Raw genomic sequence first — 56,844 nt, 5'->3', positions numbered from 1 at the left:
AGGAGGGTGATGTTGCCCGGGACCTTGAGCTTGGCGGTGGTGTGCCAGCCGGCCTGATCGAGGACGAGGACGGCGTGGGCGTGGGGGCTGACGTTGGCGGCGATCTCGTCGAGATGCTGCTGCATGCCGTGGGTGTCGGCGTCCGGACAACAACGCCGCCTTCAAGACCGTGATCCTGGACACCGACGCGAAGACTGTATCGGATGGGAACGGCACGCGTAGCGTCCCGGTTTCAATCAGCGAAGCGCGCTATGAATTCTCCCATGGGACGCCGCCGGCGACCTACATCTACATCGTGTCGCGCGCGACCGGCGCGATGAACCTGGTGCACCGGTGGAGCGTCAGCGCCGGTCCCGGCCGCCCGCCCCTCGTCATTGGCGGCGCAAACTTCACGTGTGAGGTCGGCGCGGCGAAGCCGAACTTCTGAGGGGCGGCAGATGCGCAGGCGCCCCGCCCCCTACCCCGCCTTCGCGAAGTAGATCTCCGCCGGCCCGGGGAACCTGCGCGCGCGCACGTCGTCGGCGTAGGCCGCCACGGCGCGGCCGATCTCGCCGCGCAGGTCGGCGTAGCGGCGGACGAACTTGGGGGTCCAGTCGAACAGACCCAGCATGTCGTCGGTGACCAGGATCTGGCCGTCGCAGCCGACCGAGGCGCCGATGCCGATGGTGGGGACCTGGACGGCCAGGGTGATCTCGCGCGCCAGGCCCTCGGCGACGCCCTCGACGACGATGGCGAAGGCGCCGGCGTCGGCGGTGGCGCGGGCCTCCTCGACAATGCGGCGGCGCTCGTCCTCGCCGCGGCCCTTGGCCTTGAAGGCGCCGTCGACCATCACCGCCTGGGGCCGCAGGCCCACGTGGCCGACGACGGGGATGCCGCGCTTGACCAGGTAGTCGATGTTCTGGGCCACGGCCGGGCCGGTCTCGACCTTGACCGCGCTGCAGCCGGTCTCCTTCATCACCCGCGCGGCGTTGGCGTAGGCGATCTCGGGCGAGCCCTCGTACGAGCCGAACGGGAGGTCGATGACCACCATGGCGCGCCTGGAGCCGCGCATCACCGCCTGGCCGTGCAGGATCATCATCTCCAGGGTAACGCCGAGCGTGTTGGGCAGGCCGTGGACCACCATGCCGACGCTGTCGCCCACCAGCAGCAGGTCACAGTGCGCGTCCAGCAGTTCCGCCATCGGCGCGGTGTAGGCGGTCAGGCAGACCAGCGGCACACCGCCCTTGCGCGCGGCGATGTCCGGCGCGGTGACCCGGCGCAGCGCGTCCTGGCGATGACTGGACAAGCTAGATCTCCTCGATCACCCGCGAGACGACGAACCCCATGGTGACCACGGCCAGGCCCACGGCGATCCACAGCCCATAGCCGCCCGAAAGCGCCGAAACCATGTCTGTCGATGGCGTGACGCGCGAAAGGCCCTGGCCTAGCACCCGGGCCGACTGTTCGGCGGTCTGCACCCGCTCGAAGACATTGGACATGAAGAGCTGGCTGGCGCCGATGACCCCGCCGGTCACCCCCGCCGCGCCGATCAGCCAGCGCCGCGCCGTCCAGCCGCGATCCAGCCGCCGCTCGATCCGCTCGGCGAACGCCTGGGCGTCGGGCAGGTCGGGCGCCTCGGCGAACAGGCGCTCCAGGCGGCGTTCGAAATCGAGCTCAGCCATTGCCACGCCTACCTTCCAGATCGACGCCGCCGGCCTTGGCGTCCGGCGCCAGTCGCGCTCTGAGCTTTTCCAGACCACGTTTGACATGTGATTTGACCGTTCCAAGCGGCAGGTTCAAGGCCTCGGCCGCTTCGCCATGGGACAGGCCCGCGCCGTAGCACATGGAGACGCAGAGCCGCTCGGCGTCGGAGAGGCTCTTCAGGCCCTCGTCCAGGTCGATGCGGTGATCGGCGTCCCGGGCCGTGGCGTCGGCCGCCTCGTCCACCCCCTCTGGCAGCGCGGTGAGCCGGCGGTCGCGCTGCAGGCGGCGCAGGTACTGCCGGGCCGCGATCTTCTTCACCCAGCCCGCGAAGGTGCCCTCGCCGCGGAACTCGGCGATCCGCTCGAACGCCGCCAGGAAGGCGTCCTGGGCGGTGTCGTCGGCCTCGGCCGCCTGGGCCCCCATCCGGCGCAGTAACCCTCTCACGGCCGAGCCGTGCCGGCGCACCAGCTCCCCGAAGGCGCGCCGCTCGCCGGCCGCGGCGTAGGCGCAGAGCTCCACGTCGTGCAGGCTGGCGAAGCTGGATTGTGGTGCGCCCGACATGGGCCTGTTCCCCCGTCCGGCGCGGCTTAGGACTTCGGCCGGTTCAGCAGGCCCAGCGCGATGAACGCCAGGCCGATGAAGATCGGGAACGAGGCCACGCCCAGGAACGGGAACAGCGCGTCGGGTTCCTCGAAGCTAAGGGTGAGGCCCAGGGCCGCGAAGCCGACGCCGACCCCCAGCCAGATGATGCCGATCCGCAGGTCGCGCTGCGGCGACGGCGGCAGGCCGGGGGCGCGGACGTTGCTGGACATCGCGTCGATGATCTCGGTCGGCAGCGGCTGGCCCTTCTCGATGGCGAGACGCAGCGTCTCGGCCATCCGCTGGCGCTCGACGCTCTTCAGGTAGCGCGGCACCAGGAACAGCGATGCAATGGATCCGAAGATGATCAGGACGATGAAGACCGGTTCCATGGAATGTTTTCCTCTCCAGGATTCAGGGGACGGGATCGGCCCGTTTCTGATGATGAGAGCCGCGGCGCCCCATCATCAGATGCAGAATACCGGATGAAAGCTTGGTCATGATTCAAGACCCAGCGCCGCGCCCGGGCGGCCGCCCATCAGCGGGACGGTGACGATCGCCGCCAGGGTCAGGCAGGCCGCCACCGGGGCCAGGCCCTGCGACAGGGCGATGAGGGTTGGCGACAGGGTGGGCCACAGGCCCCACAGCACCAGGCCGCCGACCCCCGTGACGCAGGCCAGCATGGCGACGTCCGCCTGGAAACGGCGGCGCGCGATCCGAACCATCACCGCAGCGGAGAACAGCGGGTCGCGGGCGGGGGGCTGATCCTGCGCGAACAGCGCCTTCATCCGGTCGTCAGCGTCGGTCTTGTCAGGATCTGGCATCGGAACCTCCCAGAACTTGCAGCAGCCGCGCCCGGCCCCGCGCTACGTGGCTCTTAACCGTGCCCAGCGGCAAGCCGAACGCGTCGGCGGCCTCCGCGTGGCTGAAATCCGCCGCCAGGCACAACGCCACGCAGGCGCGCTGGTCCGGCGGCAGCTCGGCCATGGCGGCTTCTAGCGCCAGCCGCTCGCCCGTCATGGACGGGCCGGATGGCGGATTTTCGGCCGCGTAGGTCCTCTCCCGCGCCCGCTCGCGGCCGCGCGAGCGAAGGGCGGTCAGGTGTTTGTTATAGCCGATACCGCACAGCCAGGCGCGCACGCTGGCCCCGGCCTTCAGCGCCCCGATCCGCGACCATGCGGTGAGGAAGGTCTCCTGCGCCAGGTCGTCGGCCATCGCCCAGTCGCCGCAGGTGCGGCGCAGGAAGGCCCGGAGCGGCTGCTGGTGGCGGTCCACCAGGCGCGCGAAGGCGCTGGTCGATCCCGCCTGGGCGGCTTCGACCATCGCCAGATCCAGGCCTTCGAGGCTCATCGGCCCCGGAACACCGTGGCCAGCACCGCCACGGCCAGGTTGCCGACCGCGACGCAGGTCATGATGATCGCCACCAGCCGGAAGGGCCAGTCGAGCCCCGGGACGTCGGCGTACTCAGCGGTGAACCAGAACCCGGCCGCCACCGCCCCGGTGACGATCGCCCCGCGCCACGCGCCATAGGGGCCCGAGCGCCAGTAACCGCGGTAATAGCGGCGCGCATAGCGGCGGCTGTAGCGGTCATAGGGGTCGAAGGGTGGGGCCCCCGGGGGTGCGTCGCCGATCTCGTCCTCGCGCAGGGCGCGAAGCAGTTCCGGGGGCGGGTCCTTGCCCTGGGCGGTGTAGGTGCGCAGCAGGTCCAGCCGGTCCTTGCTGCGCTGATAGGACAGCCACCGGTCCCAGGCGCCGAAGACGAAGAAGCCGATGGGGAACAGCAGCCACCAGAAGCTGAAAAAGAAACCGGCCATCGTGGGGAAGCTCCGAGGCGAAGCCGGGGCCATCCCCGCCTTCCTTTGCCCCTAGTCGCCGCCGGTCCCGCGATCGGATGCAGAATCGCTCAGGCCACGGCGGCCTCCACGTCGTCGACGATGTAGCGAACCTGCGCCATCGGCCGACACTGCCTCAGCTGGCGAGATCCGCATAGGTGTCGGGCTTGAACCCCACATAGAGCCGGCCGTCCACGTCCAGCACCGGCCGCTTGATCATCGAGGGCTGGGCCAGCATCAGGTCGATGGCCCTGGCCTCATCGATCCCCTGCCGGTCGGCGTCCGGCAGCTTCCTGAACGTCGTGCCGGCCCGGTTGAGCAGCACCTCCCAGCCCACCTTGCCGGCCCAGGCCTCCAGGGTGGCGCGGTCGATGCCGGCCTTCTTGTAGTCGTGGAAGGCGTAGGCCACGCCGTGCCGGTCCAACCAGGTCCAGGCCTTCTTCATCGTGTCGCAGGTCTTGATGCCGTACAGCGTCGCGGCCATCGTGGCCTCCTTCAGGGCAAAGTCAGCATGGTGAAGATCGAACTCCCCAAGGACAGCCGCGACGCCCTGGCCAGGGCGCTGTCGAAATACCTCAAGGACGACCTGGACGTGGAAGTGAACGGATTCGACGCCGTCTTCCTCCTGGACTTCATTACCGAGACCGTCGGGCCGCATTTCTACAATCAAGGCCTATATGACGCCCAGGCCATCCTGGCGAAGAAGACCGACGAGATCGGCGAGGCGATCCTGGGGCTTGAGCAGGCCGTAAAGCGCTAGGTCCCCCCAACGAAAAGCGCCGCCCCTTTGCAGGAGCGGCGCAGGTCGAAACGAAGATGGGCCTCGGTCTAGAACTTCTTCTTCACGCCCACCTTGACGGAGCGGCCGAGCGGATTGCCGACGAACGGGTCGTAGCTGAGCTCGAGGCGCGCGCTCGACGGATCCTCGTCGAGCACGTTGAGCACCGACGCCGTCAGGGTCAGGTCGTTCGGCATGGCCCAGCGGTAGGTTAGGTCATGGGTGATGAACGCATGAACCCGCAGGCCGAAGGTCGTCAGCTTGCAGTTGGTCGCCGTGCCGGCCTGGGCGTTGGCGACGTTGCAATTGCTGGACGGGCCGGTCTGGACGGTGGTCGGCCCGCGGTCGTCGTCGGCGCCGTCGATGTAGTTGATCGTCCAGCGCAGGTTGTGCGCGCCGTAGGTGTAGTCGGCGTAGAACTGCCCGCGCCAGTCGGGGATGGTGCCCGGCAGGCGGTTGTAGTTGGTGAAACCCGCCGCTTCATAGGCCGGCGACACGGTGACGCCGCCGAACACGAAGGCGGCCTGCTTGTAGTGAAGGACGTAGCTGACGTTCGCCCCCAGATCGAGCGACCCGCCCATCAGGTCGTCGAAGCGGTAGGTGACGTCCACGTCGATGCCGTCGGTCTTGATGGTCGGACCGTTGGTGGTGTCGGACCTGATACGGGCGATGTCGTTGCCCACCGTCACGCCCTGGGTGCAGGCATTGTTGTTGTTGAAGGTGATCAGGCTGCGCACTGCGCTGGCGCAGTTGGCCAGCTGACTGCCATTGCCGGTGCCAGCTACCGCGCTGGCGATGACGTTGGCGGGCACGGAGACAATCTGGTCCCTGACGCGATAGCGCCAGTAGTCGGCCGTGGCGGTGAGGTTGCCGTACTTCAGGATGGTCCCGACGCTGTAGGTGAAGGCCTTTTCCGGCCCCACGTTCGGGTTGCCGAAGAAGTCGACCGACTTGAAGTTATTGCCCGCGGCGGCGATGCCGGACAGGCCCGTGACACCGGTCGGCGCCACGTTCGTCGACGTCGGGCCGCGGAAGGAGGTGCCGATCGAGCCCCGCAGGGCGATGCCGTCCATGATCTGCCACTTCAACCGCGCTTCCGGATTGAACGTGGAACCGGTCGCGCCGCCGTAGTCCTCGTAACGCGCCGAGAGCTGGGCGTTGATGGCGTCGGTGACCGGCAGGTTCAGTTCGCCGAACAGGGCGTAGACGTGCTGGTCAAGGCGCAGCGGGATGTTCTGGCCCAGGAAGATATAGGGGCCGGTCTTGAACGCGCAGTTGGTGACCCCAACCACCGGGCAAGGCGTGATCTGGGCGTTGTAGAACGGGCTGCCGATTTCCTGATGGTAGGTGATGTTGCGGTACTGACCCCCGACCGCCCAGCCCACGCCGCCGCCCGGCAGGGTGATCGGCAGCTTGCCATTGACCACCGCGTCGACGACGAAGGTCTCCTGGTTGGCGATGAACCTCTGCCGGTCGAACAGCGAGGCCACCAGCTTCGGATCGTTGGCGTTGGCCGAGACATAGCCCGGATTGGTCAGCCCCAGCGCCGGGTTGCTGGGATAGGCGTTGGAGAACGGGTTGTAGTACTGGCAGCCATTGGCGCCGGGGGTGTTGCCCGTGCAGCCGAGCCCGCCAAGGCCGTTCAATGCCCGTTGCAGGCGGTCGATCAGGATGTCGGTGGTCTGCTGGTTCTGCCGCTCGCTGATGTAGGTGACGCCGAGGTCATAGCCGATGCCGTAGAAGCCGCTGTCGCCCTTCAGGTCGGCCGAGATCCGGATCTCCTCGTACTTGCGGCTGCCCTTCTGGCCGCCGAGGCCGCCGGTCGAGTTGTTGCCGCCATTGGCGAACGGCCGCCAGAGGGTCGCCAGGGCGTTGGTCGCCACGCCGACAAGCGCGCCGTTGCCGGTTTGCTGCAGGAAGGTGTTGAAGCCGGGGTTGCTGGAGGGAACGCTGAACACGTTGACGCTGCCCGGGCCGTTGGGACCCGAGGTTTCCGGATAGCCGGGCGAGAACCGGATCGCGGGGATCGAGGTCTGGGAATAGAGGCCCTCGACGTGGAACTTTGCCTTGTCGCCGACGTCGGAGTTGAACTCGGCGTAGGCCTGGTAACGGTCTTCCCGCTCGACCAGATTGTCGAAGTTCACATAGGTGAAGTAGCAAGCGGGGGTGTTGCCGGTGAAGCCGGCGAAGCCGCCGACCGCGCTGCAGTTGGCATCGACCGCGAAGCCGAGGGGCGTGGTGCCGGCGGCGCCGCCCCGAATGGTGAACGCGCCGGGGTTGCCCAGCACCGACCAGCCCGACGGGTTGGTCAGGTAGGGCGTCTTGGTGAAGCCGCGATCCGTGTCAGAGAGTTCGGAACGGTGCTGGTAGCCAAGGCTGACCAGGATGTTCGAGGTGTCGCCGACCCACCCGTAGAGGATGCTGGCCGTGTAGTCGCCCTTCGAGCCCGGCACATAGCGATAGTCCGCCTGGGTCTCGAGCCCGGAGAAATCCTTGCGGGTGATGAAGTTGGCGACGCCGGCGATCGCGTCCGAACCATAGGTCGCCGCGGCCCCGTCCTTGAGGATCTCAACCCGGCCGATGGCGGCGACGGGCAGCAGATTGGTGTCGGCCGTATAGCCGGCGAAGCGCTTGCCGTTCATCAGCACCAGCGTGCGCGCCGGTCCCAGGCCGCGGATGTTGATGGTGCCGCCGCCCGAGCGTCCCTGCGCGGCGGTGGAGAACTGGTTCGAATCGCCCAGCACCGGACCGCTGATCGGCAGCCCCTTGATCAGTTCCAGCACCGACGGCGACCCTCGCCGTTCGATCTCAGCCTGGCCGATGACCGCCACCGGAATGGCGGTGTCCTTGGGCGTGCCGGCGATGAATGAGCCGGTGACCACGACCTCCTCGACCGAGGTGGGCTTATCGGCGGCGGTCTGCGCCCGGGCGGCGCCAGCGACCACCGCTGTGATGGCAAACACGACGGCGGATGCGCCATTGAGATAACGTGATTTCAGCATTCGGTTTTCCTCCCCAGGAATTGGCGTGCTCGTCAGAATTCTGACTGAGTTGACGCTTTGATTTCCCAGGATGTCATCGGCCGGTGATGTGCGCCATCCCTGTTCCACGAAAACCTGTTCGCGTGAGCAGAACGCCTGACGCGCGGCGCTTGAGAGAGCCGCAGACGTGGCGGCGGTGACCGTGAACAACTTCAAAGGAGCCGGCGCGAGGAGGCGGCGTCTGGAGTTACGCGCCGATGGACCAGATTCGCGATGAGCTGTTCGAGAAGGCCGCGTAAGCGGGCTGACGCTCCAATCGCCTGCTCGCGCTCGGTTATGACCGGGCGCCGGCGCCAGGTTGTCGGGGGGACGCGGGACGTCAGGACGACCTGGCCGACGCGCTGCCCCGAACGCCACCGTCGCGGAAGCCTCCTACGCGCCCGCAAGGCGCGCCGCGCGCCGTCGCATCCCCGCCCCAATCAGTCCGAACCCGGCGATCAGCATCGTCCAGCCGGCTGGTTCGGGGACGCCGGCCGTAACGACATTGCCGAAATACTGGTCCCAGATGCCGTCTCCACCCAACGCGTCCTCGGTAAAGGTGATGGATCTGAACGGTTCGAGGCTTGAGATCTCGATCCACGCCACCGCGCCGTGGCCCGGATCGTTCAAGGTGAACGCGCCGGCGCTGGTCGTGTCGGTGGCCACGTCGAAGGCCGATCCGGTGTTGCGGACTTCGCTGGGCAACAGGCTGACGCCTGTCGACACGGCAAAGCCGATGCGGTTGACGGCCCGGGCAAAGGTCAGCACGAAATCCTCTTCGCCGCTGATCGCCAGATCGGGGGTGGCGGCGGAACCCGCGCTGAAGCCCGGCCCGTCGAGCCAGTTCGTGATGTAGAGGCTTCCCGACCGGCTGGAGACCGTGCTTCCGGTCAGGGCGTCCGTGGCCGAAAAGGACACCACCGAGGATCCGCCGAAGACGCCGCTTGTCCACGCGCCCGGACTGGCGAACACGTTCGTCCAGGTCAGGAGCGGGGCGGAGGCGCCGAAGGCGGCGATGCCGGCGGCGACGTTGTCGAATCTCGTGACAACCAGGGACGCGTTGGCGGCGCCCGGAATGACGAGCGCGGCGAGAGATGCCAGCAGGATGGCGGTGCGCATCAGGGTCTCCGTTCGATGGCCGGGGCAACCGGCGGTTCATTCGGGGCATGCAGCCGGCGACGGGGCCTCACGTCGACCGACCGGTCAGGCGCCGCCGCTGCAATACCGAACCTCATGGTCATGGTTGTCGTCGTCGCATCCAGGTCGACATCCATGGTCACCGAGCTCGGCGCGCGGCGCGCTACCTGAATAGGTAGAGTTGGCGATCTTTTTGCGGGGCGTTTGAATGCTGGCGAGCGTCGGACGCGGGCAAGCCGCCGTGCCCCTCGCCTCAACTCTTGTACCAGCCGAATCCCGGGATCGCCGTCACCGGCGTGCCGTCCATGGCCGTGAGGCCCTTGAACGCCACCGCGCCACCCGTCGCGCGGCCGGTCGGATGGACGACCGAGTAGCCGAAATGCAGGTGCGGTTCGCTCGAGCCGTTCGAATTCCCGACCTGCCCGATCTGTTGCCCCACCGCCACGCTGTTCATCCCCGGCGCGAGGCTCACCAGCACGCTGCCGGGCACGAGATGGAAATACCCCGCGAAGCTCCCGTCGCCATGATCGATCATCACGAAATTCCCAACGCCCACCGCCGGGTTGCGGTTGAAGCCGAAATGCTCCGGCATCCCATCCTGCACCAGCACCACCTTGCCTGCCTTGGCCGCGAACACGGGCTGCTTGTAGGCGTAGAACTCGACATTCAGGGTGCAGGACCCGCTGTGCGTCCCGTCCGGGTTGGCCACGCACGTGCCGGCGAATGTCGGCCCGCCGGGCTGCTGCACCATCAGGATGTCATAGCAGTAGCGTTCGCCGATATTGCCGTGGCTGTCCGTACCCGTCGGGCTGCCGCTCTGGTCGGTAAAGGTGACGTGATCCGGCGCATTGCCCCATTGCCACAGCCCCGTCGCCGGCGATTTCAGCGGTGGCGCCAGGATCGCCGGCGACATCTCCGCCACCGGAACCACCATGCCCGCCTGGCCCTGGGTCGTCTTGCCGCCCTCCGTCAGCGTGTAGAGCAGATCGACCCGCAGGGTCGGCCGCACCCCGGTCATCGTCACCGGCACGCCGGCCACGAACCCCGCAAACGCGCCCTTCAGCGGGACCCGCCCGTCCGGGTTCGGCGGAACCAGCGTCCCGTCCCGGTTGAAGAACCATTTTGGCGGATTGATATCGAGGTCCGGCGTGTCGGACAGTTCCGAGAACAGACGCACCCTGAGATTGTCGATCGTCACCTGCACGGTGGAGCGCGCCAGGTTGATCACATCGCCCGCCAGTTGCAGCCACTGCACCGGCGCGCCGTCATGAAAGGCCGGAAAGACCTCGACCGGCCGGTTCCACAGCCCGACAAACACCGGCGAGGGCGTCGCGATATTCTCCGGCTCCGCGAACCCGGCCCGCCGGATCGGCACGCGTCGCAGCAGATGCTGCCGCGTCCCGTCCGCCGCCACCGCATGGATCGAGACCACGAAGCTGAACGGATTGGTGTCTCCCGACAACGGCGTGCCGCTGGTCAGCACCAGGCTGTCCGCCTGCGTCGAGCCCAGCGGCAGCGGCACCACCGCGTCCTCGAACATCGCGCCTGGGACGAACAGCCCGGCCATCCCCAGCACCGACCCGCCGGACGAGACCATCAACAGCCGCGCCTCCTGGATGTTCACCGACTGCTGGGTCAGGTTGGTGACCGTCAGGTCGAGCGTGATGCCCAGGCTGAGGCCGGGCAGCGCCGGCACGGCCGAGGTGATCGTCCCCGCCCCGCCGATCTCGATCAGCGCGGCCTGCGCCTCCGGCTGGGCGATGCAGTCCTGCTCCATCTGCGCCAGCACCGCGGCCACTGACGTCGTCCGATGTCCGCCATAGACCATCACATCGCGCAGCACCGAGAGCGGCGCGTGCACGCCGCATTTCCCCGCCGTCGCACGCAGGCTGAACTGGGTCATCGCCGCCTCCCCTACTGGAGCGTCACGAGAATCGGGATCAGCCCGGATCCCGCGGGCAGCGCCGCCAGGGCCTTGCCCAGCACCGCGCCGAACGCCCGCGCCGGGTCGGCCGCCTTCATCGCATGCCCCGGCGTCGACGACGTGGTGAGCAGGTCGCCCACGGCGATCGCGCCCGGTCCCGCATCGACCTTGCAATAGACCTTGCCCAGCAGAGCCAACGGCGCGCGCCGCCGCCCGGTTTCGCGCCGATCCAGCAGGATCCCCGGCCGATAGCCGCCGATCCCGGAGATCACCCCGGCCACCCGGTGGTCATAGGCCGCATCGCTCAGCCGCAACCCGCCGTCGTCGGCCAGCGCCATCACCGATCCGGGTTCGATCCCGCCCAGCTCCGGCACGTCGAATTCCTCCGCGCAATCGGCGTTCTGCATGGCGATATCGCCACTTGCCCCGCTCAGCGTGATCCGGGCGGCGCCGGCGTGATCCAGCACCAGGATGGTCCCGTCATGCCCACCCCCGCCGGCGCGGATGGTGCCGTCCAGGCCGCGCAGATGGATCGTCGCCTGGTGCAGATCGTTGTTCGCTGTCGTCTTCTCCGTCGGCCACAGCCCGACCTCGCCGAACCCGTTCGCCGTGCTGAACGTCGCCTTCACCTGGGCCAGCACCACAGACGCACTGGACGGCCCGTTGACCTGGAACTCGCCCGTGCCGCCGTGCATCACCGCCCGGGGGTTGCCGTTGTCATCCATCAGGAGCACCCGGCCATGCTTCCCGCCGGCGCCCACCGATATGAACGGCGCATTGCCGTTGTTGCCATTGACGACGATGCTGTCCGTCGCGTTGGGATCGCTGATGATGTCGACTTTCCCGGTCATTCGCCTGCCCTTGATCCGATGCCCGCCAGCGGGGCTTCCATGGAAGGATCATGACCGGGGCAGGCGTGGCGGATAGACGCGACGACCTTCGATCCGATGCGAGTGGTTGCGAGTTGGCGCGTCAGGCAGAGGCCAGCGCCGGGGCGTCGCTACCCCCGGTATCAGGGCCATGAGCTCGTCTTCGCAAGCAAGCCCGTCGACTCCGCGCCAGGCGTTGGCGAACGCCCTACCAGGTCATCTACGAGGCCTGGACCAAAACACCGTCAATCTTCAAGATCGACCCGCACCAGCTCATTCCGGGACCATACATCTAATGCAGACGGCCTTCGCCGTGGCATTGGCGTCAGACATCGAGCCGGTCAGTGACGACGACATCGGATCTCTCGATCCGTCCGTCATCCGCGTGAGCCACCACCGTCAGGTGTCGATCGGAGTCCCGCGGAAGCCCCACGCTTTGCACGAGGAGCGCAAGCCGGTTCGTGTCCTGGACGATGTGCAGCGACTCGGCCTGCTCGCCCCCTGCCTTGGTTACGCTACAGCCTTGGGGACTTACCGACGCGGTCCGAACGGCGCAGGTTTTGGCGGTCCGGGTCAATGGCGCGCCATGCTTGACCTCTTCAACGACGCCGTTGGGCCAGTGCGTTAGCGGAGCGCCGCACCCCGGGGGACTTGCGCCCTCACTGCTTTCTCGATCCGTTTCGAGCATGTCCACGCCGGGTCGACGGGCCGTCGCGCCTTCGCCGGCTCCAAAAAGCGGAGAGCCCGCGTCCCGTCGGGATGAGCGTTGCTCGTCTCAGGAGGTCGCGAGCCCGCCACGATTCGCGTGCGCCCCCGGCAGCGACGATCAAGGCCAGGTCGCCGGGAGCCATCCGCTTCGCAGAGTCAGGCGCGGGCGTCGAGGCCCCGGAATGCGGCGACCGCGCGCGCCGCCGTCTCCGCGGTCCGCGCCGTCTGCTGGCCCGGCCGGTAAAGTTCGCCGCCCAAGCCGAAGGCCCTGGCGCCCGCATCGCGCCAGCGCGACAGGTCCGACGGCCCGACGCCGCCCACGGCCCAGACCTCGGCGTCCGACGGAAGCACGGCCTTCAGCAGCCCCAAATGGCCCACGCCATAGGACGCCGCCGGAAACAGCTTCAGGCGCCGGGCGCCGGCGGCGTAGGCGGTGAAGGCCTCGGTCGCCGTGGCGAACCCGGGCACGGGCTCCAGGCCGCGCGCGAGCGCCGCCCGGATCACCGCGGCCTCGGTGTTGGGCGACACGACGAACCCGCCGCCGACGTCCGCCACCGCCTCGACCTGGTCGGCGGTCAGCACCGTGCCCGCCCCCACCGCCATGCGCCCGGCGAATTCGGCGGCGATCGCGGCGACGCTTTCCAGCGGATGCGGCGAGTTCAGCGGGACCTCGAGCGCCCGAATGCCGGCGCCAAACAGGGCCGCCGCGTGCGCGACCGCCTCGTGCGGTTGGATCCCGCGCAGGATTGCCACGATCGGACACGCCGCCAGGGCTGGCTCGAGCTTCATCACGCCACCGCCTTCCAAAGGGCCAGAAGTCCCGCGCGCACCGCCGCCTCGCCGTCGTGAATCTCGCAGGCGACTCCCCGCGCGGCGAGAGCCCGCGCGTAGAGGCCGCACAGGCCCACGTCGCCCAACAGGACCACGGGGTCGCGTTCACCTGCGTCCAGCAGCCGCGACGTCGCCGCCACGTCCGCGCCGATCAGCAGGCCCGACAGGTAGCTGGCGGTGCTCTCCGCCGGCTTGCCCTTGCCCACCACGCGCGCCCGCGCCGTGAACAGCCGCGCCGCGAGCGCGTCGCCCTCGCCAGCGGCCGCCACCCCCTCGTCGAAAGCGGCCATGTCGTCGGCGGGCGCGTCGGTCTTCAGGACGCCGTGGGCCGTGAGCAGGCCGAAGAGTTCGCCGGTCATGGCCGTGACGAAGGCGGTCAGCCGGCCGTCGTCGACCGCCATCCACTTAGCGTGGGTTCCCGGATGACAGATCAGCCGCCGACCTACCGCGCGGGCCGGCTCGGCGGCCAGCCATCCGAAGAGCTGGGTCTCCTCGCCGCGCATGACGTCGCCCTGGCCATTGAATCCCGCCGCGCGCACGCCAGGGACGATGCGCACCCGGTCCCCGACGTCCACCAGACCCGCGGCGATCTCCGGGAAGCCGGTGGGACAGTCGACATAGGGCGCCAGGGTCCAGCCGAGGTTCGACCCGACCATGCCGCAGAGCATCGCTGGGAACTCCCTCGCGCCCAGGGCCTTTCGCACCTGCGCGAACCGCGCCGGCGCCTCGCCCGCCGCGAGCCGGGCGACGCCGAACGGAAAGTCGCGGGAGGCCACCACCTCGCCGTCGTCGGCGAGAGTCCAGGCCCTCAGGTTCGTGGTGCCCCAGTCGCAGGCCAGCAGCGTCGCGGTCGCCATCAGGTGCGGCCTGCGTCCACGACGAGATTCTGGCCGGTCATCATCCGGCTGTCGTCCGAGGCCAGGAACAGGGCGGCGCGCGCGATGTCGTCGGGCGCGATCCGTCCCGGCAAGGCGACCTGGCGCGCCCAGTCGGCTTCAGCCTGCGGCGTCAGCCACAGTTCGAGCTGGCGCTCAGTGACCACCCAGCCGGGCGACAGGGCGTTGACCCGAATTCCGTCGCCGCCCCATTCCCGCGCCAGGCCTTTGGTCAGACTGTTGATTGCGCCCTTGGCGGCGACGTAGGCGGCCATGCCGGCCGGGCCCCAGAGCGCGTTTATCGAGCCGACGTTCACGATGGCTCCACCGCCGGCGTCTCGCATCATCGGATAGACTGCCGTGGCGGCGAGGAAGACCGGATCGAGGTTGACCGCGAGCCCGGCTCGCCAGGCCTCGGCCGAGGTCTCCGCCGCCACATGACGACTGTCGTCGGCCACATTGTTGACGAGCACCGTCACCGGGCCCAGGGCTGCGGCGGCCTCCCGGATGGCCTCCGTCAGGGCGGCGGCATCAGTGACGTCCAGGGCCCGGAACCAGACGCCTGGCAGGCTGTCCGCCAGAGCCCGCCCGGCCTCCGCCTGAAGGTCGACAAAGGCGACCTTCGCCTCCTGGGCGTGGAACTGCGCGACGAAGCTGGCGCCGATGCCGCTCGCGCCGCCGGTGATGAACACCACCCGATCCTTAAGGCTAGGATACCGGGCGAAAGCCATCAGTGGGACTCGCGCGTCACGTCGGCGCTCGACTTGCCCACCAGGAAGTCCAGGTCCACGCCACGGTCGGCCTGCAGCACGGTGTCGATGTAAAGCTTGGCCCAGCCGCGGCTGTAGGCGGGCGCCGGGCGGGCGGCCTCCCAGTCAGCGCGCCGGCGGGCCAGTTCGGCGGCGTCGACGACGAGCTCGAGGCTCCGGTTCGGCCCGTCGAAGGCGATTTCGTCGCCGTCGCGCACCAGGGCCAGCGGCCCCCCAGCCTCTGCCTCGGGCGCCACGTGCAGGATCACCGTGCCGTAGGCCGTGCCGCTCATCCGGGCGTCGGAGATGCGCACCATGTCGCGCACCCCCGCGCGCAGCAGCTTGGCCGGCAGGGCCATGTTGCCCACCTCAGGCATGCCCGGGTAGCCCTTCGGCCCGCAGCCCTTCAGAACCAGCACCGAGTTGGCGTCGACCTCCAGCTCGGGATCGTCGATGCGGGCGTGGTAGTCCTCGATGGTCTCGAACACCACCGCCCGGCCGCGGTGGGTCAGGAGCTCGGGCGACGCGGCGCTGGGTTTCAGGATCGCCCCGTCGGGGCAGAGATTGCCACGCAGCACCCAGACCCCGGAGGACGGCCCGACGGGCGCCTCGCGCGTGCCGATCACTTCGCGGTTCCAGACCTCGGCGGCATCCGCGATAGCCCCTTGGGCGAACCCCGACACCGTGACGGCGTCGCGGCGCAACACCGGCCCCAGTTCCTTCATCACGGCCGGGCAGCCGCCGGCGTAGCAGAAGTCCTCCATCAGGAACCGCCCCGACGGCATCAGATCGACAAGCAGCGGGACCTCGCGCCCGATCCGGTCGAAATCCTCCAGGTAGAGGGGCAGGCCGACCCGCCCGGCCAGGGCCAGCAAGTGCACCACCGCATTGGTCGAGCCGCCGATGGCCGCGTGCATCAGGATGGCGTTTTCGAACGCCTCGCGGGTGAGGATCTGCGACAGCCGAATGTCTTGCTTCACCAGCTCCACGATCCGGTTTCCGGTCAGGTGGGCCAGAGTCTTGCGGCGGGCGTCGACGCCCGGGAGGCTCGCATTGTTGGGCAAGCTGACGCCCAGCGCCTCGATCAGACTGGCCATGGTGGAGGCCGTGCCCATGGTGTTGCAGGTTCCATGGCTGCGGCTCATGCCGGCCTCGGCGCCCATGAAGTCAGCCAGGCTCATCTCGCCGGCCCTCACCGCCTCAGAAAAGCGCCACACGTCGGTGCCCGAGCCGATATCGCGTCCCCGGAACTTGCCGTTCAGCATCGGTCCCGACGAAACCACCATGGTCGGCAGGTCGACACTGGCCGCGCCCATCAGTTGGCCAGGCGTGGTCTTGTCGCAGCCGCCCAGCAGCACCACCCCGTCGATGGGGTTGGCGCGGATACTCTCCTCGACTTCCATGGCCAGGAGGTTGCGAAACAGCATGGCCGTCGGCCGCATCTGGGTTTCGGGCAGCGACATGGCCGGGAACTCGATCGGCACGCCGCCCGCCTCCCAGACGCCGCGTTTCACGTACTCGGCGAGGTCGCGCAGGTGGAACTGGCAAGTTACCAGTTCGGACCAAGTGTTGCAGATGCCGATGACCGGACGGCCGTCGAAAACATGCTCCGGCAGCCCCGTGCCCTTGATCCAGCTGCGGTGGATGAACCCGTCCCGGTCCAGTTTGCCGAAGTTCTTCTGACTGCGCAGCGGCTTACCCATGGGGCGGCTCCTGGTCGATGATCGGGCCGTCATAAAGTGGCAGGGGCAGGCCCGCGACGCCGGGCTGGAGCGCAAAGACCCCACCCGCCAGCGGCTGCGAGCGCCGGGCGTCCTCGGTCAGGCCGTCCCAGGCGCTGGTGACGAACAGGGTGGCCAGATCAGGCCCGCCGAAAGCGCAGCTGGTCGGCTGTTCGATGGGCATGGGGATCATGCGGTCGATCCGGCCATCGCGCGCATAACGAACCACACGCCAGCCACCCCACTGGGCGTTCCAGAGACAGCCCTCCGCGTCGATCGCACCCCCGTCGGGCGTGGCGGCCTCATCGCGGGTGTCGGCGAAAACCGTGCGGCCCAAGGGATTCTGCGGGTCGCACGCGTAGAGCGTCTTCAGCTGCGAGTCCGCCAGATAGAGCGTCTTGCCGTCGGCGCTGAAACTGACGGTGTTGGGGATGTGGAGGTCGTCCAGGATCACCTCGGTGACCCCTTCCGGGTCGGTCCGATAAAGAGTCCCTGGGCGACACCCGCCATCGTCATCCATGGTGCTCCACCAGAAACATCCGGACGGATCGATCTTTCCGTCGTTGGTGCGGTAGCCGGGGGCGAAGTCGAACGGCGTGACGATCCGCAACGCCTCGTCGGCGGGGTTCCAGTGCGCAAGCCCCTGGTCCGTCGCCACCAGCAGCCCGCCATGCCGGCACACGGCCGCGGCGCTGGCGCGAACCTGGAGGTTGGCCGAGCGGCTTTGGCCGGTGACGGGCTCGTACCAGTTCAGCGTCCGGCCCTTGATGTCGAACCAGTAGAGCCGCCCCTCCTCCGCCGACCAACACGGTCCCTCGCCCAGTCGGCTGGCGCTGTCGACGACACAGACGACCTCAGATGCCTTCGTCACGCAGCACTCCCCGGCTCCGACGCAGATTGCACATCGAACCGCGCCTGCGCGAGGGTCGGCAGTCAATTCCCGGAGATCAGGGCGATGGTGGACGCCGCGGCCAGGGCCGCAAATCGACAGGCTCTCATCTCGGTCCCCCCTCTGGCGGCGGGGTAGTCTCCCCTTGCTCGCCAGTCCGTTTATTGTAATTATCGTCAATAAATAGGGCCTAGCCGGATAAGGCGTCAAGCTCAATTAGGCATACCGTCAATAGGGGGCTTTGAAGCTTGGACAGGTCTGACAGCGCCGCCGCGACCCGGGCCGATCCCGAGGCGGATGTCCGCCCGAGCGTCTCGCAGAAGCTGTTCTACAGCCTGGGCCAAGTCGCCCAGACCGGCGGCTTCGACACCGCCATCGCCTTCGTCTTTTTTTACTACACGGCCGTCCTGGGCCTCTCCGGGGTCCTGGTGGGCGCGGCCCTGGCGGTCGGCCTCGCACTGGACGCCCTGGTGGACCCGCTGGTCGGGTCCTGGTCGGACAATCTGAAGTCCAGGCTCGGGCGGCGGCTGCCGCTGATGATGGTGGCGATCCCGCTGATCACGGTCTCCATTGCCCTGCTGTTCGCCCCGCCCCCTCACCTCAGGCAGGGGCTGCTGTTCGGCTGGCTGACCGTCACCTCCGTCGCCACCCGCGGCTTCATCTCGCTGTTCAACGTTCCCTACATCGCGCTCGGCGCGGAGATGGCGACGGGCTACGCCGAGCGCACCAGCGTGGTGGTCTACCGGTCGGTCGCCGGCGTTGCCTCCGGCGCCGCTATCACGGCCGTCGGCTTCTCGGTCTTCTTCGCCCACGGCGGGCTGCAGAGGCCCGACGGCTATCCGGGATTTGGCCTGACGGTGGCCGCGATCCTGTTTGTCTGCATGTCCACCTGCTGCCTTGGCCTCGCCCGATACGCCGCCTCGCTGCCGCAGCCCGAGCGGACGCCGGAGCCCATCTGGCGGCGCATGCCGACCGAGCTCAGCGAGATCTTCGCCAACCGGTCGTTCCGCCTGCTCTTCCTTTCGGCCGTGATCACCTATGTGGCCCAGGGCCTGAACGCGACCCTGAACAGCCACGCCTTCGTCTTCGTCTGGCGCCTGAAGAGTGAGGACATCCAGTTCATCACCTACGCCTTCCTGGTGGGCATTCTTCTGGGCGTGAGCGCCGCGCCGGTGATCCAGCGCCGGCTGGAAAAGAGGAACGTGGTGCTGCTGGGGCTGTCGCTGCTGATCGCCAACTGGCTGGTGGTGCAGGGCTCATGGCTGCTCGGGCTCTACATGCCGACCGGACAGGCCGCGATCCTGCCCATGCAGATCAACTCCTTCGTCGCCGGCATCGGGATCGGGTTCGTGTCCATCGCCTATCCATCCATGATGGCTGACGCGGCGGACGAGCATGAACACCTGTTTGGGCGCCGGCGCGAGGGCCTCTATTTCGCCGGCCTCGGCTTCGCCAACAAGGCTGCTACGGGCGTCGGTGTCCTGCTGGCGGGCGTTGCTCTGGATTTGATCCGCTTCCCGAAGGACATCGGACACCAGGTCGGAGCCCTGCTGCCGTACGAGGTGCAGGTGCGCCTAGTGCTGGTCTGGGGGCCCCTGGCGGCTGTGATCGCGGTGATCTCGATGCTGATCTTCGTGTCCTACGGCATCACCCGCGCGCGCCACGACGAGATCGCCTCGGAGCTGCGCAGGAAGCGGGCGCTGGCGCCCGGCGCGACTGCCGAAGCGCCGGCCGAAGCGCCGGCCGGATGAGCGGCCAGCGGACGCCGGGACGTGCTAAGCGCTTGCGCCCCGCCCGCCGGCGCAATATTATTGACGCTTCCTATAATAGCACTTGAATCGCCGCAGCAGGGTTAGAGCATGGACAGAGCGCGTGACGTGACGGCGGACCGCGACGCCTGGAAGACCGATCCCAAGGTTCAGGCCCTGCGCGCCCATCTAGAGGCCAACAACGGTATCAAGGGTCTGGAGGTGCTGGAGCCATGTGACGCCCGGCATGCGGTCGATATCTTCCGCCGCGACGGGTTCGTGGTCATCGCCAATGTGCTCGACAGCGCCCGGACCGAGATCCTCGCCCGGGGCTGCGCCGAGGTGGCCGGCGAGATCCTGGCGCTGGATGACGGGCGGAAGGGCAACCGCGGCTCTCACCGCTATTCCTTCGGAGGCTCCAGCCTCACGCGCAGCCAGCTGCACCGGCCCGAATGGCAGATGCTGCTCGATATCCCGGTGGTCACCGAGGCGGTCACCGCCATCTTCGGATCGCCCGACTATGTGCTGCGGGCCGCGAGCGGCGACTTCTGCCTCCCGGGCGCGGTGGAATACCAACCGCTGCATTCCGATGTCCGCGACTGGAGCAGTAGCGCGACGACGCCGTTCAGCGCCTTCCACGATCCCCGTGGCCAGCTAACCATCCGCGACCTGCCCTGCCCCTACATCTGCGTGAACTTCCTTCCCCAGGACGTCACGGCGCTGAACGGGCCGACGCGGCAGATCGCCGGCACCCAGCATTCTCGCACGCCGATCCCGACGCTGGCCGAGGAGCCCGAGTGGATGCGGCTCAGCACCGTCTGCCCGGCGCCCGCCGGCGGCATCATGATCCGCGACGTCCGCGCCTGGCACGGCGGGACGCCCAATCTCGCCGACGCGATACGATCGATCCCCAACCTGGAGTTCTACGCCCCCTGGTTCCGCGAGCCGATCGTCCCGGGGATCAGCTACGACGACTATCGCAGGCTCTCCGAACGGGCCCAGCGCATGGTCCGCCACTGCGTCGCCGATTCCAGCGAGACGCTCGTCACCGGACCGACCCTGCGGGCGCCATGACCCCGTCCCCCAGGAGCCCGATGCCATGAAGTATCGTCAGCTTGGCCGATCCGCCCTGAAGGTGAGCGAGCTCTGCCTCGGCACTATGAATTTCGGGCCGCAGACCCCGGAACCGGAGAGCTTCGCCATCCTCGATGCGGCGATCGAGGCGGGAATCAACTTCATCGACACCGCCAACCAGTACGGCGGGCGCCTGGGGGTCGGAGCCACCGAGTCCCTGCTCGGCCGCTGGCTGGCGCAGGATCGCGGCCGCCGGGACCGGATCGTGCTGGCCACCAAGGTGCACGAGCCGATGTCGGACGACGTCAACGACCGCGGCCTGTCCGCGCGGCATATCCAGATGGCCTGCGACGCCAGTCTCCGGCGGCTCGGGGTGGATCACATCGATCTCTACCAGATGCACCACATCGACCGGAGCGCGCCGATCGAGGAGATCTGGCAAGCGATCGACCGACTGATCGCCCAGGGCAAGATCACCTACGTGGGCTCGAGCAACTTCCCCGGCTGGGCGATCGCCCAGGCCAATGAGAAAGCGATCGCCCGGCAGCGGCTCGGGTTGGTCGCCGAGCAGAGCCTCTACAACCTTATCGAACGGCGCGCGGAGATGGAGGTGCTGCCCGCCTGCCGCGCCTATGGGCTTGGGGTAATCACCTGGAGCCCGCTGGCCGGCGGCTTGCTGGCCGGGCGCGCGGCCGGTCCTGGCGGGCGCAGGGGTTCGGAGGACGCGGTCCGGGCCGCGGCCGCCCGCGCCGGCCAACTGGGCCGCTTCGGCGCGCTCTGCGATGGCCTGGGCCAGTCCCCGAGCGCCGTGGCCCTGGCCTGGCTGCTGCGGCAGCCCGGGATCACGGCGACCATCATCGGGCCCCGCAGCCTGGACCAGCTGGCCTCGGTGCTGCACGTCCCGGACCTGGCGCTGGACGACGAGACCCTGGCACGGATCGAGGAGATTTTCCCGGCGTGCGGCCCGGCGCCGGAAGCCTACGCGTGGTAACACGCGCGGGGGCGGTGTGGCGGGCCGGCAGCGTGCCCGTGTGGGGCGGCCATCTGGCCTATCATCGCACCGGCGGCGACGGGCCGACCCTGGTGCTATCTCACGGTCTTACGGACAGCGGCCTGTGCTGGACACGCCTGGCCCGGGCCCTGGAGGCGGAGTTCGACGTGGTCATGCTGGACGCCCGCGGCCATGGCGACAGCGCCCGGCTGAACGAGGGCGCGCCGCACGACCCTGCCCGCGACCTCGGCGAAGCAATCGAAGCCCTGGGCCTGCCCTCGCCCATCGTGATGGGCCATTCGGTCGGCGCCCGGGCGACAGCAGCCTACGCCAACACCCACCCCGGTCGGGTGGCCAAGGTCATCCTGGAGGATCCGCCGTTCCTGCCCCTGGCCGACGCGGCGGCGACGGCTGCGCGCAGCCGAAAATTCCGCGACCAGGTCGAGCGCTTCCAAGCCATGACCGAGGCGGAGATCATGTCCATGGGCAGGACCGCCTCGCCCGGGTGGCACGACGGCGACCTCCCCGCCTGGGCGGCGGCAAAGCGCCAGGTCGATCCAGGCGCCTTCCCGGCCTACGTCGCGCCCTGGCAGGCGCAGATCGACCGCATCGACGTACCGACCCTGCTGATCGGGGCCGACCCGGAACTGGGCAGCCTCGTCACGCCGGCGGTTGCGGCGGAAGCGACGGGCCTGAACGCCAACATTCGGACCGTCCGGATCGGCGGCGCCGGCCACAATGTCCGCCGGGAGAATTTTCCGGACTACCTGGCCGCGGTCCTCCAGTTCCTGCACGGCGCGTAGAAGCGGCGCTAGGCCTTCAGCGGCCGGTCGCGTTTCAGGCCGGCCAGGCCGCTCGTGATCAGCTCGACACAGAGCTCGGTGGCCGAATCAACGTCCACAAGGCCGTCGGCGACCAGCTTTCCGGCACGGTCCGTTATCGCGGACAGCAGCTCGACGACGGCGATCGCCAGGGGCAGCGGCAGGTCATAGGCTTGGCGTGTGGCCCGTACAAAGTAGCGAACGGTCCGTTCGCGGTCGGCCCGGCTCTCCTCCTCCATCAATCGCGCCACCGACGGATCCGACAAAAGGGCGGCGATCAGTGCGCCGCGGTCGCGGGTCTGCTCGAGATAGAGCCGCGTCGTCTGGCGGATCAGATCGACATAGCTTTCGGCCTCGAGCGCGCTGACCATGCCACGGTCTCGCAGTTCAGCCTGTTCGCGCGATAGCAGCGCGGTCAGCAGGGCGTCCCGGGTCGGAAAGTAATTGTAGACCAGCCCCTTGCTGATCCCAACGTCGCGGGCCACCCGCTCCATGCTGACGGCGTGGAGGCCCTCGTCGAGGATCAGGCGCGCGGCTTCGTCGAGGATCTGCTCGCGGCGGGCCTCGGGGGCCAGGCGCGTACGCTTGCGGGTTTCGGCAAGGGTCATGGGGACTCGATCCGCCAGGCCGCCAGACCCGCCGGCGGCAGGTCGCGTCCACCGAGCACGTAGCGCGCGCCCACCGGCGCCGGGGTCCGGCGCGTTTCCGGCGAGAAGTTGAACGCGAAATGGACGTCCCCGCGCCGTCGCAGCCGGACACCCTCCTCGAGCGTTTCGACGGGCAGGTCAGCCTCCAAGGCGACGCGGGCGATGACGAGATCGAGCAGGGCAGTCCCCGGCCAGGTCGCAAGATAGTGCCACGACTCGCGGCTCGCCCAAGCGGCTCCGCCCTCGGCGAACGTCGCCAGGGCCGGTAGGTCAGTCTCCAGAACCTCGCGCCACAGCCGTCCGGCGAACGTCCGCCCAGCGAGCTCGACCTCGGGTCCAGCGCCCGGCCTCAGGCTTTCCACGCGGGTCACCCTCACGGGCAGCCGGCCCTGCAGGGGGCCAGGTGGCAGGCTCGCGGGGATGTGGCCCTCGCGGGTGCGCGATCCGGTCCGCGGACCGAACAGGACCACGGCGCCGCACGCCTCAAGGGCGTCCAGCGTGGCTTCGTCCAGGATCGGCAGCGAGGGCGCGACGACCAGGGCGTAGCCGGTAAAGTCCGCATCCGGCGGCACGATGTCGACGTCCAGCCCAAGGCGGCGGAGCGCAGTGTACATCTCGAACGCCAGCTGCAGCCAACGGAAGCCCCTGGCGTGCGGCTGGACGCCAAACTGCCAGTCTGCCTCGTAGCTGAACACCAGAGCCACCGGCGCGCGGCGGCAAGGCTCCGGCTCGCCAAATCCAGCGAGCTCCCGTGCGACCTCGCCGGCCTCGACGCCCCCCTGGTCCAGCACATTGTCTGGCCGGTTGAGGCCGGCATGCATCTGCTCCTGGCCGAAAGGCGCCTGGCGCCATCGGAAATAGGAGACCACCTCGGCCCCATGCGCGAAGGCCTCCCAGGTCCAGGACCGCACCATGCCTGGCAGGGGCGCGGGATTGTAGCGGGCCCAGTTCACCGGCCCCGGCTGCTGCTCCATCACCCACCAGCGTCCACGGCCGACGCCGCGGTAGAGGTCGTGGTGGAAGGCCGACACGTCCGGGTGTCCCTGGCGCAGGTAGCGCAGCTTCTCGTCCTCGGGGAACCAGAACTGCTCCAGGAATCCCAAGGGATAGGAATCCCAGCTCGCGAGGTCCAGGTCGCGGCCAACCGCGAAGTGGTCGAACTCGGTATAGAAACCCATGAAGTTGTGGGTGACGTCGCGGCCGGGCGACAACCGGCGCAGGATCTCCACCTGCAGGCGGTTGAAACGCGCCACCTCGTCCGAGGCGAAGCGGTTGTAGTCCAGCCGATGGCTGGGATTGGCCTCGGTAACGGTCAGGTTCGGTGGCTCGACCTCGTCGAAGTCGCGGTACTCCTGGGACCAGAACGCCGCCCCCCACGCGCGGTTCAGGGCTTCGACCGACTGGTAGCGCTGGGCCAGCCATGTCTGGAAGCCGCGAGCGGCGTTCGCCGAATAGCTGAGCGTGGTGTCATGGCAACCGAACTCGTTGTCGGTCTGCCACGCCCCAACGGCAGGGTGGCGGCCGTAGCGCCCCGCAACCGCCTCGGTGATGCGGGCGCACTCGGCGCGGTAGGCTTCGCTGGAAAAGCAGTAGTGGCGGCGCGAGCCGAACCGGCGCGGACGGCCCTCGGCATCCAACGCCAGCATGTCCGGATGGGCGTCCACCAGCCACTTGGGCGGAGTGGCCGTGGGCGTGCACATGACGACCTTCAGCCCCGCCCCCGCAAGAGTCTCCACCGCCCGGTCCAGCCAGGCCCAGTCGAAGCGGCCGGGCTCGGGCTCGATCCGGCTCCAGGCGAATTCGCCGATACGGACCCAGGCGATTCCCAGTCCGGCCATGCGCAGCGCATCGTCCGCCCAGAACGCCTCCGGCCAGTGTTCCGGATAGTAGCAAACGCCCAGCTTCATGCCCCACTCTGACCTTTACGCAAGATGCCCCGCTCACCCGCCATCGGATTGGTGTCGGCGCAGCGCAGCGGATGCGCGGGCCGGGCGCCCGCCGAGGATCCCGTTTCTATGAGGTTCAAGTTCGACGATTTGCGGAACGTGCGAGACGCGCGCCCGATACTTTCCATTTTCACGGTTTCTGTCGAACGCGTCCCTGTGCTATCGGCTAGGACACTATTGACGATTAGTATAATAGATCGCTTCGCCCGTCTATGGACTCGCGTCTGGTGTCAGTGCTTCGTCTGCTTGGTTGCCTGCGGAAAGATGGACTGTTCACCCATGCTCTGCGATCGCAAGCTTACCGGGAACGTGAGGCCGCTGCCCGGCCTGCCTGAATTTGGGACGGGGGTGGGCTGATATCTGCCCCACCCCCTTATCGTGTGAGTTCTGGCGGCGAAGGTCCCGACGACCCCGCGAGAAACTCGACGCGTTCGCGCAGAAAGACGAGAAAGGTTCTCGCCACGACGGATAGCTGCTTGCTTCGTGGCCAGACGACGTACCAAGAGCGCCGCAACGGAAAGCCACGGACGTCCAGCTCGACCAGCTCGGACTGAGTTGCGTCCGGGCCGACCGTACTACGCGAAAGGACCGTCAGGCCAAGCCCGGCCGCCACGGCCTGCTTGATGGCCTCGTTACTCCCAAGCTCGAGTTTGACATGCAGGGGGAGTCCGCGTTCCCGAAACTCCCGCTCAACAGCCGTGCGTGTTCCGGAGCCTTGTTCTCGCATCACGAAAGCAACGTCGGCAAGATCGGCGATGGGAATCCGACGACGGTTCGACCAAGGGTGCGAAGCCGGCGCCAATACCACGAGCGGGTTCTCCATCAGCCGTTCACTCTCTATCTCCAAGCCGTCCGGCGGCGCTCCCATAATGTAGAGGTCGTCGCTGTTGTCGGTAAGGCGCTCGATCAGGCGATGCCGGTTGAGGACCTGCATGGAGATGTCGATCCCAGGGTACAAATCGCAGAAGGGCCCCAGCACGCGCGGCATGAAGTATTTGCCGGTGGTCACCACGGCGAGACGGAGGCGACCCTGCTTGAGCCCCTTCAGGTCGGCGATGGACTGCTCAAAGCGGCTCCAGGTCTCAAGCCAGTCGCCACACGTCGTCAGCAGTTCGCGCCCAGCGTCGGTGAGATGACGGCGCTTACCGACGTATTCGAACAACGCCAAGCCAACTTCTTCTTGAAGTAGACTGACTTTTTTCGACACAGCCGGCTGCGTCACATGCAGCTCCTCGGCAGCACGAGAAATGCTGCCTAGTCGGACTACGGTCTCGAACGCCTTCAACTGTCCCAACGTGATCCGCATATTCGGCACCGTGATCGTCGACCATAACTAAAAGGTTATCCCTGGGCCAATTAAAAGTCATTTCGATTTTGGATTGGCGGACCCCATCCTCGCTCGAAATATTGCGATAGCCGGGAGGGAGCGACGATGCACACTGACCCAATGGCGCTTGCGGCGACCTCTCGCTCTCGTGAGGTTTTGCTTCGCAAGCTGGATGGGCCCGCATCGCGGGCGTGTTGATGGCCAGGCGCGCTCAGTTCGGCGATTCATCGTGTCGGGCGATGGCGCCACGCGGGCAATTTCCAATAGTCAGTAAGTATCGCGTCTGACTTCTAATTCAGTCAAAGTCGTATCCTTAGAAACGTCGCTATTTTTGCCATTTCAACGCTTTTACGTGTTCAATACCATAATATAGAAAATATGCTCGTTGGGGGATGCTCTAGTGACTTGCGCAAATACTGATCATCAGGCGTCTCGGACTGCGTGTCGTCTCTGCCGCGATTTTCTCGGCGGCTTCAGCTCCGGCGACCGAGGATGACGGGTTCGGCCCAGCCGCCGCCGACTAAGATTACCCGCGTGGCGGTCGCCAATCGGGGAGAAGCGGCAATGCGCTTCCTCAGAACGGCGCGCAGCTGGTCAGGCTGCCACCGGACGCCTCTGGAGACCGTGGCGCTATACACGTACGCCGACGAAGGCGCGGCCTTCACGCGCGTGGCCACGCGCGCCGTGTGCCTCGGCGAACCTGTGACGCGCGGCGCAGACGGGCAGTCATTCAGCACCTATCTCGACATCGACAAGGTCATCGCCGCCGCCAAGGCGGCAGGGGCCGATGCACTATGGCCGGGCTGGGGCTTCGCATCGGAGAGGCCGGAACTGGTCGAGGCCTGCGCGGCCGCGGGCCTGGCGTTCCTGGGTCCGCCGGCGTCCGCCATGCGGGCGCTTGGTGACAAGATTGCCGCCAAGCGGCTGGCGGAGTCCTGCGACGTGCCCGTCAGTCCCTGGTCCGGCGGGGCGGTGGACGAGGCAGGTGCGACCGAATGGGCCGAGCGCATCGGCTATCCGGTGCTGCTCAAAGCCACCGCGGGCGGCGGCGGTCGTGGCATCCGGCGCGTCGAACGACCCGGGGAGATCGCCGACGCCCTCCGGTCGGCCGCCGCCGAGGCGGCCGCAGCCTTCGGCGACCCCTCCATCTTCGTCGAGGCCCTGGTTACCGAAGCCCGGCACATCGAGGTCCAGATCCTGGCGGATCAGCATGGTGGTGTCTGGGCGCTAGGCACACGCGACTGTTCCATGCAGCGGCGGCGTCAGAAGATTCTGGAAGAGGCGCCCGCCCCCGGCCTGACGCCGGAGGTCGAGGCGGCGCTATGCGCTGCGGCGGTCCGGCTGGCGCGCGCCTGCGGCTATGTCAACGCCGGCACGGCCGAGTTCCTGCTGCTTCCCGATGGCCAGACCTTCTACTTCTTGGAGATGAACACCCGCCTGCAGGTCGAGCACACCGTCACCGAGGAGGTGTACGGGATCGATCTGGTCGCTCTGCAGATCGACATCGCCAGCGGCTTGCCGCTGGGCGATCGGCCGCCCGCGCCGCGTGGCGTCGCCATCGAGGCGCGCCTGAACGCCGAGGATCCGGATCAGGATTTCGCCCCGCGCGCGGGGCGCCTGCTACGCTTCCGCCTGCCGCACGGACCGGGGGTGCGGGTCGATTCCGGCTACGCCACCAACAATGTGGTCCCCACCCATTTCGATTCCATGCTCGCCAAGATCATCGCGCACGGCGCGACCCGCGACGAGGCCTTGGGGCGGCTGGAGGCCGCGCTCATCGAGACTGAGGTCGTGCTGGATTGCGGTCTTTCCAACCGCGCCCTGCTGGTCGACCTTGTGGGACGGAGCGCCTTTCGCTCCGGCGCCGTCAGCACCGCCTGGTTGGACGCTCATCTGCTGAGCCGCCCGTCCCCGGCCGACCGCGCTCACCTGGCTGCCGCCCTCGCAGCGGCCGCGATCGACGACGAGCGCCGCGTGCGCGCTGGACAGGTCGCCAACTTCGTGGAGGAGGCGCAACGCAGCCTCCCCCGCACGCTCCCCGTGCAGGGACCGTTGAGCCTTCGCTATGAATTGGCCGGAGGCACGATCGAGGTCGAGGTGGCGAGCCTGGGCCCGCAGGAAAAGCGCGTGCGCAGCGGACCCTGGGAGGCGCGCGTCCAGACCGAGCAGATCACCGACTGGACCCAGCATCTCTACATCGGCGGCGAGCGCTTCGTCGCCGTCTGCTGTGCGACGGCCTCTGACGTGCAGGTGGAAGTGGAGGGGGTCGCCCATCGCTTCCGGCGCGTTTCCGACGGTCGCGTGCGGGCCATGCTGCCGGCGGCGGTGGCGCAGGTGCATGTGGGAGTCGGCGATGTGGTCGCCCCCGGCGACCGCTTGGTGACGCTTGAAGCCATGAAAATGGAGACCGCGGTCGTGTCCCCCGTCGCCGGGTCGGTCAGGGCCGTCCTTGTTCGGCCCAGCGGCCTTGTCGCGGCCGGGGACGTGATCGTGGAACTCGACCCCGCCCCGGACGGCGGGACCCAGGCGGCCGCAGCGGCGCCGGGTTTGCCGCCCTTGCGCGCGGCGCCGCCTGAGCCCCTGCGCGTCCTCGAAAGCCGGCTGCTGGGGTTCGACGTGACGGCCGACGAGGCCGGGACTGCGATGGACGCCCTCCGGGTCGGGCCGCCCCAGCCTCGCGCGGCCCTGATGCGCCTGGTCCGCTCGGCTGTCGTCCAGGAGCAGCTCTTCAAGTCCGGGCCCTACGACGATGCCGTCAACGCGTTGGGCGAGAGCAGCCTTTCGCAACTGGCGTGGTTTGCCCACCACAGGCGTCTCGCGGAAGAACGGTTGTCGGCGCGCATGATCCGCCGCCTGAAGCGCTTCCTTGACCTGCACGGTCTGCGCGACGACGCCGATCCGAGGGTCCCGTCAGCCCTGATGCGGCTCTTCCAGGCGCGGGAGGCCGAGGGTTCGCAGAGCCGCCTGCTCCTCGAGCTTCTCCACGCCCTCGCCCGCTTGCCGCCCCCCGAGGCCACCAGCGATGCAGCCGGCGAGACCGACCCGCCCGTCGAGCAGAGGGTGCTGTTCGAGAAGCTGGCGGGGGAGGCCCTTCAACGCGGCGATCGCCAGGTCGCGACGGCGACCTGGAACCTCGTCCATCTCTGGCACGACCTGCCGGCCCGGCAACGGGCGAGCGGGGCCGACGCCGAGCGCGCGGCCGGGCTCTGGGCGCGGAGGCACGCCGCGGGCTTGACGGATCTGCCCCTGGATGTGCTGGCGAACTCCGTCCCCGACGCGCCTGGGGCGGCGGACCTCGCGCTGTCGATCCTGCTTGCCCGCTTCTACCCCGATCGGGTCGAGGCATCCGCCGAACCTGTCCAAGGGCGAATCCCGCGCCGGATTGCACGGGCTGGAGGAAGGGCGGAGATCGCGGCCTTGTGGCTCGCCGATCCTGCGGACTTCGTGGCGGCCCTGAGGGCGCTACCCAGCGATGTGGAAGCCGACGTCTGGCTTCGCTCTGCGCCGTCGCAGACGGTGCTGGCCACGGCGGCCGGCGATCGGCGCGCCCGTTGGACCGCCCTCTGGGTTGAGGCCGGGGTGCTCCGCGCTTCGACCTGGCGGCCGGTTGGCGAGACGATGCGCGAAGTGGAGTTCCTGGCGGACCTGCACCCGGCCGATCCCATCGCCCGCGAGCTCGCCCGCTACTCCGCTTTCGCTCTACGCCGGGAGCCCGCGCCACCCGGCGTGGCCGTCTTCCGCGCGACGGCGGGAAAGGACGAGCGCCTGCTGGCCTTCGCCAGGGTCGAGACATTCGCGCCCGTGGTCGAGGGCGATTTTGTCAGGGTGCCGCATCTGGAGCCGGTGTTTCTCGAGGCCGCGCAGGCTTTGCGCGACAGCCTGCGGACCGCATCGGGACGCGGGCCGGAGATGAACCGCATCGCGATGTTCGTCCGCCCACCGGTCAACCTTACCCAACCGCAGCTCCAGGCCCTGGCGACACGCCTGGCCCCGGCCAGCCTGGATCTCAATCTTGAGACCGTCTCGCTTGTGGGCCGCTTCACCTTTGGCGAGGGCCATGCGAGCGAGCGAGCCGTCGAGTGGCGCGAGTCGCTCTCGATGGGCCCGCGTATCCAGGTCGTGCCGCCAAGGGACGGCCAGATAGCCATCCGCTCGCTCTTCGAGCAGAAGGTGCTGGGCGCGCGCCGACGCGGCCTGTTCCATCCCTACGAAGTCGTCACCTGGCTGACGGCGCCGAAGGAGCCCGGCGGGCCACCGCGCGGGTCGTTTGAAGAACTGGAGCTCGACGGGCCCACCGGAGAGCGCCTCGTCGACGCGCCACCTCGGGCTTGGGGTGAGAATCCGGCCGCCGTCGTCGTGGGCCTGGCGACCAATCCCTCGCCCCGGTTCCCCGAAGGTCTTACCCGCGTCCTGATCATCGGCGATGCGACGATGGAGATGGGGGCGCTGGGCGAAGCGGAGTGCCGGCGCATACTTGCCGCCTTCGACCTTGCCGAGGCGCGAGCCCTGCCGGTCGAATGGGTGGCGATCTCATCCGGGGCGCGGATCGCCCTAGAGTCGGGGACGGAAAACCTCGACTGGACGGCCGCCGTGCTGCGCCGGATCATCCGCTTCACCCAAGGCGGCGGCGTGGTGAACGTGATCGTCGACGGGCCCTGCGTCGGCGCCCAGTCGTACTGGAACGCCGAGGCGACCATGCTCATGCACTGTCGCGGGGCGCTGGTCATGACCCCGCGCGGCTACATGATCCTGACCGGAAAGCGGGCCTTGGAGGTGTCGGGCTCGGTAGCCGGCGCCACCAATGAAGCGATCGGCGGGCTGGATATAATGTTGGCGAACGGCGAAGCGCAATACGCCGCCGGCGACCTGCATGAAGCCTACGATCTGCTTCTGACGCATTACGAGTACACCCACGTTATGCCGGGTGAGGCGCGCGCGCGCGCGGTCGCAAGCCGTGACGCTTCGGACCGGGACGTTCGCGCCGAGGCCTACGACGGACCGGGCGGCTTCTCGCGTGTCGGCGCGATCTTCGACGAGGCGACCAATCCTGGCCGCAAGAAGCCTTTCGCCATCCGCCCGGTGATCCGCGCGGTCGCCGACCGGGATGCGCCCCTGCTCGAGCGGTGGCCCGGGTGGGCCGACGCCGAGACCGCGGTGACCATGCTTGGTCAGCTGGGCGGCCAGCCGGTGTGTTTCCTGGGTATCGAGTCCCAGCCGGTCGCCCGCCGCGGCAGCCGGCCGGCCGACGGCCCGGCGGCCTGGACCAGCGGAACCCTGTTCCCGCAGTCCTCGCGCAAGGTCGCCCGCGCCATCCGGTCGGTCAGCGGGGTCTGCCCGGTGGTGATCCTAGCCAACCTTTCCGGTTTCGACGGCTCGCCGGAATCCATGCGCGAACGCCAGCTCGAATTCGGCGCGGAGATCGGCAAGGCCGTGGTGGAGTTCGACGGCCCCATCCTGTTCTGCGTGATCTCCCGCTACCACGGCGGCGCCTATGTGGTGTTTTCGCGCCGCCTCTCGAACGACCTGAGGGCCATAGCCCTGGAGGGCAGCTTCGCAAGCGTCATCGGCGGCGGCGCAGCCGCGGCTGTCGTCTTCACCCGGCAGGTCGCCGAGCGGGTTGAGGCCCATCCTCGCGTCAGGGCGGCGCGCGCTGAGTTGGCGCAGGCGACGGAAGGCGGTCACCGCGCGGCGCAGGAGCGCTACGAGGCGGTTCGCGCCGACGTCGAAGCTGAGGCGCAGGCCGCTTTCGCCCGCGAGTTCGACACCATCCACAGCGTCGCCAGGGCGCTTGACGTCGGTTCGCTGCACGAGGTGCTGCCGGCCGATCGGTTGCGGGCGACGCTCTGCGCGAGCCTGGCCGGTCCGGACCACGCACCGTCTTCGCCGGCTGTGATCGCGGCGGTGGACGCATGAGACCGGGAGCAAGGGAGCTCTAATGCTCGATACCGTAGAACACGCGGACGTCCGGCCCGCCGCGGCGACGCCGCGCCGTGCCGAGGTCAACCCGATCGCCGACCGGGCGGCCTTCGACGCCGCCCGCGCAGCCTGTCGCGCCGACCCGGGCCGCTTCCACGGCGAAATGGCCCGCCGCAATCTGCACTGGTTCGCGCAGGACCTGGGCCCGAACGGCGCCTGGATCACCTTCGACGCCGCCAGCAGGGCCTGGTCAGGTTGGGATGCGGCGACCGCCGCGCCGGTGACGCCGAACCTCCCCCCGCAGTTCCAACCCTGGACCCGCGCCTTCAACGACGACGACGCGCCCTTCTTCCGATGGTTCGATGGCGGCCTGACGAACGCCGGCTTCAACGAGGTCGATCGGCACGTGCTTGCGGGCCTGGGCGACGAGCCGGCCTTCATCTTCGAAGGCGACCGTTGGGACCAGTCGGTGAACGGCGGTCGCGGCGGACCGGTCGTCGAACAGATCGTCAGCCGTCGACGACTGCTCCTCGAGGTCGCCCGGGCCGGGATCGTCCTGGAGACGCTGGGGCTGGAGCGGGGCGACCGTATCGCCCTGAACATGCCCAACATTCCCGAACAGGTCTACTATACCGAGGCCGCCAAGCGGCTGGGCATCATCTACACGCCGGTCTTCGGCGGCTTCTCGGACAAGACCCTCTCCGACCGCATCCACGACTCCGGCGCGCGCGTGGTCATCACGGCCGACGGCGGCTTCCGCAACGCCCAGATCATCCCGTTCAAGAAGGTCTACACCGACGCGGCCCTGGACAACTATGTGCCGGTCGCCGCGGCTTTGTCGGTGCTCGAGGCGGAGCTCGCCCGGCTCCTGGCGCCGCCGGCCGCCGCGCTGATCCTCAGCCGGGCGGCCGAGACGCTGGCGGGAGAAATCACCGTCGAGCGCAGCGACATCATGCGCGGCGTCGGCGCGGCTCTGGCCGAACTCGTCGATTCCGCGGTGCTCGATGCGGAGGCGGCCAGCGGCGTTCGCACCGCCATCGCGCGCGCACTCGTGGCCGCGCCGCCGCGGGTCGACGCTGTCGTCGTCGTGCGCCACACCGGCCAGGGCGACGTGCAGTGGCGGCCGGAGCGTGACCGTTGGAGCCACGACCTGATCGGCGAGGCGACCGGGCGGCTATTGGAAGGCGCGCGCGGGGCGGGCCTGGATGTGGCGGACGAGGCGGCTCTGCTGGCGCTGGATGACACCGATTTCGTGCGCGCCATCTGGGCCAGCGCCGCGCCCGTGGCGCTGGACGCCGAGTTCCCGTGCTTCATCATCTACACTTCGGGCTCGACCGGTAAACCCAAGGGCGTCGTCCACGTCCACGGCGGCTGGCTTTCCGGCGTGATCGAGACCCTCCGAATCGCGTTCGACGCCCGGCCGGGCGATGTCATCTACGTCGTCGCCGATCCCGGCTGGATCACCGGCCAGAGTTACATGATCGCCGGCGCGCTCGCGGCGGGCGTGACGAGCGTCCTGGCCGAGGGCGCCCCGCTGTTCCCCTCGGCCGGTCGCTTCGCCGCGACCATCGCCCGCTACGGCGTCCAGATCTTCAAGGCCGGTGTCACCTTCCTGAAAGCGGTGATGCAGGACGCGCAGAACGCCGAGGACGTCCGGGCCTACGACCTCTCGGGCCTGCGCGTGGCCACCTTCTGCGCCGAGCCCACCTCACCGTCGGTGCAGCAGTTCGGCATGGAGCTGATCACCCCCTGGTACATCAACTCCTACTGGGCGACCGAGCACGGCGGGATCGTCTGGACCCACTTCTTCGGTAACCCGGATTTCCAACTGCGCGCCGACGCCCACGCCTGGCCGTTGCCATGGATCGAAGGCGAGGTCTGGGTGGCCGATAAGGAGATGCCGGACGGCAGGGCCATCGCTCGTCCGGCCGATCCCGGCGAAAAGGGCGAAGTCGTCATCGCCGCACCCTACCCTTACCTCGCCCGGACGATCTGGGGCGACACGGCGAACTTCCGGGTCGAGGGCGCGCGCATCGCCACCGCCTGGAAGGGCGACGCGAAGCGCTACGCCGAGACCTACTGGAACCGCTGGCAGGGCCGCCTCGCCTACACCCAGGGCGACTTCGCCATATGTCACGAGGACGGCAGCTTCTCGTTCCACGGCCGCAGCGACGACGTGATCAACGTATCGGGCCACCGGCTGGGAACCGAGGAGATCGAGGGCGCGATCCTGCGCGACCGCCAGATCAATCCGGACTCTCCCGTCGGCAACGTCATCGTGGTGGGGGCGGCCCACCGCGAGAGTGGCCTCACCCCGATCGCCTTCGTGCGGCCCGTCGAGGGACGGCGGCTCGGACCGGACGACTATCGCCGCCTTACCGAACTGGTCCGGCAGGAAAAGGGCGCCACCGCAGTGCCGTCCGCCTTCATCGAAGTGTCCCAATTTCCCGAGACCCGCAGCGGCAAGTACATGCGCCGCATGGTGCGCGCGATCGTCGAGGGCGCGCCGATCGGCGACGCCTCGACCTTGCGCAATCCGGAGTCGCTGGACGAAATCGCCAGCGCCGTCGAGCAGTGGCGCATCCGCCACCGGCTCGGCGAGGACCAGAAGAGCTTCGAGTATTTCCGCTACTTCCGCGTCCAGTATCACGGCCCAGTGCAGGGCCCGCGTATCGCGGCCGTCACCTTCAGCAACCCGCCGGTCAACGCGCTCAACGAGCGCGCACTGGACGAACTGAACACCGTCGTCGATCACCTGTCGCGGCGCGAGGACGTCGGAGCCGTCGTGTTCACCGGCGAAGGTGCGACCTTCGTCGCCGGCGCGGACATCCGCCAGATTCTGGAGGACGTCCACGGTATCGAGGACGCCCTGCCCCTGCCCAACAATGCGCACCTTGCCTTCCGCAAGATCGAGCGCATGGCCAAGCCCGCGATCGCCGCAGTGAACGGAGCCGCGCTGGGCGGCGGCTGCGAGTTCGCGCTGGCGTGCCACTATCGCCTGGCCGAGCCGACCGCGACCTTCGGCCAGCCGGAAATCCGCCTCAACCTGCTTCCGGGTTATGGCGGCACCCAGCGGCTGCCGCGACTGCTGGCCGACCGGCGCGGAACAGAAGGACTGGAAGACGCGCTGGCCCTGATCCTGGGCGGCCGCTCCCTGACCGCTCTAGAGGCCGCCGCAGTCGGCCTTATCGACGCCGTGGCAGACTCCGCCACCGGCGTCCTGGGCGCGGCGGTCGAACTTGCGGTGGCGGCGGCGCGCGGAGATGGCCCGGCCGCTCAGGCCTGGCGCGATCGCCGCGATGCCCTTCCGCGCTGGAACGCCCCCGGCGCGCCGGACATCGGGGCCGCGGTCGACAGCGACGACGTCGTGCGCCTGCTGCGTCATGCGCGGCTGGTCGGGCGCGAGGCGGCGGCTGAGCGAGCCCTCGAGGCCGTGGTCTTCGGCTGGCGGGAGGGACTGGAGGCCGGGCTCCAACATGAGGCTCAGCTGTTCGCGCGGGCCGCCGCCGACCCGCAGGGCGGAAAGCGCGGCATCCGCGACTTCCTCGACCGCAAGAGCGCACCCCTGCCCACGCGGCGTTGGTTCGAGCCCACGTCGGAAAAGCGCGACCAGCTCCTCGCCGAGGGCCGACTGCTGCCCGTCGGCGCGCCCTTCTTCCCGGGTTTCACGCCCCTTCCGACCCACCAGCATGCCTTCGGCGTGACGCGCGATCCGAAATCGGGCGCCCCTCAGCACGACGTGCCGGCGAAGGCCGAGCGCGAGATCATCGTACCGGTGGACGAGCCGGGCCCCAACGAGGCCCTGGTCTACGTGCTGGCCTCCGAAGTGAATTTCAACGACATCTGGGGCATCACCGGCGTTCCGGTCTCGCCCTTCGACAACCACGACCTTGACTATCAGGTGACCGGGTCGGGCGGCGTGGGTCTGATCGCGGCTCTGGGCGGCGAACTTCGTCGGGAAGGCCGCCTCGCCATCGGCGACCTGGTGACCATCTACGCGGGGCAGACCGACCTGCTCTCGCCGCTGGCCGGGCGCGATCCGATGTTCGTCGACTTCGCCATCCAGGGCTACGAGACGGACACCGGAAGCCACCAGCAGTTCCTGCTGGTTCAGGGTCCGCAGTTGAACCCCGCCCCGTCGGACATGCGGCTCGAGGCGGCCGGGGCCTATACCCTCAACCTTGGCACCATTGTCCGCGCCCTCTTCACCACCCTGCGGATCGAAGCGGGTCGGTTGCTGTTCGTGGAAGGGGCGGCGACGGGCACTGGCCTGGACGCGCTCAAGTCTGCCGCGCGCAGCGGCCTCGACGTTGTCGGCCTCGTCTCCAGCGAGGAGCGCGCCGCCTTCATCAGGACCCAGGGCGCGAGGGCGGTCCTCAACCGGCGCGACCCGGCCTTCGCCGATCTGTTCACGGCCGTTCCGGACGAGGCGGAGGCCGCGCGCGCCTGGGAAGCGGCCGGCCAGCCCCTGCTCGAAACCTGCCGCGCCCAGACCGGCGGGCGCCTGCCGCACTATGTGGTTTCTCACGCGGGCGAGACGGCGTTTCCGCGCTCCTTCCAGCTGATGGAGCCCGGCGGGACCCTGACCTTCTTCGGCGCATCCAGCGGCTATCGGTTCGGCTTCATGGGCAAGGCGGGCGTGGCGGCCCCGCGCGAGATGTTGCGCCGCGCCCAGCTGCGGCCCGGCGAGTCCGTGCTGATCTACTACGGCGTCGCCGACGCGGGCGAACTCATCGACGAGGTGGGGCTGGAGATGATCGAGGCGGCCCGGGCGGCGGGCGCGCGCATCGTCGTCGCGACCCTGGCCAATGGCCAGCGCGAGTTCGTCCAGTCGCTGGGCTTCGGCGACAGCGTGCGCGGCGTGGTCACCATCGAGGAACTCCGCCGCCGCGACGGCGACGACTTCGACTGGCCCGCCTTCCTGCCGCACATGCCCGACGCCCGGCACGAGCCGGCCGCGTTCAAGGAGATCGTCCGCGCGTTCCAGGAGCGGACCACCAAACCCTTCGGCGCGGCGGTCGGCCGTGTGCTTCGATCCGCCGACAATCCCCGTGGCGCCCCGGACGTCGTCTTCGAGCGCGCGGGTCACGATGCACTGGGCGTTTCCACGGCCTTGGTAAAGCCGTTCACCGGCCGCGTCGTCTACGCCGAGGACATGTCCGACCGTCGCTTTACCTTCTATGCGCCGCAGGTTTGGACACGGCAGCGCCGCATCATCATGCCCAGCGCGACCATCGCCGGCACGCACCTCTGCAATGCGTATGAAGTGGCCTGGATGAACGAGATGCTGGCCGCGGGCTTGTTGGACGCCACCGAGCCCACCGTCGTGCCCTGGAGCGAACTCCCGCAGGCCCACCAGGCGATGTGGGAGAACCGTCACCAAGGCGCGACGTATGTTTGCAACCACGCCTTGCCGGCGCTTGGGCTGCGGTCGCGCCGTGAACTATTCGAGGCCTGGGCCGTCGCCCCGGCCGCATCCCTTGGGGATTGAGTCATGACTGATAACATCGAACTGGACACCGCGCCCGCCACCCAGGAAGCCGTCGCCGTTGTCGGCTCCGGCCGGCTCGCGGGCAAGGTGGCGCTCGTCACTGGCGCTGCCGGAAACTTCGGCAGCCACATCGTCGAGAGGTTCCTCATCGAGGGCGCTCGAGTCGTCCTCACCGGCCGCAACCTGGATAAGCTGAACGCGGCCCGCGCGCGCCTGGTCGAGGCCGCCGGCGTGCCCGATAATTCCGCCATCGCCTTGCGCATGGATGGCGCGGATCCCACCGACGTGCGTGCAGCGATTGCCGACACCCTCGACCGCTTCGGTCGTCTCGACGTTGTGGTCAACAACGCCGGATCCTCGGGCCCGAAGCGGCGACTGGCGGACGTGCCGATCACCCGCCGGGAGCTGGGCGGCGAGAGCGAGACCATGGGCGATGCCGCGCGCAACCTGCTCGCGGTGCCGTGGAACGTGGCCCGCGCCGCCGCCCCGCACCTCAAGCCCGGCGCGTCGATCATCAACGTCTCGACGATCTTTTCCCGCACCGAATACTTCGGCCGCACCGGCTATGTGGTGCCCAAGGCGGCGATGAACGCCCTCTCGCGACGCCTGGCGGCGGAGTTCGGCGCCCACGGCGTGCGGGTGAACACCGTCTATCCCGGCCCCATCGAGAGCGAGCGGATTCGCACGGTGTTCTCGGCCATGGATCAACTCCGCGAGCAGGCGGAGGGCGCGACGGCCGGTGACTTCTTCCGGCGCATGACGTTGTCCCGCGCCTTCGGCGACGAGCCGCCGGAGCACACCTTCCCCGTCGTCGCCGACGTGGTCAACGCCATCCTCTTCCTGGCCAGCGATGAGTCGGCCGCAATCAATGGCCAGGACCTCGAGGTTACGCACGGCCTGGAGACCTCGCCGGACTCCAGCGCGATGATTCTCGACCGGCCGGGCCTTCGCACCGTGGATGGAGCGGGTTCCTACGTTCTCGTCGTCGCCGGCGACGACCTGCAGGACGCCCTCGCCGTGGCGCGCATCCAGGCCGGTTGCGGCGCCAAGGTGATTTTCGGCGCTCCCAGCGGCGCCCATCTGCATGCCTCGATGCAGAGCCTGCGCACCGGCGAGGACGAGGCGCAGATCGTCCCTGTGCTCGCCGACCGCACCAGCCCCGAGACGCTCGCCGCCGTCCTGCGCGAGCACGGCGGCGACGGCCGCCTGAGCTCCGCCATCATCTTCCCGGCCATGCGCCGGCGCGCGCTCAGCGGGCCTCTGCGCGAGGCGCTCGATTCCGACGTGGACGCCTTCATCGACCGTGAACTTGTCGGAGCAGTCACCGTGGCGCGCGAGCTGACGCGCTATTGGAAGGGTTGCGAGGGGCTCGACCGCACGCCACGCGCCATCTTCCTCACCCACGGAGACGACGGGCACGGCAACGCCTACGCCGAGCTCTTGCGAGCCGCGGTCGGCCAGCTCGCGCGCATCTGGCGCGACGAAAGCGCCCATGAGGCGTCGCTCGGCCATCGAGGACATGCGGAATGGGTTCACCAGGTCGTCCGGTATACCAACACCGAGCCGGAAGGACTCGCCTTCGCGGGCGGTGAGGCCGCTCGCCTGATCTTTAAGGATCGCCGGGCCGTACCGATCGACCTGGTCCTGCCGCCGTCCCTCAGCGAAGCCACCGGCGCGCGACGCAGCGCGCTTGGATGGACCGAAAACCTGCTCGGCCTGCACAAGGGCAAGGTCGCCCTGATCACCGGCGGCTCCTCGGGCATCGGCGGCCAGATCGCCCGGCTGCTGGCGATCGCGGGCGCGCGGGTGATGCTGGTTTCCCGCGGCGCCGAGCAGCTGCAGGAAATGCGCGACCGGATCGTGGAGGAACTCGAAAGCAGTGGCTATTCCGGCGGTCGCCGCAGGGTGCAGATCCTCGCGGGGGTGGACGTGGCGGACCTTGCCTCGGTCGAGCACGCGGCGACGGTGACGCTGAAGACCTTCGGGCACGTCGACTACCTGATCAACTGCGCGGGGATCGCCGGCGCCGAGGAGATGGTCGTAGACATGCCGTTGGATGCCTGGCGTCGCACGCTGGACGCCAACCTGATCTCCAACTACGCCCTCATCCAGCGCCTGGCGCATCATATGAAGAAGCGTGGCGCGGGCTATGTGATCAACGTCTCGTCCTACTTCGGAGGCGAGCGCTATGTCTCGATCCCCTACCCGAACCGTTCCGACTACGCGACGTCGAAGGCCGGACAGCGGGCCATGGCTGAGAACCTCGCCCGCTTCCTGGGGCCGGAAATACAGATCAACGCGCTCTCGCCTGGACCGGTGGAGGGCGAACGCCTTCGCGGCGCGAGCGGTCGGGCCGGCCTCTATGAGCGGCGCGCGCGCCTGATCATGGAACGGCGGCGGCTTGGCGCGGTCCACGCCCTGCTCGTCAAGGCGTCCCGCGAGGGCGCCGCCGTTGGGCCGCTGCTCGAGCGTCTGGCCGAAAACCGCATCGCCGACCTCGCCGCGGATCCGGCCGCGCCAGACTCCGTGCGGGACGCGCTGCAGCGGCTGTCGGCGGAGGGGAAGGAAGGCGCCAGCTGCGGGGAATACCTGCTCACGCCGGTCATTGCCGAGAAGCTCATCTCGCGGCTTTCGCGCGCCGGCCTGTTCCTGGCGGAAGCGGACAAGGGCGCGCGGTTCAGCGAGGCCTGGCTCAAGGGCATCGTCCCCCCGCCCGAGCCCTTCATGCCGCCGACCGCCGTATCCAAGGAGGCGGAACGTATTCGCGGAAGCGTGATCTCCCTGCTGCATCTGCAGCGCATGCCCACCGAGCTGGAGGTGGCGCAGGCCACCGTCTTCTACCTCGCCGACCGGGCCGTCTCGGGCGAGAGCTTCCAACCCTCGGGCGGACTTTCGGTTGAACGCTCCAGCACCGAGCGGGAGCTCTTCGGCGGCACTCGGCATGAACGAATCGAGGCGCTCGAGGGGCGAACCGTGTGGCTGGTGGGCGAGCACCTGACTGCGCATCTCGCCCAGGCCGCAACCGCGTTCGTGGCCGAAGGCAAAGTCGGCCAGGTCGTCCTCGTGACCCGCTCCGAGGCAGGCGCCGCTGCGGTGCTGGATGCAGCGGGGCCGGAAGTGGCCGCTGTCAGCCGTACGATCGTCGCTGGAGACGATCTGGAGGCCGCATTGGCGCGCGCTCTGGAGGAGGGCGGCGCAAGCCCGGCCACGGTCATCTGCACGCCGTTCGATCCCCTGCCCGACGCCATTTTCGATCCGACCTCCGAACAGCAGCCGCTGGACACCGCCGGCTTCCGCCAGCTTGTGGAGGCGAACCTGACCCACCACTTCCGCGTCGCGGCCCGGGCGGCCCTGTTTGACGACGTGCAACTCGTCTTGGTGGCGCCGGACGTGCCCGCTGGCGGCAGCGCAGAGGCCTTCGCCCTGGCCAACTTCGTCAAGACGACCCTGCACTCGTTCACCGGGACGCTGGCCGTGGAATGCGAGCGGATCGTCAACAATGCGGTGGTAAACCAGATCAACCTCACACGCCGCGTGCGCAGCGAGGAGCCGGCGAACCAAGCCGAAACCGAGGAGGAGCTTGCCAGGTTCGGGCGCGCGGTCCTGCTTGCCGGCGCCCCCATTCCCCATCTTCAGGACAGCCGGTACCGCTCACGCATCTATCGCGGTATGGCCATCACTGTTTGAGAACGGACAGCGTCATCCCCATTGGCGGTAGCCGTCGGCTTGGAAATGACCCTTGGATCGGCCAAGCCGCAGCGCGGCCTTGTGCGCCAAGGCCTGCAAGGTTCGAAAGCCCGGTCGGATGGTCAGATGGGAGTTGGCGAGTTTCACGGCTCAAACCGCCCTCTTCAGAGGAAGCGCTAATACCGAACTGCAGCGCCGCGGCTCGGCGCCTGCGGCCGCCGAACCGTCGCAACAGACGTTGCTTTGAGGCCGGCGGGCAGCGGACGAAGGCGAGGAGCAACTGCTCGATCCGCATCCAAAAAGCGGACCTTCGCGGATAGCAGGCGAAGGGAATGCGCGTCTTTCGAACGCGCCAGCAGGCCGGACGAATTATCAATTTTCACGAACGATCTGGACTGATGCAGACCCGCGTCCGCGCGTAGGTTCACGGTATCGGAAGCCGTAAGAGCTTCCATGACCGGGAGGTTGCCATGGCAGACGGGACACATGTCGCTCAGGGCTGGGACAGCGCGTCGTTGAAGGCGCTGTTCAATCCGGACACGGGATGGCTGGATCGCCGCGTGCTTTCCGACCAGGGAATCTACCAACTGGAGTTGGAGAGGATCTTCGCCCGCGGCTGGAACTTCATGTGCCACGAGAGTCAGCTCAAGGAGCCTGGCGAATACTTGGTCAGCTACATCGGCGAGGACCAGATCATCGTCGTCCGCGACGAGGACGGCCAAGTCAACGCGATGTTGAATACCTGCCGGCACCGCGGCAACGCGCTGTGCCGCGCCGAGCAGGGCCGGGCGAAGTCCTTCGTCTGCAGCTACCACGGCTGGAATTACGCTCTGGACGGCCGTCTGATCGGGGTGCCCGGACAATCGACCTTCTACCACGGCGACCTTGATCGCAGCGGCCTCGGCCTTCGCCGTGTTCGGCTGGAGAGCTACCTCGGCTTCTACTTCGCCACCCTGGCCGAGGACGCCCCGTCGCTGCACGATTACCTCGGCGAGACCGGCCGCGCCGGCGTCGGCATGATGTGCGCCCACGGCGAGGTCGAGGTCGTCGAAGGCGTCCAGAAGAACGTCATCGACTGCAATTGGAAGATCGCCGTCGACAACCTCTTCGACTGGTACCACGTGCCCTACAGCCACGCTTCGGCCAACAGCGCGGGCTTCTTCGAGATCGCCAAGATCCAGTTCCCCAAGAACCAGATGGTGATGTTGGGCGAGTACGGGCACGCGATCGGCGGCCCCGGGATCCCAAAGGAGACTCAGGACCGGATCGACCTGCTCTCCGACGAGGAACGCGAAGCCATGACCCGCGCGGGATCTCCGGAGGCTCCGCGCATCCGTCCCCGCAAGGCGACCGAACTCATGGGCGAGGCCGGCGTGCGCAGCCAGGGTCACCCGAACATCTTCCCGAACTTGTGGGTCACCATCAGCGGGACGCAGATGTGCCTGCGGCTGCCGCGCGGTCCGTCGCAGACCGAGCTGTGGTGGTTCACTCTTGTACCGAAGGGGGCGCAGCCGGAGGCGAAGCGCCAGATCGTTCGCCGGCTCAACCATGTCTTCGGTCCCGCCGGTCTCCTGGAACAGGACGATGGCGAGAACTGGAGCCAAAGCACCCGCGCGGCGCGTGGCGTCGCCAGCCGGCAACTGGGGCTGAACATGCAGATGGGGATCGGCCACGACGAAGTGCTCACCAACGACGGCGGTGAGCACTACATCGAGGGCCTGATTGGCGAGCACGGCCAGCGCTGGCTCTACCGCGCCTGGACGGAATGGATGGCGGCCCGCGACTGGGCGGAGCTCAAGGCCAACCACTCGCTGCCGCCGACGGGGGCGATCTGATGGACACGCTGGAACGCCCCCGCGCTGCGACGTGGGCGCAGACGCCGCTGACGGCGCGCGTCGTCCTCCAGTACGAGGTCGAGCAGTTCCTCTACGCCGAGGCCGCGTTGCTCGATGCGCGCCGCTACCGCGACTGGCTGGGCCTGGTCGCCGACGACATCGAGTACTGGATGCCGATCCGCCGCACGGTCACCAACAGCGACCTGGACCGCGAGTTCACCAAGCCCGGTGAGATCTCCTTCTTCGACGACGACCGCCTATATCTTGAGATGCGGGTCAAGAAACTCGAGGCCGGCTCTGCCTGGTCGGAGGACCCGCCGTCCCGCTCGCGGCACTTCGTGAGCAATGTCCGCATCCTCGATGTCGCCGGCGACGAGATCACGCTGGAGGCCTGCTTCCACCTCTATCGGAGCCGGCTTGAAGCCGACGTCGACAACTGGATCGGCCGTCGCGTCGATGTGCTGCGCCGCACGGGCGAGAGCTTCCGGATCGTGAAGCGCCACCTCTTCCTCGATCACACGGTGATCCAGTCCACCAACATGAGCACGATCTTCTAGATGGGCGCGCTCGACGGAGAAGTGGTGCTGATCAGCGGCGGAGCGTCGGGCCTGGGCCGGGCGATCGTCGAGCGGTTCCTGGAGGAAGGCGCCCAACTGGCCGTCTTCGATCGGTCGGCCGAGCGTCTCGCGGAGCTGGCGGCCGAACATCCGGATCGCATCGAGGCTGTGGTCGGCGACGTCCGCGCCTTCGCCGACAACCAGCGCGCCGTCGATGCCTGCGTGGCGCGGTTCGGAAAGCTGGACTGCGCCATCGGCAACGCCGGGATCTGGGACTATTCAACCTCCCTGGACGACCTGCCCACGGACCGGATCGACGCGGCCTTCGACGAGCTCTTCCATGTCAACGTGAAGGGCTACCTCAACCTGGCCAAGGCGGCCCTGCCCGCGCTGGTGCGCTCGTCCGGCGCGGTGATCTTCACGGTCTCCAACGCGGGCTTCGATCCAGGTGGCGGCGGTCCGCTCTACACGGCCTCGAAGCATGCCGTGGTCGGACTGATCCGTCAGCTGGCCTACGAGTTTGCGCCCGCCGTCCGGGTCAACGGCGTGGCGCCTGGTCCGATCGACACCGACCTGCGCGGGCCGCAGGCCTTGGGGCTGGCGGAGAAATCCATCGCCAGCATCAACCTCCCGGGCACGGCGGGCCACGCCATGCCTATCGGTTTCGTGCCGGCGACCGCGGACTACGCCGGCGGATATGTGTTCCTTGCCTCACGCCGGGACAGCCGACCCGCGACAGGCGGGGTGGTGAAGCTGGACGCCGGCATCGCTGTGCGCGGCATCGGACGCGCGTCGGCCGGCGGTGGACTGCACGAAAAGTACGGTCAGGCGACGACGTGATCTCTGGCCCAATCCACGGCGACCTGCCGCGCCACGACGTGCGGATGGACGGCGTCTACTTCGTTCGCGCCTCGGCCAGCGAAGGGAGTGTTAGGGTCCTTCCGTCCGGGAGCTTTTCGTACTGCTTCATGGTCCGCCGGGGGACAGTGCGGCTGGAGACCGACTTTCCCGTAAGCCGCAGCTTCGAACTGGGACCTGGCGACGCGATCGCGATCAGCGGCCTTGCCCCCCACGCGTTCCTCTCGGCCGGCGCGACGGCACAGCCCTCCGCGGGTTTCGATTTGCGCTCGATGCCGTCTCCGGATCCTGGGCACGAGGTGGATATCGTGTTGGGCGTGGCGCCCAGCGAGGTCTTGGCGTTGGGGTCGCTGATCATGGGCCCGACGTTCGTCGGCAGCGCCCAACATCCGGACCTGTCACACCGTCTGTGGCGCGCGGTCGATATGCTTGAGGACGAATACGGGGACGAAGCCCAGATCGACCGCAACCTCGTCATCCGCCGGTTGGCCGAGACCATGGCGATCAATTTCAGCCGCCGGACCTTCGCCGACCGCCGCTCGCCGCTCGAGGCTCCGCTGGAGCCCCCTCACCCGCAGCAGCTGCTGTCGATCAACGCCTTCCTGCGTGCGCCCGAACAGCCCTGGACCCTCGCTGATCTCGCGAAGGCGGCCGGCATGTCACGCACCCGCTTCGCAGAAGAGTTCAAGCTGGTCACCGGCCAGACCCCGGCCCGGATCATCTCGCGGCTGCGCCTGACCACCATCGCCCGGCGCATCGAAACCACGACACTCAGCGTCGAGGCCGCCGCGGAAGAGGCGGGCTACAGCTCCAGCGCGGCCTTCGTCAGGGCCTTCCAACGAGAGTTCGGTGAGACACCCGCACGCTGGCGCCGCAGCCGCGAGGTTCACAAACCACAATCTCCGCTGCGGTCGGCGCCGGCGCGGACCTCGGCCCCGTCAAGGCGTTCGGCCGCCGATCCGCCAACCGCCACTCCACTTCAGGAAAGGGTCGTCAGATGACCATCGGTTCGCTCGGCTACATCGGCTTCAGCGTCAAGGACCCCGAGGCCTGGGGCGCGTTTGCGACGGGCGTGCTGGGTCTCATGCCCGGGGAAGCCGTCGGCGGCGCGCAGCGCTTCCGACTGGACGACCTGGCCTGGCGCATCGCCGTCGAGCCGGGCGAGGCCGATGACCTCGCCTACGTCGGCTTCGAGGTCGCCGGAGCCACCGAGCTCGAGGCCGTCCGCGCGCGACTGACAGGCGCCGGCGTCGTCGTTGGAAACGGCGATCCAGACCTCCTCAAGGAACGGGGCGTGCTGGGCCTGGTCTCGTGCCTCGATCCCGACGGACTGAAGGTCGAGATCTATTACGGCCCCACCGTCCGGACCGAGACGCCGTTTGTTTCACCGGCCGCCGCCGGCGGCTTCGTGACCGGGGAGCAGGGCCTCGGCCACGTGGTCCTCTCGACGAAGGACGTGGCCGCCGCCCGAACCTTCTACCAGGACGTCCTGGGCTTCCGCCTCTCGGACATCATCCACATGCAGCCGGCGCCGCAGTTCGGGTTCGACATGGAATTCTATCACTGCAACCCGCGCCACCACACCCTGGCGCTCATCCCGGTTCCGATGCCCAAGCGTCTGCATCACTTCATGATCCAGGTGCCGACCCTGGATGGAGTTGGCTTCGCGCTGGAGCGGGCCGAGGCGGCGGGCACGCCGATCACCGCGACCTTGGGCAAACACACCAACGATCACATGATATCGTTCTACGCCCGGACCCCGGCCAACTTCGAAGTCGAGTTCGGGTACGGCGCACTGGACGTCGATGACGCCACCTGGCGGGTCGCCCGCCACGACAAGCCCAGCAGCTGGGGCCACAAGCGCGCCGCGCATTGAGCCAGGAGAGACACTACGGACCTTGGGAGCCAGGACCTTCGGCGCTCTCAATGCTCGATCTCTCGAACCCCAGCCTCGACTGGGCCGGGCTCGGCCGCAACCTCGGCGTGGAGTCCAGCCGCGCGTAGACTTTCGACCAGTCTATCGACCAGTTCGCGGACGCAATGTGTCGGCAAGGACCACGTTTGATTGAGGCGTTGATCTAAGGGAACGAGCGAAGTCGCTAAACTCGTACTCGGCTGCGTCCAGCCGGTTCGAACCATCGGCCAAGGTAAGCAGCATGCCCTGATGAAGCGGTGCTGTGGTCGATCAGAAACATCAACTTATGGCAATAATTTATTGTAATTGTTCTATTTTCTATTCCCACTCGATGGTCCCTGGCGGCTTCGAGGTGACGTCGTAGACGACCCGGTTTACGCCTCTCACCTCGTTGATGATCCGGGTGGCGCAGCGGCCTAGTACTTCCCAGGGGAATTCGAAGAAGTCGGCGGTCATCCCGTCGGTGGAGGTGACAGCGCGGAGCGCCAGCACGTCCTCATAGGTGCGGGCGTCGCCCATGACGCCGACCGTCTTGACCGGCAGCAGGACGGCGAAAGCCTGCCAGATCTTGTCGTACAGCCCGGCCTTGCGGATTTCGTCGAGGTAGATGGCGTCGGCGGCCTGCAGGACGGCGACCTTGTCGCGGGTGATCTCGCCGGGGATGCGGATGGCAAGGCCCGGGCCGGGGAACGGATGGCGGCCGACGAAGGCCGGCGGCAGGCCCAGTTCGACGCCCAGCGCCCGCACCTCGTCCTTGAACAACTCGCGCAGCGGCTCGACCAGCTTGAGCTTCATATAGTCCGGCAGGCCGCCGACGTTATGGTGGCTCTTGATCACCGCCGAGGGGCCGCCGCTGGTCGAGACGCTCTCGATCACGTCCGGATAGAGGGTGCCCTGGGCCAGGAACGCCGCGCCTTCAATGTTGGCGGACTCCTTGTCAAACACCTCGATGAACAGCCGCCCGATGGTCTTGCGCTTGGTCTCCGGGTCGCTGACGCCGGCCAGTTGGTCCAGGAAAAGATCGGCCGCATCAACATGTATCAACGGGATGTTGTAGTGGTCGCGGAACATGGTCACCACCTGGGCGCCCTCGTCCTTGCGTAGCAGGCCGGTGTCCACGAACACGCAGGTGAGCTGGGCGCCGATCGCCTCGTGGATCAGCACCGCGGCCACCGAGGAATCCACCCCACCGGAGAGGCCGCAGATCACCTTGGCGTCGCCGACCTGGGCGCGGATCCTGGCCACCTGTTCATCCCGATAGGACGCCATGGTCCAGTCGCCCTTCAGCCCGGCGATCCGGTGGGTAAAGTTGCGCAGGATCGTCGCGCCGCGCGGGGTGTGGGCCACCTCCGGGTGGAACTGGATGCCGTAGAAGCGGCGGCGCTCATCGGCGATGACGGCGAAGGGGCTGGCTTCCGACGTCGCCACCACCTCGAAGCCCTCGGGGATCGCGGTGATCTTGTCGCCGTGGCTCATCCAGACGGTCTCGCGATCGCCCGGTCCGCCCAGGCCCTCCAGCAGCAGCGACAGCTTCTGGATCTGGATTTCGGCGCGGCCGAACTCGCGGTCGTGGCCGCCTTCGACGGCGCCGCCCAGCTGGGCGCACAAGGTCATCTCGCCATAGCAGATGCCCAGCACCGGCACGCCCAGCTCGAAAATCCGCTGCGGGGCGGACGGGCTCTGCACTCCGTGCACGCTGGCCGGGCCGCCAGACAGGATCACCGCCTTGGGGCCGAAAGCGTCGAGTATGGCGTCGACCTTGTCGAACGGATGGATCTCGCAATAGACCCCCGCCTCGCGCAGCCGCCGCGCGATGAGCTGGGTCACCTGGCTGCCGAAATCGACGATCAGGACCTTTTCATGGGCTTGGGCGGTCATCGCGAGGATCTCAAACTGAAGGTTCAAGCGCGCCTCTCCCCCGGGCGAAGCCCGAGAGGGAGAGGATAGGGAGAGGGTCGGCGCAGGCCGACGCGGCGGGCGTTCCGGCGGCGATGAGGACCCCGCTCCGGCGGGTCCTTGATCGCCCATCGCGATGTCGGTCAGGCCGCGCCGACCCTCTCCCTGCCCTCTCCCTCTCGCTTCGCGGGGGAGAGGAGATGGCCGCCGCGCTCACGTCAGCTTCTCCAGCACGGCGACGTAGAAGCCGTCCGTGCCGGCGCTCAGGGGGGTCAGGCGCAGGTCGCCGTCTGCCGTGAGGAACTTGCTCAGGTCGGGCGCGTCCGCCGCCGGCCTGCGGCCGAACTCGGGGTGGCGCTCGAGGAAGGCGGCGACGCGGTCCTCGTCCTCCTCCGGCAGCACCGAGCAGGTGACGTAGATCATCCGCCCGCCGGGCTTTACGAACCGCGTCCCGTCTTCCAGCACCTGGTCCTGGTCGGCCTGGCGGCGCGCCAGGGTCTCCGGTGTCAGCCGCCACTTGGTGTCGGGATGCCGCCGCCAGGAGCCCGAGCCGGAACAGGGGGCGTCGATGAATACCACGCCCATCTTGCCCTCCAGGTCCTTGAGCGGATCGGGGTTGAGCGGCGTGCGGATCTGCAGGTTGCGGACGCCGGCGCGGTCGCCGCGGCGGATGGTGTCGGTCAGGCGCCGCGCGTCGTTGTCATAGGCGTAGATCTGGCCGGTGTTGCCCATGGCGGCCGCCAGCGCCAGGGTCTTGCCTCCGCCGCCGGCGCAGAGGTCGAGCACCTGCTGGCCCTTCACCTCGCCCGCCGCGCCCGCGGCCACCTGGCTGCCCAGGTCCTGGATCTCGAACCAGCCCTTGGAGAACTGCGGGATGGTCTCCACTGCCCCGCTGCGGTCGGCCGCAGCCGGCGCGGCGACGCGCAAGGCGTTCGGCATCAACCCGGGCGGCTGGGCGTCGAACGGGGTCAGGGCCTTCAGCGCGCGGGCGGGATCGGTCTTCAGCGTGTTGACGCGCAGGTCCACCGGCGCACGTTCGGCCAGGCCGGCGGCTTCCTCGGCGCGGCGGTCGCCGAACGCCCGGGTCATCGAGGCGTCCAGCCAATCGGGATAGTCGCCGCGCACGGCGGGCGGTGCGTCGGTCAGGTCTCGGGGCGCCGCCAGGGCCTGGCGCTCGGCGTCGGTCAGGGGCCCGTGACCGTGGACCTCATCGCCCGCCGCCTCGGCCAGCCGCTCGGTCGGCCAGCCCCAGTGCAGATGCAGGGTCGCCAGGGCCGCCGCCCGCAGACTCTCGTTGCCCATCCGCCAGCCCAGCGAGCGCCTGCGCCGCAGCACATCCAGCACCAGGCCGGAGATGAAGGCGCGGTCCTTCGAGCCGGCGTAGCGGGCGCCCTCGCCCCAGGCCTTCATGGCGAGGCGGACGGGGCGATGCCGCGTCTCGATCTCGGTCAGCACCTCAATGGCCGCCGTCAGACGTCCGCCGTCACGCATCAACTCACCTGAACAGGGCCACGACGGTCATGCCAAGGCCAACAATGGAAACGCCCCACACGACCGAGCGCACGATCGGCACGCCGGTCGCATAGAGCGGCACGTAGGCCGCGCGCCCGCCGACGTAGAGCGCCGCGCCCCAAAGTGTGAGCGAGCCGCCCAGCTTGCCCGCCACGGCGTCGGTCAGAATGGCGGCGGCAAACAGGGGAAAGGTCTCGACGAAGTTCCAGAACGCCCGCTGCAGGCGCGCCGCCACGCCGGTCACGGGCTTGGGCGTATCGCGCGACCCGGCGGCCCATTTCAGGTCCTGCTGCCTTCGCGCCGCGGCCGCCGCCCACATCAGCTGGGCAAACCCAATCACGACCGCCGCCATCAGCAGCTTCAGTTCCACCGCCACCATGCCTGTTTCCTCTTGTGTCCCGTAACTTGTACCCGTCGTGTTAGCCGGCGCTCGGATAGTTCGGCGCCTCGCGGGTGATCATCACGTCGTGGACGTGGCTCTCGCGCAGGCCGGCGTTGGTGATGCGGATGAACCTCGCCCGCTCGCGGAACAGCGGCAGGGTCGGCGCGCCCACATAGCCCATGGCGGCGCGCAGGCCGCCCACCATCTGGTGCACGATCGGCGCGAGCGGGCCCTTGTAGGCCACCTGACCCTCGATGCCCTCGGGCACCAGCTTCAGCGCGTCGGTGACGTCCTTCTGGAAATAGCGGTCGGCGGAGCCCTGCCCCATGGCCGCCAGCGAGCCCATGCCACGGTACGACTTGTAGGAGCGGCCCTGGTAGAGGAACACGTCGCCTGGCGCTTCGTCGACGCCGGCGAACACCGACCCCATCATCGCCACCGAAGCGCCCATCGCCAGGGCCTTGGCCAGGTCGCCAGAATATTTGATCCCGCCGTCGGCCACGATCGGCACGTCGGAGCCTTGGGCGGCCCGCACCGCGTCGGCGATGGCGGTGAGCTGCGGCACACCCACCCCGGCCACGATCCGCGTGGTGCAGATGGAGCCAGGGCCGATGCCCACCTTCACCGCGTCGGCGCCGGCCTCGATCAACGCCCGCGCGCCGTCGTAGGTGGCGACGTTGCCAGCGACGATCTGCACCCGGTTGGTCTCGCGCTTCACCCGGGCCACCGCCTCGGAGACCGAAGCGTTGTGGCCATGGGCGGTATCGATCACCACCACGTCCACGCCGGCATCCACCAGGGCCATGGAGCGTTCGTAACCCGCGTCGCCCACCGTCGAGGCAGCGGCGACCAGCAGGCGGCCCTGGGCGTCCTTGGCGGCCGACGGGTGCGCCTGCGACTTCTCCATGTCCTTGACGGTGATCAGTCCCACCGCGCGATAGTCGTCGTCCACCACGATCAGCCGTTCGATCTTGTGGCGGCGCAGCAGGTCGCGCGCCTCGTCCTGGGTGACACCTTCTTTGACGGTCACCAGGTTCTCATGTGTCATCAGCGCCTTGGCTGGGATATCTCCACTGCCCTCGAAGCGCATGTCGCGGTTGGTGAGGATGCCGCACAACCGCCCGGTGCTGGGGTCGACCACCGGGAAGCCGGAGATCTTGCGCCGCGCCTTGATCGCCAGGACCTCGCTCAGCGGCGTGTCCGGGTTGATGGTCAGCGGGTTGATCACCATCCCGCTTTCGTAACGCTTCACCTCGCGCACCTGGTCGGCCTGTTCCTCGACGGTCAGGTTGCGGTGCAGGACGCCGATGCCGCCGGCCTGGGCCATGGCGATGGCCAGCCGGCTCTCGGTCACCGTGTCCATGGCGGCCGACACCAGCGGGATATTCAGACTGATTTCACGCGTGAACCGGGTGGAGACGTCCACCTGCGTCGGCATCACATCCGACGGACCGGGTTCGAGCAAAACATCGTCGAAGGTCAGACCTTCGCGGATCTCCATAGGACTCTCCGTTTTGCGGTCCGCGTATAGGGGCTGGGCGACGCTGGGGGCAAGGGTCCTGACGTTCATCGGCGGGCGAACACGATAAAGTCGCCGTAAGTGGGCTTCCGCTCGATCGTTCCCGCCGCCAGGGCGGCGTCGATCTGCGCGAACCCGTTTTCAAGCTCGGCGTCGGTCATATGCTCGAACGTTGAGACCGCCCGGAGCCGCAGGCGTTCGACCGCCTGGTTCAGATCGCCCTCGAACGGGATCTCCAGCTGCACCGACTCCAGCGTCGAGAAGCCCGCCGCCTCGAAGATGGCGCGCGCCTCGGCTGCCGAGGGGAACATGGCTTCTTCCACCGCCCCGCTGCGGGGGAAGAAGCCGCGCCACCAATGATCCGGGATGCGGTCGCGGAAGGTGCTCCGCAGGATGAAGCGGCCGCCAGGTTTGACCACGCGGGCGATCTCGCGGGCCGCCGCCGCGCGGTCGGGCACGTGGTGGAAGGAGAGGAACATCAGGACGAAATCGGCGCAGGCGTCGGGCAACGGGATCCGCGCCGCCTCGCCGGCCAGGTAGCGCACGCGAGGATGCCGCGCCTGCGCCTCGGCGGTCCGGCGCATCCCGGCCGCCGGCTCGACCCCATGGACGGGCCCGCCGAAGGCCTCGGCCAGGGCAGGGGTGAACCGGCCCGTTCCGGAGCCCAGGTCCACCCCGGTCAGCGGCCGCCGCTCGGGCAGGTGGTCGGCGAAGATGTCCATGTAGCGCTGGACCGCCGCGGGCGGCAGCGCCCTGCCCTTGGCGTAGACACCGTGCTGGACGACGTCGTAGTCGACGGGCGCGATCGGTGGGTGCGGGGGGTTCGGCATGGCGAGCTTGTGCGCCGATTGCCCAGGTGCATAAATCGACTTATCAGTCTCCCCATGTTCCAAAATCTCACATCCGGACCCTTGCCGTCCCTGAACGCCTTGCGAGCGTTCGAGGCCATGGCGCGGACCGGGCGGGTCACCCTGGCGGCCGAAGAGCTGCATGTCACCCACTCCGCCGTCAGCCGCCAGGTGAAGGCCCTGGAGCGGGCCCTGGGCGTGCGGCTGTTCGGCGGCCCCAAGCACCGCCTGGAGCTGACCGCCGCCGGCCGCGACCTGCTCCCGGCCCTGACCGGGGCCTTCGACCAGATCGCCGCCGCCGTGCGTCGCACCCGGGTCGGCGGCGAGGATCTGCATGTGGCGGTCAACGCCTCGATCTCGGTGAAGTGGCTGATCCCGCGGCTGGCCGGCTTCCAGGCCGCCCACCCGGACGTGCGCCTGCATCTCTCGGAGCTCGCCGCCCACGCGACGGCGCATCGCGGCGCGCTGGCGGTGGTGCGCCTGGCGCCCACCAGCCGGCTGGCGGACCCCAACTGCACCCCCTTCATCCGCAATGCGGTTGGCGCGGTGATGACCCCGGCGCTGGCCGAACGCTGCGGCGGCGATCCGCTCCGCGCGCCGCGCCTGTCCGCGGCCACCCATCCGGAAGGCTGGCCGATCTTCGCCGAGTTGGCGGGCGTCGAGCTGCCGCCGGCGCAGGAGCGCGCCTTCGCCCACGTCCACTTCGCCCTGGACGCCGCCCTGGCCGGCCTGGGCGCGGCGGTGGTGTCGTGGCCCCTGTGTGAAGCCGATATCGCGGCGGGGCGGCTGGTCGCGCCCCTGGGTTTCAGGAGTTCGGAGAGCGCCTTCGCCCTGCTCGCCGCGCCGGGCGCCGAGAGCCGGGCGCTGGACCGGTTCCGCGAGTGGCTGGTGGCGGAGGGCGCGAAGGCGCCGGCTCCGCCGGCGCGGGCGGCCCCCGCTCGCGACTAATCCTCGTCGATGAGCATCTCGCGCAAGGCGCCCTCGACATCGCGCCCGGCATACAAAATACGTACGATCTGCACGTCATCGCCGGTCACACGGAACGCAATCGTGGCGCGACGCTCGAAGCCGATGGTCCGCAGGCCTGGCCCAAAGGCCGCCTTCAGGGTCCCGCGCTCAGGGAAGTCCGCCAAGGCAAGAAAGGCCTGCTCGATCCGATCGAGACACCGACCGGCGAGCGCCGGTCCGGCCGCGTTGGCAACATAGTCGTGGATCACCAGGAGATCGCGTCGGGCCAGGGGCCGGAATCGAACCTTACCTCTCGCCGGCATGGTCGCGCGGCCAGGATGCATTCCGCGCGCGAAGCTCGGCAAACACGTCCTCGGCTGGAATGTCCGCGCCTGGATCGTTCAGCGACTCCCGGATCTTCTCGCGTATCCACGCGTCGAGATGCGCCTTCTCGCGCTCCAACGCACGCAGCCCTTCGCGGACGACTTCGCTCGCTGAGGCGAAGCGCCCGCCGCGGACCCGCTCTTCCACAAAGGCCTTCTGGCCGCTCGCGAGCGTGACCGCCATGGGCGAGGAACTCCGACGGGCCATGGAGCACCGCCGCACTTGAGCATGACATAGTCATACACCGGGGAAATGTCGCCTACCGCCCCTTGAACCCGGTCGCCACGAGGAAGACCTCGGAGCTGTCCTGGCGGCTGGCTTTGGGCTTGACGTTCTTCACCTCGGTGAAGTGGCGTTTCAGGCCGAGGATCAGCTGGTCGGTGCCGCCGCCCTGGAAGGCCTTGGCGACGAACACGCCGCCGGGTCGCAGGACCGCCTGGGCGAAGTCGATGGCCGCCTCGATCAGGCCGACGATGCGCAGGTGGTCGGTCTCGCGGTGACCGACGGTGTTGGGGGCCATGTCCGACAGCACCACGTCCGGCGCCCCGCCCAGCAACTCGATCAACAGCGGCGCGCAGGCCGGGTCGGTGAAGTCCATCTGGATGATCTTGGCCGGCGGCAGCGGGTCCACCGGCAGGAGGTCCACGCCGACGATGTTGGTCACCCCGCGCAGGATGGCGATCTGCGTCCAGCCGCCGGGCGCCAGCCCCAGGTCCACCACCCGCGCGCCGGGCTTCAGGAAGTGGAACCGGTCGTCCATCTCGGTGATCTTGAACGCGGCTCGGCTGCGGTAGCCGAGCGCCCGGGCCTTGGCCGAGAACGGGTCGTTCACCTGGCGCTCCAGCCAGGCCTGCTGGCTGGGCGTACGCTGCTTGGCGGTCTTCAGGCGCGCGGGCTTGCCGCGGCCGCCCTCCTGGCCGCCGGTCGGCAGCTTCACCATGCGCTTGCGCGGCGGATCCTCGCTCATTCGGCGGCCTGCGCGATCCGGCCGCCGCCGCGACGGCTGCGGCGCTTGCGGCGGCGACGGCCATTGGCCCGCTCGGACATCAGCGACAAGAGGATCCCCTCGCGCAGGCCGCGGTCGGCCACCCGCACGCGGCTACAGGGCCACTGTTCCTGCACGGCCTGCAGGATGGCCGCGCCGGCCAGCACCAGGTCGGCGCGGTCGGGGCCGATGCAGGGCTGGGCGGCGCGCTGCGCCGCGCTCAGCGCCAGCAGGTCGTCGGCGGCGGCGTCGCACTGGGCGCGGCTCATCCAGATGCCGTCGACGCGGTTGCGGTCATAGCGCGGCAGGCGCAGGTGCATCCCCGCCAGGCTGGTGATCGCGCCGGAGGTGCCCACCAGGTGCGCGCGGTCGGCGTCGAAGATCGGCTTCATGGGATCGGCCCGCTTGAAGGCGGCGATCTCGGCCTTCACATGCTCGACCATCTCGCGGAACCAGCCCGTGGTGGCGATCTCGCCCTCGGGGAAGCGCTCGGCCAGGGTGACCACCCCGATCGGCACCGACAGCCAGGCCCGCACCGGCGGGGTCTGGCCCGGGACCGCGGCCTTCAGGTCGACCCAGCTCAGCTCGGTCGAGCCGCCGCCGACGTCTACCACCAACGCCGCCTCATGGCGGTGGTCCAGCAGGTTCAGGCAGCCGGTCACCGACAGCTTGGCCTCTTCCTGGGCGGTGATGATCTGCAGCTTGACCCCGGTCTCGTTGGCGACCCGGTTGACGAAGGCCGGGCCGTTGGCGGCGATCCGGCAGGCCTGGGTCGCGATGGCGCGGAACTTCAGGACCCCGCGGCGGCGGACCTTCTCCCCGCTGACCTTCAGGGCCGCCAGCGCCCGCTCCATCGCCTCGTCCGAGAGACGACCGCTGGCGCCCAGCCCCTCCCCCAGGCGCACGATCCTCGAATAGGCCTCGACCACCCGGAAGCCGTGCGGCGTCGGGGTGGCGATCAGCAGGCGGCAGTTATTGGTGCCGAGGTCCAGCGCCGCGTAGCACGGCGCCTCGCCCACGGACTTCTCCTGGCCGCGCAATACCGGCCCGGGCGCGCGCAGCGCCTGACTCATGGACGTCACCTGTCCCACGCAGGCGGGCTCAGACTCGGCCGCCTCATTTCCAGGCGACTGTAGCAAGCGACGGGGGCGCCCGGAAGACGACGGTTGAATGACAGCTGTCACCCACTACGTTCACCTTCCAGTCAGGTGGATGGGTGTAGATTCGCAGATATGAGCACACGACTCGCCAAATTCACGATCGGCCAAGTCGTCCGCCACCGCGTGTACCCCTTCCGCGGCGTGATCTTCGACGTCGATCCCAACTTCTCGAACACCGAGGAGTACTGGCTGTCCATTCCGGAGCATATCCGGCCGCACAAGGACCAGCCGTTCTACCACCTGTTGGCGGAGAACGATGAGAGCGCCTACGTGGCCTATGTCTCGGAACAGAACCTGCTGCCGGACGACACCGGCCAGCCGGTCGGCCATCCGCAGGCCGCACTGATCTTCGAGGCCTTCGACGAGGGCCAGTACCGCCTGCGTCCCGGCATCGGGCACTAGGAGCCCGACCGAGGTCGGGACCGAGGGGCGTCGAGCGCATCGAAATGCTTGTTTCCCCTTTAGATCGTCATCCCCGGCCTTGTGCCGGGGACCCATGCTTCAGCTCGCGCGAGCCATTGCGGCAGGCCGCGCGGCGCGGCCTGCTCCCACGACCGGGCAGGCGCGACGATGGATCCCCGGCACAAGGCCGGGGATGACGGCCGAAGGTGGGATCGCAACGAGGGCGTCCGCTAGAGCGCTTCAGGCGAAAGTGGATCCCGGTTTCGCCGCCCGACGCGCTCTAATTCAAAGAGTTAGAGCCTTTTTATCTGGTTCAAGTGACTCCACTTGAACCAGAAACGCTCTAGCGGCGGCGGGATGCGCCATCCAAAATCTAGCGCTCGACCTTCGGATCCAGCTT

The 56,844-nt window shown here is 68.6% G+C and carries 45 protein-coding genes and 2 pseudogenes; 17 read left to right on the top strand and 30 right to left on the bottom strand.

The genetic code is table 11. The features are described 5' to 3' along the window. Positions 1-116: pseudogene (locus Q0R13_RS09000) on the bottom strand (IS630 family transposase); the annotation flags it as partial. 53 nt (positions 117-169) lie between these two features. Here Q0R13_RS09000 and Q0R13_RS08995 point away from each other — a divergent pair. Then, positions 170-427, top strand: coding sequence for a hypothetical protein (locus Q0R13_RS08995; protein WP_293902674.1), 258 nt, complete (start codon positions 170-172; stop codon positions 425-427). A 30-nt stretch (positions 428-457) separates the two neighbouring features. On the opposite strand, the gene panB is transcribed toward Q0R13_RS08995, so the two are convergent. The 8 genes from panB to Q0R13_RS08955 all read right to left on the bottom strand — a co-directional run bounded on the left by panB (position 458) and on the right by Q0R13_RS08955 (position 4,578). Then, the gene (gene panB / locus Q0R13_RS08990; RefSeq protein WP_293902671.1) at positions 458-1,285 is read right to left on the bottom strand and encodes a 3-methyl-2-oxobutanoate hydroxymethyltransferase; all 828 of its coding nucleotides are present in this window, start codon (positions 1,283-1,285) and stop codon (positions 458-460) included. Position 1,286: 1 nt separating this feature from the next. Further along, positions 1,287-1,661 (bottom strand): hypothetical protein, encoded by a 375-nt coding sequence (locus Q0R13_RS08985; protein ID WP_293902668.1) that lies wholly within the window; start codon positions 1,659-1,661, stop codon positions 1,287-1,289. After that, on the bottom strand, positions 1,654-2,244 hold the full coding sequence (locus Q0R13_RS08980) for an RNA polymerase sigma factor (protein WP_293902666.1): 591 nt from the start codon (positions 2,242-2,244) through the stop codon (positions 1,654-1,656). The genes Q0R13_RS08985 and Q0R13_RS08980 overlap by 8 nt, the downstream gene beginning before the upstream one ends. Before the next feature lie 26 nt (positions 2,245-2,270). Then, the gene (locus Q0R13_RS08975; protein ID WP_293902664.1) at positions 2,271-2,654 is read right to left on the bottom strand and encodes a DUF6249 domain-containing protein; all 384 of its coding nucleotides are present in this window, start codon (positions 2,652-2,654) and stop codon (positions 2,271-2,273) included. Between the two features lie 105 nt (positions 2,655-2,759). Next, positions 2,760-3,086, bottom strand: a complete 327-nt coding sequence (locus Q0R13_RS08970) for a hypothetical protein (RefSeq protein WP_293902662.1) — start codon at positions 3,084-3,086, stop codon at positions 2,760-2,762. Then, positions 3,073-3,612, bottom strand: a complete 540-nt coding sequence (locus tag Q0R13_RS08965; protein WP_293902659.1) for an RNA polymerase sigma factor — start codon at positions 3,610-3,612, stop codon at positions 3,073-3,075. Before Q0R13_RS08965 ends, Q0R13_RS08970 begins: the two co-directional genes overlap by 14 nt. Next, a complete protein-coding gene (locus Q0R13_RS08960; RefSeq protein ID WP_293902656.1) occupies positions 3,609-4,076 on the bottom strand; it encodes a hypothetical protein in 468 nt (155 codons plus the stop codon). The genes Q0R13_RS08965 and Q0R13_RS08960 overlap by 4 nt, the downstream gene beginning before the upstream one ends. A gap of 154 nt (positions 4,077-4,230) precedes the next feature. Then, a complete protein-coding gene (locus Q0R13_RS08955) occupies positions 4,231-4,578 on the bottom strand; it encodes an ArsC family reductase (RefSeq protein ID WP_293902653.1) in 348 nt (115 codons plus the stop codon). Positions 4,579-4,605: 27 nt separating this feature from the next. Here Q0R13_RS08955 and Q0R13_RS08950 point away from each other — a divergent pair, with 27 nt between their 5' ends. Beyond that, positions 4,606-4,854: a DUF2164 domain-containing protein gene (locus Q0R13_RS08950; protein ID WP_293902650.1), complete on the top strand. Its 249-nt coding sequence runs from the start codon at positions 4,606-4,608 to the stop codon at positions 4,852-4,854. A gap of 68 nt (positions 4,855-4,922) precedes the next feature. Here Q0R13_RS08950 and Q0R13_RS08945 read toward each other — a convergent pair whose 3' ends face one another. The 4 genes from Q0R13_RS08945 to Q0R13_RS08930 form a co-directional block, all read right to left on the bottom strand. After that, entirely contained in the window at positions 4,923-7,874 is a 2,952-nt protein-coding gene (locus Q0R13_RS08945; RefSeq protein WP_293902647.1) for a TonB-dependent receptor, read from the bottom strand. Positions 7,875-8,285: 411 nt separating this feature from the next. Next, on the bottom strand, positions 8,286-9,011 hold the full coding sequence (locus Q0R13_RS08940) for a PEPxxWA-CTERM sorting domain-containing protein (RefSeq protein WP_293902644.1): 726 nt from the start codon (positions 9,009-9,011) through the stop codon (positions 8,286-8,288). 271 nt (positions 9,012-9,282) lie between these two features. Beyond that, the gene (locus Q0R13_RS08935; protein ID WP_293902641.1) at positions 9,283-10,932 is read right to left on the bottom strand and encodes a M23 family metallopeptidase; all 1,650 of its coding nucleotides are present in this window, start codon (positions 10,930-10,932) and stop codon (positions 9,283-9,285) included. A gap of 11 nt (positions 10,933-10,943) precedes the next feature. Then, positions 10,944-11,804, bottom strand: coding sequence for a hypothetical protein (locus Q0R13_RS08930; protein WP_293902638.1), 861 nt, complete (start codon positions 11,802-11,804; stop codon positions 10,944-10,946). A gap of 191 nt (positions 11,805-11,995) precedes the next feature. Between Q0R13_RS08930 and Q0R13_RS08925 the strand changes: the two are divergent. Then, positions 11,996-12,118: pseudogene (locus Q0R13_RS08925) on the top strand (IS481 family transposase); the annotation flags it as partial. Positions 12,119-12,686: 568 nt separating this feature from the next. Here Q0R13_RS08925 and Q0R13_RS08920 read toward each other — a convergent pair. Genes Q0R13_RS08920 through Q0R13_RS08900 form a run of 5 tightly spaced genes read right to left on the bottom strand, consistent with a single transcriptional unit; the run spans position 12,687 to position 17,577 of the window. Further along, positions 12,687-13,319, bottom strand: coding sequence for a 2-dehydro-3-deoxy-6-phosphogalactonate aldolase (locus tag Q0R13_RS08920; RefSeq protein ID WP_293902635.1), 633 nt, complete (start codon positions 13,317-13,319; stop codon positions 12,687-12,689). After that, complete coding sequence (locus Q0R13_RS08915; RefSeq protein ID WP_293902632.1) at positions 13,319-14,218, bottom strand: 2-dehydro-3-deoxygalactonokinase; 900 nt, start codon at positions 14,216-14,218, stop codon at positions 13,319-13,321. Before Q0R13_RS08915 ends, Q0R13_RS08920 begins: the two co-directional genes overlap by 1 nt. Further along, positions 14,218-14,967 carry an SDR family oxidoreductase gene (locus Q0R13_RS08910; RefSeq protein ID WP_293902629.1) on the bottom strand — a complete coding sequence of 250 codons (750 nt, stop codon included), beginning with the start codon at positions 14,965-14,967 and terminating at the stop codon, positions 14,218-14,220. The genes Q0R13_RS08915 and Q0R13_RS08910 overlap by 1 nt, the downstream gene beginning before the upstream one ends. Then, positions 14,967-16,688, bottom strand: coding sequence for an IlvD/Edd family dehydratase (locus Q0R13_RS08905; RefSeq protein ID WP_293902626.1), 1,722 nt, complete (start codon positions 16,686-16,688; stop codon positions 14,967-14,969). Before Q0R13_RS08905 ends, Q0R13_RS08910 begins: the two co-directional genes overlap by 1 nt. Next, a complete protein-coding gene (locus Q0R13_RS08900) occupies positions 16,681-17,577 on the bottom strand; it encodes an SMP-30/gluconolactonase/LRE family protein (protein ID WP_293902623.1) in 897 nt (298 codons plus the stop codon). The genes Q0R13_RS08905 and Q0R13_RS08900 overlap by 8 nt, the downstream gene beginning before the upstream one ends. Before the next feature lie 266 nt (positions 17,578-17,843). Between Q0R13_RS08900 and Q0R13_RS08895 the strand changes: the two genes are divergently transcribed. From Q0R13_RS08895 to Q0R13_RS08880, 4 genes are all read left to right on the top strand, one after another. After that, the gene (locus tag Q0R13_RS08895) at positions 17,844-19,346 is read left to right on the top strand and encodes an MFS transporter (protein WP_293902620.1); all 1,503 of its coding nucleotides are present in this window, start codon (positions 17,844-17,846) and stop codon (positions 19,344-19,346) included. Between the two features lie 108 nt (positions 19,347-19,454). After that, positions 19,455-20,417 (top strand): phytanoyl-CoA dioxygenase family protein, encoded by a 963-nt coding sequence (locus Q0R13_RS08890; RefSeq protein WP_293902617.1) that lies wholly within the window; start codon positions 19,455-19,457, stop codon positions 20,415-20,417. A gap of 25 nt (positions 20,418-20,442) precedes the next feature. After that, positions 20,443-21,408 (top strand): aldo/keto reductase, encoded by a 966-nt coding sequence (locus Q0R13_RS08885; protein WP_293902614.1) that lies wholly within the window; start codon positions 20,443-20,445, stop codon positions 21,406-21,408. Beyond that, positions 21,402-22,211 (top strand): alpha/beta hydrolase, encoded by an 810-nt coding sequence (locus Q0R13_RS08880; protein WP_293902611.1) that lies wholly within the window; start codon positions 21,402-21,404, stop codon positions 22,209-22,211. Before Q0R13_RS08885 ends, Q0R13_RS08880 begins: the two co-directional genes overlap by 7 nt. 8 nt (positions 22,212-22,219) lie before the next feature. Here the strand turns inward: Q0R13_RS08880 and Q0R13_RS08875 are convergent, their stop codons facing one another. The 3 genes from Q0R13_RS08875 to Q0R13_RS08865 form a co-directional block, all read right to left on the bottom strand. Continuing rightward, positions 22,220-22,837 carry a TetR/AcrR family transcriptional regulator gene (locus Q0R13_RS08875; RefSeq protein ID WP_293902608.1) on the bottom strand — a complete coding sequence of 206 codons (618 nt, stop codon included), beginning with the start codon at positions 22,835-22,837 and terminating at the stop codon, positions 22,220-22,222. Then, positions 22,834-24,783 (bottom strand): beta-galactosidase, encoded by a 1,950-nt coding sequence (locus Q0R13_RS08870; protein WP_293902605.1) that lies wholly within the window; start codon positions 24,781-24,783, stop codon positions 22,834-22,836. The genes Q0R13_RS08875 and Q0R13_RS08870 overlap by 4 nt, the downstream gene beginning before the upstream one ends. 412 nt (positions 24,784-25,195) lie before the next feature. Further along, complete coding sequence (locus Q0R13_RS08865; protein WP_293902602.1) at positions 25,196-26,128, bottom strand: LysR family transcriptional regulator; 933 nt, start codon at positions 26,126-26,128, stop codon at positions 25,196-25,198. Between the two features lie 555 nt (positions 26,129-26,683). Between Q0R13_RS08865 and Q0R13_RS08860 the strand changes: the two genes are divergently transcribed. The 8 genes from Q0R13_RS08860 (at position 26,684) to Q0R13_RS08825 (ending at position 46,369) form a co-directional block, all read left to right on the top strand. Beyond that, positions 26,684-32,062 carry a carboxyl transferase domain-containing protein gene (locus Q0R13_RS08860; RefSeq protein WP_293902599.1) on the top strand — a complete coding sequence of 1,793 codons (5,379 nt, stop codon included), beginning with the start codon at positions 26,684-26,686 and terminating at the stop codon, positions 32,060-32,062. Between the two features lie 22 nt (positions 32,063-32,084). After that, positions 32,085-37,556: an AMP-binding protein gene (locus tag Q0R13_RS08855; protein WP_293902596.1), complete on the top strand. Its 5,472-nt coding sequence runs from the start codon at positions 32,085-32,087 to the stop codon at positions 37,554-37,556. 3 nt (positions 37,557-37,559) lie between these two features. Beyond that, positions 37,560-41,243, top strand: coding sequence for an SDR family NAD(P)-dependent oxidoreductase (locus tag Q0R13_RS08850; RefSeq protein WP_293902593.1), 3,684 nt, complete (start codon positions 37,560-37,562; stop codon positions 41,241-41,243). A 470-nt stretch (positions 41,244-41,713) separates the two neighbouring features. Further along, positions 41,714-43,078 (top strand): Rieske 2Fe-2S domain-containing protein, encoded by a 1,365-nt coding sequence (locus tag Q0R13_RS08845; RefSeq protein ID WP_293902590.1) that lies wholly within the window; start codon positions 41,714-41,716, stop codon positions 43,076-43,078. Continuing rightward, positions 43,078-43,635 carry a 3-phenylpropionate/cinnamic acid dioxygenase subunit beta gene (locus tag Q0R13_RS08840; protein WP_293902587.1) on the top strand — a complete coding sequence of 186 codons (558 nt, stop codon included), beginning with the start codon at positions 43,078-43,080 and terminating at the stop codon, positions 43,633-43,635. The genes Q0R13_RS08845 and Q0R13_RS08840 overlap by 1 nt, the downstream gene beginning before the upstream one ends. Next, entirely contained in the window at positions 43,636-44,475 is an 840-nt protein-coding gene (gene hcaB, locus Q0R13_RS08835) for a 3-(cis-5,6-dihydroxycyclohexa-1,3-dien-1-yl)propanoate dehydrogenase (RefSeq protein WP_293902584.1), read from the top strand. 44 nt (positions 44,476-44,519) lie between these two features. Further along, positions 44,520-45,494, top strand: a complete 975-nt coding sequence (locus Q0R13_RS08830; RefSeq protein WP_293902581.1) for an AraC family transcriptional regulator — start codon at positions 44,520-44,522, stop codon at positions 45,492-45,494. Further along, positions 45,491-46,369, top strand: coding sequence for a VOC family protein (locus Q0R13_RS08825; RefSeq protein WP_293902578.1), 879 nt, complete (start codon positions 45,491-45,493; stop codon positions 46,367-46,369). Before Q0R13_RS08830 ends, Q0R13_RS08825 begins: the two co-directional genes overlap by 4 nt. 357 nt (positions 46,370-46,726) lie before the next feature. On the opposite strand, the gene guaA is transcribed toward Q0R13_RS08825, so the two are convergent. The 5 genes from guaA to Q0R13_RS08800 form a co-directional block, all read right to left on the bottom strand. Then, positions 46,727-48,286 (bottom strand): glutamine-hydrolyzing GMP synthase, encoded by a 1,560-nt coding sequence (guaA, locus tag Q0R13_RS08820; protein ID WP_293902677.1) that lies wholly within the window; start codon positions 48,284-48,286, stop codon positions 46,727-46,729. A 231-nt stretch (positions 48,287-48,517) separates the two neighbouring features. Then, complete coding sequence (locus tag Q0R13_RS08815; protein ID WP_293902575.1) at positions 48,518-49,795, bottom strand: RsmB/NOP family class I SAM-dependent RNA methyltransferase; 1,278 nt, start codon at positions 49,793-49,795, stop codon at positions 48,518-48,520. Between the two features lie 4 nt (positions 49,796-49,799). Beyond that, on the bottom strand, positions 49,800-50,195 hold the full coding sequence (locus tag Q0R13_RS08810; RefSeq protein ID WP_293902572.1) for an MAPEG family protein: 396 nt from the start codon (positions 50,193-50,195) through the stop codon (positions 49,800-49,802). A gap of 40 nt (positions 50,196-50,235) precedes the next feature. Next, a complete protein-coding gene (gene guaB, locus Q0R13_RS08805; protein ID WP_293902569.1) occupies positions 50,236-51,699 on the bottom strand; it encodes an IMP dehydrogenase in 1,464 nt (487 codons plus the stop codon). Positions 51,700-51,764: 65 nt separating this feature from the next. After that, entirely contained in the window at positions 51,765-52,547 is a 783-nt protein-coding gene (locus Q0R13_RS08800; RefSeq protein ID WP_293902566.1) for a class I SAM-dependent methyltransferase, read from the bottom strand. A 54-nt stretch (positions 52,548-52,601) separates the two neighbouring features. Between Q0R13_RS08800 and Q0R13_RS08795 the strand changes: the two genes are divergently transcribed. Next, positions 52,602-53,513 carry a LysR family transcriptional regulator gene (locus Q0R13_RS08795; RefSeq protein WP_293902563.1) on the top strand — a complete coding sequence of 304 codons (912 nt, stop codon included), beginning with the start codon at positions 52,602-52,604 and terminating at the stop codon, positions 53,511-53,513. On the opposite strand, the gene Q0R13_RS08790 is transcribed toward Q0R13_RS08795, so the two are convergent. The 4 genes from Q0R13_RS08790 to Q0R13_RS08775 all read right to left on the bottom strand — a co-directional run bounded on the left by Q0R13_RS08790 (position 53,510) and on the right by Q0R13_RS08775 (position 55,955). After that, complete coding sequence (locus Q0R13_RS08790; RefSeq protein ID WP_293902560.1) at positions 53,510-53,836, bottom strand: type II toxin-antitoxin system RelE/ParE family toxin; 327 nt, start codon at positions 53,834-53,836, stop codon at positions 53,510-53,512. The genes Q0R13_RS08795 and Q0R13_RS08790 overlap by 4 nt on opposite strands. Beyond that, entirely contained in the window at positions 53,820-54,080 is a 261-nt protein-coding gene (locus Q0R13_RS08785) for a type II toxin-antitoxin system ParD family antitoxin (protein WP_293902557.1), read from the bottom strand. Before Q0R13_RS08785 ends, Q0R13_RS08790 begins: the two co-directional genes overlap by 17 nt. Before the next feature lie 76 nt (positions 54,081-54,156). Next, positions 54,157-54,864 (bottom strand): RlmE family RNA methyltransferase, encoded by a 708-nt coding sequence (locus tag Q0R13_RS08780; protein WP_293902554.1) that lies wholly within the window; start codon positions 54,862-54,864, stop codon positions 54,157-54,159. Then, complete coding sequence (locus Q0R13_RS08775) at positions 54,861-55,955, bottom strand: Ppx/GppA phosphatase family protein (RefSeq protein ID WP_293902551.1); 1,095 nt, start codon at positions 55,953-55,955, stop codon at positions 54,861-54,863. The genes Q0R13_RS08780 and Q0R13_RS08775 overlap by 4 nt, the downstream gene beginning before the upstream one ends. Positions 55,956-56,114: 159 nt before the next feature. On the opposite strand from Q0R13_RS08775, the gene hspQ reads away from it, so the two are divergent. Then, positions 56,115-56,444 carry a heat shock protein HspQ gene (gene hspQ, locus Q0R13_RS08770; RefSeq protein ID WP_293902548.1) on the top strand — a complete coding sequence of 110 codons (330 nt, stop codon included), beginning with the start codon at positions 56,115-56,117 and terminating at the stop codon, positions 56,442-56,444. Positions 56,445-56,844: the final 400 nt, after the last annotated feature.

The organism is Phenylobacterium sp. (genome assembly GCF_025351295.1).
Classification (GTDB): Bacteria; Pseudomonadota; Alphaproteobacteria; order Caulobacterales; family Caulobacteraceae; genus Phenylobacterium.
The sequence above is the reverse complement of the archived record's forward strand: the minus strand, read 5'-3'. Positions and strand labels throughout refer to the sequence as shown.

Coding starts and splice junctions, on each gene's coding strand:
- hcaB (WP_293902584.1), top strand. CDS start 43,636: ATGGGCGCGCTCGACGGAGAAGTGGTGCTGATCAGCGGCGGAGCGTCG.
- Q0R13_RS08775 (WP_293902551.1), bottom strand. CDS start 55,955: ATGAGTCAGGCGCTGCGCGCGCCCGGGCCGGTATTGCGCGGCCAGGAG.
- Q0R13_RS08970 (WP_293902662.1), bottom strand. CDS start 3,086: ATGCCAGATCCTGACAAGACCGACGCTGACGACCGGATGAAGGCGCTG.
- Q0R13_RS08955 (WP_293902653.1), bottom strand. CDS start 4,578: ATGGCCGCGACGCTGTACGGCATCAAGACCTGCGACACGATGAAGAAG.
- guaB (WP_293902569.1), bottom strand. CDS start 51,699: ATGGAGATCCGCGAAGGTCTGACCTTCGACGATGTTTTGCTCGAACCC.
- hspQ (WP_293902548.1), top strand. CDS start 56,115: ATGAGCACACGACTCGCCAAATTCACGATCGGCCAAGTCGTCCGCCAC.
- Q0R13_RS08910 (WP_293902629.1), bottom strand. CDS start 14,967: ATGGCTTTCGCCCGGTATCCTAGCCTTAAGGATCGGGTGGTGTTCATC.
- Q0R13_RS08885 (WP_293902614.1), top strand. CDS start 20,443: ATGAAGTATCGTCAGCTTGGCCGATCCGCCCTGAAGGTGAGCGAGCTC.
- Q0R13_RS08855 (WP_293902596.1), top strand. CDS start 32,085: ATGCTCGATACCGTAGAACACGCGGACGTCCGGCCCGCCGCGGCGACG.
- Q0R13_RS08975 (WP_293902664.1), bottom strand. CDS start 2,654: ATGGAACCGGTCTTCATCGTCCTGATCATCTTCGGATCCATTGCATCG.
- Q0R13_RS08785 (WP_293902557.1), bottom strand. CDS start 54,080: ATGGCGGTCACGCTCGCGAGCGGCCAGAAGGCCTTTGTGGAAGAGCGG.
- Q0R13_RS08795 (WP_293902563.1), top strand. CDS start 52,602: ATGTTCCAAAATCTCACATCCGGACCCTTGCCGTCCCTGAACGCCTTG.
- Q0R13_RS08940 (WP_293902644.1), bottom strand. CDS start 9,011: ATGCGCACCGCCATCCTGCTGGCATCTCTCGCCGCGCTCGTCATTCCG.
- Q0R13_RS08825 (WP_293902578.1), top strand. CDS start 45,491: ATGACCATCGGTTCGCTCGGCTACATCGGCTTCAGCGTCAAGGACCCC.
- Q0R13_RS08930 (WP_293902638.1), bottom strand. CDS start 11,804: ATGACCGGGAAAGTCGACATCATCAGCGATCCCAACGCGACGGACAGC.
- Q0R13_RS08960 (WP_293902656.1), bottom strand. CDS start 4,076: ATGGCCGGTTTCTTTTTCAGCTTCTGGTGGCTGCTGTTCCCCATCGGC.
- Q0R13_RS08815 (WP_293902575.1), bottom strand. CDS start 49,795: ATGCGTGACGGCGGACGTCTGACGGCGGCCATTGAGGTGCTGACCGAG.
- Q0R13_RS08890 (WP_293902617.1), top strand. CDS start 19,455: ATGGACAGAGCGCGTGACGTGACGGCGGACCGCGACGCCTGGAAGACC.
- Q0R13_RS08840 (WP_293902587.1), top strand. CDS start 43,078: ATGGACACGCTGGAACGCCCCCGCGCTGCGACGTGGGCGCAGACGCCG.
- Q0R13_RS08920 (WP_293902635.1), bottom strand. CDS start 13,319: ATGAAGCTCGAGCCAGCCCTGGCGGCGTGTCCGATCGTGGCAATCCTG.
- Q0R13_RS08830 (WP_293902581.1), top strand. CDS start 44,520: ATGGACGGCGTCTACTTCGTTCGCGCCTCGGCCAGCGAAGGGAGTGTT.
- Q0R13_RS08800 (WP_293902566.1), bottom strand. CDS start 52,547: ATGCCGAACCCCCCGCACCCACCGATCGCGCCCGTCGACTACGACGTC.
- Q0R13_RS08935 (WP_293902641.1), bottom strand. CDS start 10,932: ATGACCCAGTTCAGCCTGCGTGCGACGGCGGGGAAATGCGGCGTGCAC.
- Q0R13_RS08965 (WP_293902659.1), bottom strand. CDS start 3,612: ATGAGCCTCGAAGGCCTGGATCTGGCGATGGTCGAAGCCGCCCAGGCG.
- Q0R13_RS08945 (WP_293902647.1), bottom strand. CDS start 7,874: ATGCTGAAATCACGTTATCTCAATGGCGCATCCGCCGTCGTGTTTGCC.
- Q0R13_RS08845 (WP_293902590.1), top strand. CDS start 41,714: ATGGCAGACGGGACACATGTCGCTCAGGGCTGGGACAGCGCGTCGTTG.
- Q0R13_RS08790 (WP_293902560.1), bottom strand. CDS start 53,836: ATGCCGGCGAGAGGTAAGGTTCGATTCCGGCCCCTGGCCCGACGCGAT.
- Q0R13_RS08915 (WP_293902632.1), bottom strand. CDS start 14,218: ATGGCGACCGCGACGCTGCTGGCCTGCGACTGGGGCACCACGAACCTG.
- Q0R13_RS08950 (WP_293902650.1), top strand. CDS start 4,606: ATGGTGAAGATCGAACTCCCCAAGGACAGCCGCGACGCCCTGGCCAGG.
- Q0R13_RS08905 (WP_293902626.1), bottom strand. CDS start 16,688: ATGGGTAAGCCGCTGCGCAGTCAGAAGAACTTCGGCAAACTGGACCGG.
- Q0R13_RS08850 (WP_293902593.1), top strand. CDS start 37,560: ATGACTGATAACATCGAACTGGACACCGCGCCCGCCACCCAGGAAGCC.
- Q0R13_RS08780 (WP_293902554.1), bottom strand. CDS start 54,864: ATGAGCGAGGATCCGCCGCGCAAGCGCATGGTGAAGCTGCCGACCGGC.
- guaA (WP_293902677.1), bottom strand. CDS start 48,286: ATGACCGCCCAAGCCCATGAAAAGGTCCTGATCGTCGATTTCGGCAGC.
- Q0R13_RS08985 (WP_293902668.1), bottom strand. CDS start 1,661: ATGGCTGAGCTCGATTTCGAACGCCGCCTGGAGCGCCTGTTCGCCGAG.
- Q0R13_RS08810 (WP_293902572.1), bottom strand. CDS start 50,195: ATGGTGGCGGTGGAACTGAAGCTGCTGATGGCGGCGGTCGTGATTGGG.
- Q0R13_RS08865 (WP_293902602.1), bottom strand. CDS start 26,128: ATGCGGATCACGTTGGGACAGTTGAAGGCGTTCGAGACCGTAGTCCGA.
- Q0R13_RS08980 (WP_293902666.1), bottom strand. CDS start 2,244: ATGTCGGGCGCACCACAATCCAGCTTCGCCAGCCTGCACGACGTGGAG.
- Q0R13_RS08875 (WP_293902608.1), bottom strand. CDS start 22,837: ATGACCCTTGCCGAAACCCGCAAGCGTACGCGCCTGGCCCCCGAGGCC.
- Q0R13_RS08870 (WP_293902605.1), bottom strand. CDS start 24,783: ATGAAGCTGGGCGTTTGCTACTATCCGGAACACTGGCCGGAGGCGTTC.